This window comes from Mycobacterium sp. NGS22, from assembly GCF_059813095.1.
The window spans coordinates 1-46,108 of sequence record NZ_JCALDY010000032.1; the positions used below are offsets into that span (position 1 = coordinate 1).

The 46,108-nt window shown below is 65.5% G+C and carries 50 protein-coding genes; 26 read left to right on the top strand and 24 right to left on the bottom strand.

Features of this window, described 5'->3' with window-relative positions; translation table 11 throughout:
• The 9 genes from AC5Y47_RS22135 to AC5Y47_RS22175 all read right to left on the bottom strand — a co-directional run.
• On the bottom strand, positions 1–553 hold a 553-nt coding region (locus tag AC5Y47_RS22135), incomplete at its 3' end, for an MlaD family protein (protein ID WP_499946398.1).
• Positions 554–1,867, bottom strand: coding sequence for an MCE family protein (locus tag AC5Y47_RS22140; RefSeq protein ID WP_499946399.1), 1,314 nt, complete (start codon positions 1,865–1,867; stop codon positions 554–556).
• Positions 1,864–3,279 (bottom strand): MCE family protein, encoded by a 1,416-nt coding sequence (locus AC5Y47_RS22145; protein ID WP_499946400.1) that lies wholly within the window; start codon positions 3,277–3,279, stop codon positions 1,864–1,866. Before AC5Y47_RS22145 ends, AC5Y47_RS22140 begins: the two co-directional genes overlap by 4 nt.
• A gap of 8 nt (positions 3,280–3,287) precedes the next feature.
• Positions 3,288–4,406, bottom strand: coding sequence for an MCE family protein (locus AC5Y47_RS22150; RefSeq protein WP_499946401.1), 1,119 nt, complete (start codon positions 4,404–4,406; stop codon positions 3,288–3,290).
• Positions 4,406–5,428 carry an MCE family protein gene (locus tag AC5Y47_RS22155; protein WP_499946402.1) on the bottom strand — a complete coding sequence of 341 codons (1,023 nt, stop codon included), beginning with the start codon at positions 5,426–5,428 and terminating at the stop codon, positions 4,406–4,408. Before AC5Y47_RS22155 ends, AC5Y47_RS22150 begins: the two co-directional genes overlap by 1 nt.
• A complete protein-coding gene (locus AC5Y47_RS22160) occupies positions 5,425–6,684 on the bottom strand; it encodes an MCE family protein (protein WP_499946403.1) in 1,260 nt (419 codons plus the stop codon). The genes AC5Y47_RS22155 and AC5Y47_RS22160 overlap by 4 nt, the downstream gene beginning before the upstream one ends.
• Positions 6,685–6,706: 22 nt before the next feature.
• Positions 6,707–7,552, bottom strand: a complete 846-nt coding sequence (locus AC5Y47_RS22165) for an ABC transporter permease (RefSeq protein ID WP_499946404.1) — start codon at positions 7,550–7,552, stop codon at positions 6,707–6,709.
• A 12-nt stretch (positions 7,553–7,564) separates the two neighbouring features.
• Positions 7,565–8,374, bottom strand: a complete 810-nt coding sequence (locus tag AC5Y47_RS22170) for an MlaE family ABC transporter permease (protein ID WP_499946405.1) — start codon at positions 8,372–8,374, stop codon at positions 7,565–7,567.
• Between the two features lie 331 nt (positions 8,375–8,705).
• Complete coding sequence (locus AC5Y47_RS22175; RefSeq protein WP_499946406.1) at positions 8,706–9,911, bottom strand: CaiB/BaiF CoA transferase family protein; 1,206 nt, start codon at positions 9,909–9,911, stop codon at positions 8,706–8,708.
• 457 nt (positions 9,912–10,368) lie between these two features.
• Between AC5Y47_RS22175 and AC5Y47_RS22180 the strand changes: the two genes are divergently transcribed.
• The 6 genes from AC5Y47_RS22180 to AC5Y47_RS22205 all read left to right on the top strand — a co-directional run bounded on the left by AC5Y47_RS22180 (position 10,369) and on the right by AC5Y47_RS22205 (position 14,913).
• Positions 10,369–11,070 (top strand): SDR family NAD(P)-dependent oxidoreductase, encoded by a 702-nt coding sequence (locus AC5Y47_RS22180; RefSeq protein WP_499946407.1) that lies wholly within the window; start codon positions 10,369–10,371, stop codon positions 11,068–11,070.
• 16 nt (positions 11,071–11,086) lie between these two features.
• On the top strand, positions 11,087–11,281 hold the full coding sequence (locus AC5Y47_RS22185; RefSeq protein ID WP_499946408.1) for a ferredoxin: 195 nt from the start codon (positions 11,087–11,089) through the stop codon (positions 11,279–11,281).
• Between the two features lie 20 nt (positions 11,282–11,301).
• On the top strand, positions 11,302–12,681 hold the full coding sequence (locus tag AC5Y47_RS22190) for a cytochrome P450 (protein ID WP_499946409.1): 1,380 nt from the start codon (positions 11,302–11,304) through the stop codon (positions 12,679–12,681).
• 185 nt (positions 12,682–12,866) lie between these two features.
• The gene (locus AC5Y47_RS22195) at positions 12,867–13,265 is read left to right on the top strand and encodes a hypothetical protein (RefSeq protein ID WP_499946445.1); all 399 of its coding nucleotides are present in this window, start codon (positions 12,867–12,869) and stop codon (positions 13,263–13,265) included.
• A 143-nt stretch (positions 13,266–13,408) separates the two neighbouring features.
• On the top strand, positions 13,409–14,287 hold the full coding sequence (locus tag AC5Y47_RS22200; RefSeq protein ID WP_499946410.1) for an Rv1363c family protein: 879 nt from the start codon (positions 13,409–13,411) through the stop codon (positions 14,285–14,287).
• Positions 14,284–14,913 (top strand): hypothetical protein, encoded by a 630-nt coding sequence (locus tag AC5Y47_RS22205; RefSeq protein WP_499946411.1) that lies wholly within the window; start codon positions 14,284–14,286, stop codon positions 14,911–14,913. Before AC5Y47_RS22200 ends, AC5Y47_RS22205 begins: the two co-directional genes overlap by 4 nt.
• A gap of 85 nt (positions 14,914–14,998) precedes the next feature.
• Here AC5Y47_RS22205 and AC5Y47_RS22210 read toward each other — a convergent pair whose 3' ends face one another.
• A complete protein-coding gene (locus AC5Y47_RS22210) occupies positions 14,999–16,174 on the bottom strand; it encodes an acyl-CoA dehydrogenase family protein (protein WP_499946412.1) in 1,176 nt (391 codons plus the stop codon).
• Positions 16,158–17,168, bottom strand: a complete 1,011-nt coding sequence (locus tag AC5Y47_RS22215; RefSeq protein ID WP_499946413.1) for an acyl-CoA dehydrogenase family protein — start codon at positions 17,166–17,168, stop codon at positions 16,158–16,160. Before AC5Y47_RS22215 ends, AC5Y47_RS22210 begins: the two co-directional genes overlap by 17 nt.
• A gap of 99 nt (positions 17,169–17,267) precedes the next feature.
• Here AC5Y47_RS22215 and AC5Y47_RS22220 point away from each other — a divergent pair, with 99 nt between their 5' ends.
• Genes AC5Y47_RS22220 through AC5Y47_RS22230 form a run of 3 tightly spaced genes read left to right on the top strand, consistent with a single transcriptional unit; the run spans position 17,268 to position 19,842 of the window.
• Positions 17,268–17,762, top strand: a complete 495-nt coding sequence (locus tag AC5Y47_RS22220; protein ID WP_499946414.1) for a nuclear transport factor 2 family protein — start codon at positions 17,268–17,270, stop codon at positions 17,760–17,762.
• Positions 17,759–18,856, top strand: coding sequence for an NAD-dependent epimerase/dehydratase family protein (locus AC5Y47_RS22225; RefSeq protein ID WP_499946415.1), 1,098 nt, complete (start codon positions 17,759–17,761; stop codon positions 18,854–18,856). The genes AC5Y47_RS22220 and AC5Y47_RS22225 overlap by 4 nt, the downstream gene beginning before the upstream one ends.
• Entirely contained in the window at positions 18,853–19,842 is a 990-nt protein-coding gene (locus tag AC5Y47_RS22230; protein WP_499946416.1) for an NAD-dependent epimerase/dehydratase family protein, read from the top strand. Before AC5Y47_RS22225 ends, AC5Y47_RS22230 begins: the two co-directional genes overlap by 4 nt.
• Here AC5Y47_RS22230 and AC5Y47_RS22235 read toward each other — a convergent pair.
• From AC5Y47_RS22235 to AC5Y47_RS22245, 3 genes are read right to left on the bottom strand one after another with little or no spacing between them, the layout of a single operon-like run.
• Positions 19,836–21,104: an amidohydrolase family protein gene (locus AC5Y47_RS22235; protein ID WP_499946417.1), complete on the bottom strand. Its 1,269-nt coding sequence runs from the start codon at positions 21,102–21,104 to the stop codon at positions 19,836–19,838. The genes AC5Y47_RS22230 and AC5Y47_RS22235 overlap by 7 nt on opposite strands.
• Positions 21,105–21,121: 17 nt before the next feature.
• A complete protein-coding gene (locus AC5Y47_RS22240; RefSeq protein WP_499946446.1) occupies positions 21,122–21,733 on the bottom strand; it encodes a nitroreductase family protein in 612 nt (203 codons plus the stop codon).
• 37 nt (positions 21,734–21,770) lie between these two features.
• Positions 21,771–22,616 (bottom strand): SDR family oxidoreductase, encoded by an 846-nt coding sequence (locus tag AC5Y47_RS22245; protein ID WP_499946418.1) that lies wholly within the window; start codon positions 22,614–22,616, stop codon positions 21,771–21,773.
• 134 nt (positions 22,617–22,750) lie between these two features.
• Here AC5Y47_RS22245 and AC5Y47_RS22250 point away from each other — a divergent pair, with 134 nt between their 5' ends.
• From AC5Y47_RS22250 to AC5Y47_RS22285, 8 genes are all read left to right on the top strand, one after another.
• Complete coding sequence (locus AC5Y47_RS22250) at positions 22,751–23,887, top strand: phosphotransferase (RefSeq protein ID WP_499946419.1); 1,137 nt, start codon at positions 22,751–22,753, stop codon at positions 23,885–23,887.
• 138 nt (positions 23,888–24,025) lie between these two features.
• Positions 24,026–24,430: a DUF4189 domain-containing protein gene (locus AC5Y47_RS22255; protein WP_499946420.1), complete on the top strand. Its 405-nt coding sequence runs from the start codon at positions 24,026–24,028 to the stop codon at positions 24,428–24,430.
• A gap of 110 nt (positions 24,431–24,540) precedes the next feature.
• Complete coding sequence (locus AC5Y47_RS22260; protein ID WP_499946421.1) at positions 24,541–24,921, top strand: carboxymuconolactone decarboxylase family protein; 381 nt, start codon at positions 24,541–24,543, stop codon at positions 24,919–24,921.
• 4 nt (positions 24,922–24,925) lie between these two features.
• A complete protein-coding gene (locus AC5Y47_RS22265; RefSeq protein ID WP_499946422.1) occupies positions 24,926–25,825 on the top strand; it encodes an NAD(P)-dependent oxidoreductase in 900 nt (299 codons plus the stop codon).
• A gap of 202 nt (positions 25,826–26,027) precedes the next feature.
• Positions 26,028–27,125, top strand: coding sequence for an amidohydrolase family protein (locus AC5Y47_RS22270; RefSeq protein WP_499946423.1), 1,098 nt, complete (start codon positions 26,028–26,030; stop codon positions 27,123–27,125).
• 29 nt (positions 27,126–27,154) lie between these two features.
• Positions 27,155–28,309 carry an amidohydrolase family protein gene (locus AC5Y47_RS22275; RefSeq protein WP_499946424.1) on the top strand — a complete coding sequence of 385 codons (1,155 nt, stop codon included), beginning with the start codon at positions 27,155–27,157 and terminating at the stop codon, positions 28,307–28,309.
• A 1-nt stretch (position 28,310) separates the two neighbouring features.
• Entirely contained in the window at positions 28,311–28,721 is a 411-nt protein-coding gene (locus tag AC5Y47_RS22280; protein ID WP_499946425.1) for a Rieske (2Fe-2S) protein, read from the top strand.
• Positions 28,718–29,608 carry an alpha/beta fold hydrolase gene (locus AC5Y47_RS22285; protein ID WP_499946426.1) on the top strand — a complete coding sequence of 297 codons (891 nt, stop codon included), beginning with the start codon at positions 28,718–28,720 and terminating at the stop codon, positions 29,606–29,608. The genes AC5Y47_RS22280 and AC5Y47_RS22285 overlap by 4 nt, the downstream gene beginning before the upstream one ends.
• Positions 29,609–29,610: 2 nt before the next feature.
• Here AC5Y47_RS22285 and AC5Y47_RS22290 read toward each other — a convergent pair whose 3' ends face one another.
• Positions 29,611–30,084 carry a hypothetical protein gene (locus tag AC5Y47_RS22290; RefSeq protein WP_499946427.1) on the bottom strand — a complete coding sequence of 158 codons (474 nt, stop codon included), beginning with the start codon at positions 30,082–30,084 and terminating at the stop codon, positions 29,611–29,613.
• Positions 30,085–30,121: 37 nt separating this feature from the next.
• Between AC5Y47_RS22290 and AC5Y47_RS22295 the strand changes: the two genes are divergently transcribed.
• The 4 genes from AC5Y47_RS22295 to AC5Y47_RS22310 are packed head-to-tail and all read left to right on the top strand — an operon-like array spanning position 30,122 to position 33,419.
• The gene (locus tag AC5Y47_RS22295; protein ID WP_499946428.1) at positions 30,122–31,405 is read left to right on the top strand and encodes an NADH-ubiquinone oxidoreductase-F iron-sulfur binding region domain-containing protein; all 1,284 of its coding nucleotides are present in this window, start codon (positions 30,122–30,124) and stop codon (positions 31,403–31,405) included.
• Positions 31,406–31,408: 3 nt separating this feature from the next.
• The gene (locus tag AC5Y47_RS22300) at positions 31,409–31,705 is read left to right on the top strand and encodes a ferredoxin (protein ID WP_499946429.1); all 297 of its coding nucleotides are present in this window, start codon (positions 31,409–31,411) and stop codon (positions 31,703–31,705) included.
• On the top strand, positions 31,702–32,484 hold the full coding sequence (locus AC5Y47_RS22305) for an SDR family NAD(P)-dependent oxidoreductase (RefSeq protein WP_499946430.1): 783 nt from the start codon (positions 31,702–31,704) through the stop codon (positions 32,482–32,484). Before AC5Y47_RS22300 ends, AC5Y47_RS22305 begins: the two co-directional genes overlap by 4 nt.
• A complete protein-coding gene (locus AC5Y47_RS22310) occupies positions 32,472–33,419 on the top strand; it encodes a phosphotransferase family protein (protein ID WP_499946431.1) in 948 nt (315 codons plus the stop codon). Before AC5Y47_RS22305 ends, AC5Y47_RS22310 begins: the two co-directional genes overlap by 13 nt.
• Positions 33,420–33,469: 50 nt before the next feature.
• Here the strand turns inward: AC5Y47_RS22310 and AC5Y47_RS22315 are convergent, their stop codons facing one another.
• Together AC5Y47_RS22315 and AC5Y47_RS22320 are read right to left on the bottom strand one after the other, a co-directional pair.
• A complete protein-coding gene (locus AC5Y47_RS22315) occupies positions 33,470–34,774 on the bottom strand; it encodes an acyl-CoA dehydrogenase family protein (RefSeq protein ID WP_499946432.1) in 1,305 nt (434 codons plus the stop codon).
• A gap of 92 nt (positions 34,775–34,866) precedes the next feature.
• Positions 34,867–35,643 (bottom strand): enoyl-CoA hydratase/isomerase family protein, encoded by a 777-nt coding sequence (locus tag AC5Y47_RS22320; protein ID WP_499946433.1) that lies wholly within the window; start codon positions 35,641–35,643, stop codon positions 34,867–34,869.
• Positions 35,644–35,726: 83 nt separating this feature from the next.
• Between AC5Y47_RS22320 and AC5Y47_RS22325 the strand changes: the two genes are divergently transcribed.
• From AC5Y47_RS22325 to AC5Y47_RS22345, 5 genes are all read left to right on the top strand, one after another.
• Positions 35,727–37,382, top strand: a complete 1,656-nt coding sequence (locus AC5Y47_RS22325; protein ID WP_499946434.1) for a thiolase C-terminal domain-containing protein — start codon at positions 35,727–35,729, stop codon at positions 37,380–37,382.
• Between the two features lie 7 nt (positions 37,383–37,389).
• Positions 37,390–38,259, top strand: a complete 870-nt coding sequence (locus tag AC5Y47_RS22330; protein ID WP_499946435.1) for an alpha/beta hydrolase — start codon at positions 37,390–37,392, stop codon at positions 38,257–38,259.
• Entirely contained in the window at positions 38,259–39,074 is an 816-nt protein-coding gene (locus AC5Y47_RS22335) for an NAD(P)-dependent oxidoreductase (protein WP_499946436.1), read from the top strand. The genes AC5Y47_RS22330 and AC5Y47_RS22335 overlap by 1 nt, the downstream gene beginning before the upstream one ends.
• Positions 39,075–39,180: 106 nt before the next feature.
• A complete protein-coding gene (locus tag AC5Y47_RS22340) occupies positions 39,181–40,386 on the top strand; it encodes a cytochrome P450 (protein ID WP_499946437.1) in 1,206 nt (401 codons plus the stop codon).
• Entirely contained in the window at positions 40,383–40,574 is a 192-nt protein-coding gene (locus tag AC5Y47_RS22345) for a ferredoxin (protein ID WP_499946438.1), read from the top strand. The genes AC5Y47_RS22340 and AC5Y47_RS22345 overlap by 4 nt, the downstream gene beginning before the upstream one ends.
• Before the next feature lie 23 nt (positions 40,575–40,597).
• Here AC5Y47_RS22345 and AC5Y47_RS22350 read toward each other — a convergent pair whose 3' ends face one another.
• From AC5Y47_RS22350 to AC5Y47_RS22380, 7 genes are all read right to left on the bottom strand, one after another.
• Positions 40,598–40,891, bottom strand: coding sequence for a DUF1330 domain-containing protein (locus AC5Y47_RS22350; protein ID WP_499946439.1), 294 nt, complete (start codon positions 40,889–40,891; stop codon positions 40,598–40,600).
• 12 nt (positions 40,892–40,903) lie between these two features.
• Positions 40,904–41,092 carry a ferredoxin gene (locus AC5Y47_RS22355; protein ID WP_499946440.1) on the bottom strand — a complete coding sequence of 63 codons (189 nt, stop codon included), beginning with the start codon at positions 41,090–41,092 and terminating at the stop codon, positions 40,904–40,906.
• A complete protein-coding gene (locus AC5Y47_RS22360; protein ID WP_499946441.1) occupies positions 41,089–42,366 on the bottom strand; it encodes a cytochrome P450 in 1,278 nt (425 codons plus the stop codon). The genes AC5Y47_RS22355 and AC5Y47_RS22360 overlap by 4 nt, the downstream gene beginning before the upstream one ends.
• A gap of 108 nt (positions 42,367–42,474) precedes the next feature.
• Positions 42,475–42,981, bottom strand: coding sequence for a hypothetical protein (locus AC5Y47_RS22365; protein WP_499946442.1), 507 nt, complete (start codon positions 42,979–42,981; stop codon positions 42,475–42,477).
• Positions 42,978–43,595, bottom strand: a complete 618-nt coding sequence (locus AC5Y47_RS22370; protein ID WP_499946443.1) for a TetR/AcrR family transcriptional regulator — start codon at positions 43,593–43,595, stop codon at positions 42,978–42,980. Before AC5Y47_RS22370 ends, AC5Y47_RS22365 begins: the two co-directional genes overlap by 4 nt.
• Before the next feature lie 91 nt (positions 43,596–43,686).
• Positions 43,687–44,832, bottom strand: coding sequence for a thiolase family protein (locus AC5Y47_RS22375; protein WP_499946444.1), 1,146 nt, complete (start codon positions 44,830–44,832; stop codon positions 43,687–43,689).
• 92 nt (positions 44,833–44,924) lie between these two features.
• Positions 44,925–46,091 carry an acyl-CoA dehydrogenase family protein gene (locus AC5Y47_RS22380; RefSeq protein ID WP_499946447.1) on the bottom strand — a complete coding sequence of 389 codons (1,167 nt, stop codon included), beginning with the start codon at positions 46,089–46,091 and terminating at the stop codon, positions 44,925–44,927.
• Positions 46,092–46,108: the final 17 nt, after the last annotated feature.

The window sequence follows — 46,108 nt, forward strand, 5'->3', positions numbered from 1 at the left end:
CGGATCCATTGAAACCCCGGAAGGTCTCGTCGAGCAATTGGCCGAGTTTGGTCTTCGGGATGCTGGTGACCAGAGCATTGACCTGCTCGAGCATCGGCCCCACCGGCTGCGGAATCGTCGCGTCGCGCACGCGGATCACCGACCCGTCGTGCAGGTAGGGCGGCGAATCGGTTTTGGGTCGCAAGTCCACGTACTGTTCGCCCACCGCGGAGACACTGAGCACATGCGCGCCGCACTGGTCCGGAGGACCGGGACGCTCTGGACAAGCTGTCATGTCCGCCGGGACCTTGGGTGACGTGCCAAGCGAGAGCGTCGCTTTCGCACCGGTCGGCGTCAACTCCACCGAGGTGACCTTGCCGAGTTGGACCCCACGGTAGGTCACATTGGCGAAGCGATACAGACCGCCGGCCGCGGGCAGCTCCAGCGTCACCGTGATCCGCCCGATGCCCAGCAGCATCGGCGCCTGGATGTAGAAGAGGACCATCGCGATCACGCCAATGGTCCCGACGATGGTGAAGATCGCCAGCTGGATCCGAACGAAGCGCGTCAGCATCTATCCGCCCCCTTCTCCCGGCGCTGGACCGGGACCCGGATTGGGCACCGGTGCCGCGGACGGCGGAGGCCCGGGCAGCGGCGCCGCAGCTGGCGGAGGTCCGGGCAACTGCGCCCCACCGGGCAGTGGTCCGGGCAGCGATGGGGAATATGGCGCCGGTCCCGGCAGCGCAGGAAGCGGAAGTGCCCCCGGATCGATCCACGGCGGCCTGATCGGGTTGTGCAACGGATCCAGTGTGTAATTCAAGTAGTACGGCTCCCCGGGCGCCGGTACCAGCGGCTGGTCCACCTGTCCGAAGCGGGTCCCCAACATCAGTCCCCGCTTGAGCCGTGGAATCGTGAGATCCAACTGGACATGCAGATTGAAGTAATCGCCCCGGACTGCACGGTCGACGAAGTTCTGGGTGAACGGGAACACGAAGCCCGCTGAGATCGCCGTGCCGAGTTCCGGCCCGACGTCGGCGAGCGCACGGATGGTCGGCTCCAGGTTCTGGAGATTCTTGACCAGGTCGGCCTGGGTGTCGTTGATCAGCCGGGTGGCGGTGTTGCTGAAGACGCGAAGCTTGTCCAGCGCGGTCGTCAGGCGTGGCCGCTCCCTGATCAGCACGTCGAGCGCGGGCGGAATCTTGCGCAGCGCTTCACTGAGAACGTCGCGTTGCCCGGCGAATGTGGCAGTCATCCGGTTCAGCGCCTGGATGGAGTCCACGATGTTGTTCCGCTGTTGGTCGAGTGTTCCGACGAACGTGTCGAGGCGGGTGAGCAGATCGCGTAAGGCGCCTTGTCGCCCGGACATGGCGACCGAGAAATTGTGGATGACCTCCCCGATCTGTCCCAGCCCCCCGCCGTTGACGACGGCCCCCAGTGACGACAGCGTCTGCTCTGTCGAGGGGTAGACCGACGAGCGGGTCAACGGGATGGTGGCTCCGGGCTGCAGCCGTCCGGTCCCCGATTCGCCGAGCGGTGTATTGAGCGCCAGATGCATCGACCCCAACAGGCTGGTCTGACCGACGCTGGCTACCACATTGGCCGGGACGACGACATCGCGCTGCACTGAGATCTCGACGTCGGCATGCCAGCCTTTCACCTTCATCGCCCCGACGCTGCCGACTACGACGTCGTTGATCATCACCGGCGAATTCGACTCCATTGTCCCGACATTGGGAAGTTCGACGTGGTAGATGTTGGCCCCGGGGCCACGTCCGACCGCGCCGGGCAGCGGTAGTGAATTCAGTCCGTGGAATGCGCATCCGGTCGCCGTCAACGCAACACAGCCGCCCACGGCGAGCACCCGCCGAACGCGGACCCGGGCGATCACGGTTGCGGCCCTTCGGCAGGCAGCAGCATTCCCGACACGGCCGGCGGCGGTGCTTGCATCGGTGTCGACGGCGGGGGCGGCATCGGCATCGCCAAACCCGGTATCCGCGGCGGCGGCTCGGCCCCCGGCCCGCCTACAGGATCACCCGGCAGGCCGGTGTAGGCCGACACCGCGGGAGGGATCTCCGGTGCTGTGGGCTTCGGTCCCGCGCCGCCGGGAGCCAGCCGCGGTTCGGTGTAGAGGATCTTCGAGGGGTCCACCGACTTCTGAATGAAGATGTTGATGGGGATGGGCAAACTGTTGAAGTTGAGCAGCCGCAACCCGGGACCGAGAAACAGCGAGCACAGCTTGCCCGATTCGGTAGAGGTGACGTTCTCGATGGAGCCGATTTGTGAGCAGCCCGGAATCGGCAACGGCAGCAACAAACCCGAAAACGTGGGATTCGCGAAGTTCATGATCCCGAACCCGCCCACGATGGTTCCGGTGTCGGCGTTGTAGTCGTTGAAGAAGTTGCCCAGCGCGTTCGGCGCACCGTGCAGAATGTTCTCCAAAGCCATGTGCTGATCCACCAAGGTCTGCGTGACGTTGGCCAACCGGGCGACCTGCTCGCTGGTCTGGTTGCGGGAGCCGGCGATGAACCGCTGCACCTCGCCGACCGCCGTCGACAGGTCGGTCAGGGCCGCGTCCAGTTCGGACTTGCTGTCGTTGACGACGCTGGTCAGCGTGGCCAGGCGGTCGTTGAATCGCATGATCTGGGTGTTGCTGTCGCGCAGCGCGGTGACGAAGGTCTGCAGATTTTTGATGATGTCGACGATGTTGCCGCTGCCGTTGGCGAGTATCCGGCCCACTCCGGATAGTTGGGCCAGCGCCTGCCGCAGCTTGTCGCCGTTGCCCTCGAGTGCGTTGGCGGCGCTGTCGATGAAACGGCCCACCGAAGTGCCTGATACGCCGCTGCGGGGTCCCAGATCCGTTGCCAGCCGCATCAACTGGGTTTTGACTTCGTCCCACTCGACGGGTACCGCGGTGCGGTTGACGGGTATCACTGCGCCGTCCGGCATGACCGGACCGCTGTTCCGGTAGGCGGGGGTGAGTTGCACATACCGGGCGGCCACCAGGTTCGAGGCGACGATGACCGCTTTGGCGTCCGCCGGAACGGGTACGCCGTGGTCGATCTCGAGGGTCATCCTGGTCTGTGATCCCTGCGGATCTATGGACTTGATGGTGCCGACTTTGACACCCGACACCCGCACCTCGTCACTGGGGTAGATCGCCGTGGCGGTGACGAAATATGCCGTGATGGTCTTCGGACCGAAAAACGTGTTGCGGATGACCATGCCCGCACCGGCCACGATGAGGCCCACCAGGACGACCGCCGTGACGACGATCAGCCTCCGGCGCGGGACGCGCGACATCTTCGACATCACTGCGAGCCGCCGATCCTGCCGCCGAGGGTACAGCCTGGGCACTCCGGAATGCTGTTGTACGGCCAGGGGAACAGCGACCGCGGAACCTGCGACGGGAAGCCGGGACCGCGATTGGTGTCGAAGTTGCGGAATCCCCAGAGGTAGTCAAGGAACGGTTGGAACAGTGGTGGCTGAAGGAGGTTCGGGACGAACGCCGAGTAGGCGTACATGCTGGAAATAGCCTCACCGACGGTGATCTGGAATTTGGCGAGACCCGGGAGCGCTTTGCTGATGTTGTCGCGGTTTTTTTCCAGCATGGCGGTCACCGAATTCAGCCTCTCCAGCGTCGGTGCCAATTTGCTCTCGTTTTCGTGTACCAACGCCGTGAGCTGTTTCGCCACCGCCGACGTGTTGGCCAGCAGGTCGACGATCTCCTGTCGGCGCGCCACCAATACTTGAAGCAGATCGTCGGCATTGAGTATGAGCTTGTTGACCTGTTGGCTGCGTTCGGACAGGACCCCGGTGACGTCGCTGGCACTCTTGAACAGCTCACTGAGGTTCTTGTTGCGGCCGTTGAGGGTCCGCGATAACCGGGTGAGCGAGTCGAAGGCGGGTCCTAATTTGGGTGCAATCTGGTCGAGCGTCGCGGCCAGCGTGTCCAAAGACTGGTTCAGCGTTGCGGTACTGGTCTCGCTAGTGTTCGTGGTCAATTCGCTGACCGCTTCGGTCAACGAGTAAGGCGAGGAGGTGCGCGAAGCGGGGATGACAGCATTCGGATTCATCGTGCCGCTGCCGGCGGACTCCAACGCCAGCATCCGCGCGCCCAGCAGCGTGTCGGTGCGGATGTGCGCGGTGGTCTCCGACCCGAGCAGGATGTTGCCCTTTATCGCGAAGGTCACCAGGGCGTCGCCGTTGCGCAGCGACACATCCGACACTGTGCCGACCTTGAGCCCGGACACCGTCACAGGGTTGCCCACCCCGAGGCCGCCGGCCTCTGAGAACAACGCCTTGTAGCGGACCGCCGTCGCCCACGAGGTCAACCGGTCCGGCGACAGGCCCACGAGGATGACCAGCACGATCAGGATCGCGCCGATGAATCCGGCCTTGATGAGCTCAGCTCCGCGATACTTGAGCATCAGGGTTCCGTGCACCTTCCAGCGTCTGACCTGAAGATCGGGGAAATCACCGTCTTGCCCTGCAGATCCGTGCCACGGAGTTCCAACTGGCAGAGGTAGTACGGGATGGTGGCGCCGGCTACTCCGAGTCGGACCAGTTTGCGATAGTTCTTCGGCGCCTTGGCGATTGCGGTGTCGAGGCGGTCCTTGTCGTCGTCGAGTATCGGCGCCAGCCGACTCAACTGGTCGATCGTGCCGGACAGCGATGGTCGCGCACTGCTCAGCAGATCGGCCAAGGAGGCGGTTCCGTTGTCCAACGCGTCGATGGCGGCGCCGAGGGTCTCACGGTCATTCGACAGCCCGCTGACAAGCCGCTCCAGGCGATCGATTGCGCCGGAGAACTTGGTGCCGTCCCGGGAAATCGTGGCGACCACGGTGTTCAGGTTGTCGATCAGTTGCTGCACGGTGTCGTCGTTGTCGGCCAATGCGTTCGAGAACGATGTCGTCTTGGCGAACAGCGAGTCGAGGGTTCCGCCCTGACCCTGGAAGACCTGGAGCAACGCCGAAGTCAGCGTGTTGACGTCCTGCGCATTCAGACCCTGGATGACGGGCCTCAATCCGCCGAGCAGCAGGTCGAGGTCCAGGGCCGGCGCGGTGCGGTCGACCGGAATCTGTGCATCGGCCGCCAGACGTCTGGGCGCGCCTGGGCCGTCGATGAGCTCCAGGTAGCGATCGCCGACCAGATTGAGGTAGCGGACCGCCACCCTGGTGCCTTCGGTGAGGACGATGTCGCGGTCCGCGTCGAATTTCACCACGACTTTCTTGTCCGAGCGCAGCGAGATGTCGCTGACGGTGCCGACCCGGATCCCGGCGACCCGCACCGTCTGACCCACTTTGAGACGCGACACGTCGTTGAACACCGCCGAATAGCTGGTGGTCGAGCCGGTCTGGTACTGGCCGAAGATGAAGAACAGGAACGCGGTCAACACCGCCATCACGACCCCGAAGATCGCGAACTTGATCAATGTGGCGCGCGTTCTCATCCGGGCTGTCCGATCTGAATGGAGTTGCGCGGCGGTCCCACGATCGGCCCGTACAACAGCTGTTTGAGGAGATCGGAGTTGATCAGCAGCTGCTGGTTTCCGTACACCACCGGGTTGGCACCGATATCTGTAATCAGTTGTGGCGGTGGGCTATTGAACGGCAGCTGCGGTAGGCCCAGGCACCGCGGACCGCCGGTCGCCGCGACCTTGGGCAAGTTCACCGGGTATCGATAACGCTCGGCTCCCCAGGTGAGGCTGGCCGTGATGTTGATGCTCGGCTCCGACAACGGCGGACCGTGTGCAATCCGGATGAGTCCGCCGAGGCCGCAGGTGAGCGCCTCGTGGTACTCGTTGGTCAGATCGGTCGTCGGCACCAACAGGTGCATCACATTCGTCAGCGGCTGACGGTTCGTCGACAAGACTTCGTTGCCGATGTCGGCAAGGCCGATCGCGCTGATCAGTAATGCATCCAGGTTGTGCTGCTCCTCGACGATCGACTGACTGATCCGGTTCGTGTTGGCCACGGTTCTCACCAGCTCTGGCGCCGCATCGGCGTAGGCGTTGGACACCACCGGCAGCACCGCGAGGTCATGATTCAACGCGGGAAGGCTCGGCTCGAGCTTGGCCAGAAACGAATCCAGGTCCACCAACGATTGGCCGAGTTGTGCGCCCCGCCCACTGAATGCTTTGGCCAGCGCGCCCAGGGACTCGTTGAGCTTTGCCGGGTCGATCTGGTCCAGCACCGAAACCAGTTGCTGGAATACGGTGTTGATCTCGACCATGACGTGCTGGCCCGTCAGCCTCTGGCCGGCATGTAGCCGCTGGGCCGAAGGCTCGGCGGGTTCTATCAGTTGGACGGACTTGGCGCCGAACACCGTCGACGAGGCGATGTCGACGAGCACGTTGGCGGGAATGTATTTCAACGATGACGGGAACATCGCCAAGTGGAGCGCGGCCTTGCCGTCTGGCAGCGCCTCTATCGAGTCGACTTTGCCTACCGGTACGCCACGCAAAGTGACCCGCGCGTCCGGGTTCATCACCAGGCCGGCACGTTGCGACACCACTGTCACGGGTACCGATTCGGTGAGTCCCCCCTGGAACAGCGTTACAGCGAAGGTGATTATCCCGAGAATCAACAAGATGGTGGCAACGCCGAGTAACGGGCGGACATAGTTGCGCGGCTTCGGCCGGCCTGAACTGTGCGACCTGCCGCGCGCGCTCGGCGCGCCGCGACCCGACGGCGTCTTTGTGGTCACTCCTTCACCTCCCCACCATTCGCTATCCAGACAGATTGAAGTTGCCGTTGGAGCCGTAGACCGACAGTGAAACCAGCAGCGTCACCGATACCACGACGATCAGCGAGGTGCGGACCGCGTTGCCGGTTGCGGTACCCACACCGGATGGTCCGCCCGATGCGAAAAACCCGTAGTAGGTGTGGATCAACAGGATGGTCAGCGCCATCAGGGTGGCCTGTAAGAACGACCACAACAAGTCGTACGGGTTCAGGAAAGTGTCGAAGTAATGGCTGTACAAGCCCGCTGACTGGCCGAGCAGAAACACGGTGGTGAACTGGCTGGCGACAAATGACAGCGCCACCGCAATGGCGTACAGCGGCGTGATCGCCATCATGCCGGCCAGGATTCTGGTGCTCACCAGGTACGCGACGGGTCGGATGGCCATGGCTTCCAACGCATCGACCTCTTCGTTGATGCGCATGGCGCCCAGCTGGGCGGTCACCCCGGCGCCGAACGTTGCCGCCAGGCCGATTCCCGCGACCACCGGCGCTGCGATACGCACGTTGATGAATGCGGACAGAAAGCCGGTCAGCGCCTCGATGCCGATGTTGCCCAGCGAGCTGTACCCCTGGACGGCCAGCGTGCCACCGGTCGCCAGCGTCAGGAACCCGACGATCACGACAGTTCCGCCGATCATCGCCAGAGTTCCTGCGCCCATACTGATCTCGGCGATCAGACGGATCACTTCGCTTCGATAATGAGTGGCCGCAAAGGGAATGGCACCAAGCGCCTTGCCGTAGAACGCAGTGTGGTCGCCGAGACGCCCCATCAACGCAACCGGCTTGTCCAGTTGCTTTGACAGTCGCGGATATACGGCCCTCAGCGTCACCCTGGTGTGCCCCTACTTCCCTGACACCTTGATGCCTATGGCGGTGACGACGACGTTCACGACGAACAGGGACATGAACGCGTATACGACGGTTTCGTTGACGGCGTTGCCGACCGCCTTGGCGCCTCCGCCGCTTATCGACAACCCTCGATAACAAGCCACGGCACCCGCGATCAGGCCGAAAAGCGCTGCCTTGACGCAAGAAATGATGACTTCGGGTACCCCGGTCAACAGCGTGATGCCCGCGGCGAAAGCGCCGGGATTGACGTCTTGGACGAAGACCGAAAAGATGTAACCCCCGACGACGCCGATGATGACCACCAGACTGTTCAGCAGCAACGCGACCAGCCCTGAGGCCAGCATCCGTGGTGTCACCAACCGTTGCACCGGGTTGATGCCCAATACCTCCATCGCGTCTATTTCCTCGCGGATGGTCCGAGAACCCAGGTCCGCGCACATCGCCGTGGCGCCCGCGCCGGCAACGATCAGCACCGTGACCATCGGCCCCACTTGCGTGACGGCACCGAAAGCCGCACCGGCACCGGACAGGTCCGCGGCCCCCAATTCGCGCAACAGGATGTTCAGGATGAAGCTGACCAGGACGGTGAACGGAATAGCCACCAGCAACGTCGGAAGCAGCGATACGCGGGCCACGAACCAAGACTGTTCGATGAACTCGCGGCCCTGGAAGGGCCGACGGAACAGAAACCTGACCGCGTCGCGTGTCATCGCGAACAACGCTCCGACCGCCTGCATCGGCCCAGCCAGACTGCTGGGCAACGACACACCAGGCGACCACCGATCGGTGCCCCCACTCGCCATCGGCGTCACCCCCCGTCGGCTTCGTGAGTCCTAGACATCTCGCAACCCCTGAGCGAAATGCTTGGCGAATTGCGGTATCTCAGCTTCCAGCTGGCATTCCTACTCACGCCAGTCCTCCGTTCTGTCGCGTGAGTTGGCGCTTCCGGCCACGTTGGCCTCCCGGGCCTCAATGTCTCGGAGCGTTTGGCGATTATGACTCATATCACGCCCGGTGGGAATGGAAAACGAAGAACCGTTATTTGAGAACGTTGGTCTCGAAACCAGGTGCAAGTCAGGCAAGAAATCGGCAGAGGGACTGAGCATCTCGGGCATCACGACTTGCATCTACTTCTTAGGTAACCGCACCAGCGGTCTTGAGTTCGATGATCCGATCCCAGTCGAGTCCGAGTTCCAACAGGATCTCATCGGTCTGCTCGGCAAATCCAGGTGCCGGACCGGTCTGCGGTGCGGTGACGTCGAACTGCACCGGGTTGGCCACGAGCTCGAGTTCGCCTGCGCGCACGATGTATTCGTTCGCCCGGATCTGCGCATCTTCGGCCGCTTGCAGTGTGTCCTGCACCGGCGCCCAGGGACCCGCGAGCGTCGCGAAGCGTTCGCTCCACTCGGCAAGGGTGCGTGTTGCAATGACTTTGGTCAAGATCTCGACGGCTTCTGCTGTATTCGCAGCAATTTTTTCAGCATCAGCAAATCGCGGGTCGTCTGCCAGTTCCGGGCGGTCGATGTGCTGGCACACGTCGGCCCAGAACTTGCCGGGCTGCATCATCACCAGGGAGATGTATCGGTTGTCGGCGGTCGGATACACCCCCACCAGAGGATTGACCGGCGAGCCGTGGATGCCGGGCGGCGGCGACATCATCAGTTGCCCTAGATGTTTCGTCAACGCCACGGTGTGCCCCAGCGACCACAGCCCACTGCCCAGCAGCGATACATCGACGACGGACGGTTCGCCGGTGCGCTCGCGTTTCAGCAGTGCCGCGGCGATGCCACCGGCGAGGTTGGTGCCCGAGATGGTGTCGCCATAGGCGGGCCCGGGCGGATTGATCATGCCGTCGTAACCCATCGGGGTGATCGTCGCGGCGGTCCCGGCCCGGCACCAGAAAGCGGTCATGTCATAGCCGCCCTTGACGGCCTCCGCGCCGCGCGGGCCGAGCGCACTACCGCGGGCATAGACGATGGTCGGGTTGACCGCGCGAATGTCCTCCACGTCGATGCCGAACTTCTGCCGGTGCTCGGGCAGGAAGCTGGTCAGAAACACGTCGGAGCGGCGGGCGAGCTCATAGAGCACTTCCCTGCCTTCGGGCACCGACATATCCAGCCCGATGCTGCGCTTACCGCGATTCGCGTGCTCGATGTTGGGGTTGGGGTCGCCCTCGACCCGCAGCATTCCGGTCTGGCGCAGGCCGCGCTGCGGATCCCCGGTGATCGCGTGCTCGACTTTGACCACTTCGGCGCCCCACTCGGCGAGCACCGCGCCGGCCGATGGCACGAAGCCGTACATGGCTACTTCGAGCACCCGCATGCCTTCGAGCGGTCTCATGCCGCCGCTGCTTCCAGGGAAGGCATCGCGGGACCGAAGCCGGGGTCTGCAGCCAGAAACGCCGACCCGCCCGCAAGGAGTAGACCGCCGGTCAACCTCCCCGCCCTGGTGCCCTTCGCCGTGGACCGCGCTGACATGGTGAGCCCCTCGGGTGTCGACCTCGCCGCTTCCGACGTGGTGCCGGTCACGATAATTTCATTCTCATCCCCGGCGAATCTTACATTCGGTGGGCCAGAACTCAAGAAAGAATCGAGACGCGATTGACCTGCAGAACAGCTGAGCGGTCGCCCAAAGGTACTCTCGACACCTGTCTAGTCGCTGGTTGGCTAGGGTATTCCGATCCACTTGCAGGCGCCGTTGACCCGAGAGTACGATTCTCATAATTGCAAGGGAGATTCTTTGTGACTGAGACGGCAGCGCGCCAAGGGCTTCTGAAGTTGCTGCGCGAGGATGCCCGGTGAAGACCGCGGTGGTGACGGGCGGCGGGTCCGGTATCGGATTGGCCGTCGTCAAACGCCTGCGCGCCGACGGCCTGAACGTCGCGGCAATCGATCTCAAACCGTCCGAGGATGACTTGGGCTTTACCGCCGACGTCACCGACCGCTCGCAGGTGGACGAGGCGCTGTCGGCAATCCGCGACCGACTCGGCCCGGTGACGATCCTGGTCAACGCCGCCGGCCTGGACGGATTCAAGCGCTTTACCAATATCACCTTCGAGGATTGGCAGAAGGTGATCAACGTCAACCTCCATGGCGTGTTCCACACCATCCAGGCGGTATTGCCGGACATGGTGGAAGCCGGATGGGGACGCATCGTCAACATCTCGTCGTCGAGCACCCATTCGGGCACCCCCTATATGTCGCACTACGTGGCGGCGAAGTCCGCCGTCAACGGCCTCACCAAGTCATTGGCACTCGAGTACGGCCCGAGCGGCATCACCGTCAACGCGGTGCCACCGGGCTTCATCGACACGCCGATGCTGCGCAGCGCCGAGGCGAACGGGTTCCTGGGCGACATCGAGCAGAACATCGCCAGGACGCCAGTACGCCGGATCGGCAAGCCGGAAGACATCGCCTCGGCATGTGCCTTTCTGATCTCCGAGGAGGCCGGTTACATCACTGGCCAGATCCTGGGAGTCAACGGCGGTCGGAACACCTGAGCAAGGAGGAGAAGCGATGAAAGTTCGGGTCGATTCTGAACGCTGCCAGGGTCACACGTTGTGCTCGATGATCGCGCCGGACTCGTTTGAACTCAGCGACCTCGACGGCAGCGCGTCGGCAGTCAGCGAAGAGGTACCCGAGGATCAGCTGGACCAGGTACGAGAAGCCGCCCAGTCCTGCCCGGAGCAGGCCATCATCCTGACCGACTAAAGGCTAAGGGAGACAGCGCTTTGAGTGTGGATGACAATGTTGATGAGTTAGTTACCACCGACGGTGCCCGCAAGAAGAACCGATATCACTTCGATCGGCACTCGCCGGAATACCGGTCGCAATTCAAGTCGATCACCGAGGAAATGCACGCCAAGTGCCCCATGGCATGGACCGACACCTACGGCGGGCACTGGGTCGCCGCCGGCAGCAACGAGGTATTCGAACTCGCCCGCTGCCCGGCGGTCTCCAACGACCACGACATCCATGGCGAACGGCGTGGCTACAAGGGCATTTCTATTCCGACCGCCAGTCGCGTGAGCGCTGTCCGGGGCGGCATCCTGGAAATGGACGACCCCGAACACCGCACTTACCGGACCGTATTGAACCCATATCTGTCCCCGGCAGCGGTCAAGCGCTGGGTACCCTTCGTCGACGACGTCACCCGCGCCTGCCTGGATGAGAAGATCGAGTCCGGCCACATCGATTTCGTCGACGATCTGGCCAACATCGTGCCCGCGGTCCTTACACTGGCGATGCTGGGAATCCCGCTCGAGAAGTGGAAGATGTACAGCGAGCCGGTGCACGCCGCCGTCTACACCCCGGAGCACTCCCCCGACATCGAGCGCGTCACCGCGATGCATCGGGAGATGGGGCTCGACATGGTCAACAACATGCTCGAGATCCGCGAGAATCCGCGACCCGGCATCGTCAACGGACTGCTGCAGATGCGGATCGACGACGAGCCGGCACCGGATCTGGAGATCCTCGGCAACCTGGGCCTGGTTATCGGCGGCGGCTTCGACACCACGACGGCGTTGACCGCCCACTCGCTGGAATGGCTTTCGGAGCACCCTGACGAGCGAAAACGCCTGCACGACAACCTCGATACTCTGCTCGACCCAGCGACCGAGGAGTTCCTGCGCTTCTTCACCCCCGCCCCCGGCGACGGCCGGACATTTTCCGACGATGTCGAAGTCAACGGGCACGAGTTCAAAGAAGGCGAGCGACTGTGGATCTCGTGGGCCATGGCCAATCGCGACCCGTCGGTCTTCGCCGAACCGGACACGGTCGTACTCGACCGTAAAGGCAACCGACACTTCAGCTTCGGGATCGGGGTGCACCGCTGCGTCGGATCCAACGTGGCGCGTACCGTCTTCAAGTCGATGCTGACCGCGGTCTTACACCGGATGCCGGACTACCGCTGTGATCCCGACGGGGCGGTCCACTACGAAAGCATCGGGGTCATCCAAGGCATGCGCCACCTGCCGGCCACCTTCACCCCTGGCCGCAAGGTCGGCGCCGGCCTGGAGGAGACACTGGATAAGCTGCAACGTATTTGCGAAGAGCAGGAATTGGCCCGCCCGGTCACCGAGCGCAAAGAAGCCGCGGTCATCGTTTGAGCTGCCTCACCCTCCGACATCTCGCTGTCCACCTGGAAGCGGGTCCGTTGACGAGCGCGATTTTTCGGAGTAGGCGTGGGCAGCGTGGCCGCGCTCTATATTCAGTCCGAGCGCGTGCACTACGGATCGGAGACGCATCGGTGAAGACTTTCGCAGTAACCCACGCGCTTGCCCTGCTGATCGCCATGGCCGCAGTGACTCTTACGCCGACCGCTCACGCGGACATGCTGGTCGGCACCTACATGGCGAACACGGACCGGGATCGCGGCCACAACTGGCTTTGGGCGGTCCGGCCGTGCATCAGTCGCGCACCGGGATGCCTGACCATCGGCGGAATACCACAACCCAACGGGCAAGCGGCGTGGTACCAGGCAGATGCTCACCTGTCCAACGGCCGCTACACCATGGCGGTCGATGTGCCGGATGGTGTGCGCTGCGTGGTCCAGTTCCTTCCGTCGCATGATGTCTATTCGTGGGATGAAGCTACCTTGAGCGGTGAGCTGGTCACCACCTACGACACCGGCTGCGGGGGCAGCCCGGGGGGCACAGACACTTATCCGTTCACGCTGGTGCGATGGGGGTAGCCGCGAACGCCATACCCTGCGGGAACCGATTCCCGTGCTGAAACCGGGTAGACGCACATGCCAGCCCGATCGTCTCTCGATGGGCGCTCTTTCGACCGCGAATGTGCAGGAATGCCAATAACAGTGATACCGGAGTTCAGTCGATGCCGAAGGTGAAGCTCGGGAAGCTCGAGGGTGAAGCGAAGCCACCCCCGGAAGATTCGGCCACATCGAAGGCCGATGCGATGGCGTTGCTCGAGGAAGCCGAGGCAGAGGCCGCCGAAGCCGAAGCGTTAGCCGCCGCCGCTCGTGCGCGTGCCCGCGCCGCCCGGCTACGGCGCGAAATGCTGGCGAGCGACGAGACCGCCGAAGCCGAAACCACCCAAGCCGAGGCCGGCACCGCCGAAGCCGAGGTCGAGACTACCGACGCCGAGTTGGAAGCCGAGGCCACCGAAGCCGACCGGGACGCGAAAGATGGAGAAGAGTCCGGTCCGGAGGGCGACGAGGCGCTCGAAGCTGCGGAGCCGGTATCGCGGCGGGCTCGGCTGGCACGCCGGTTGCCTTCGCTGTCAACGGTTTTCAGAGTAATCGCGATCATCCTCAGCTGCGCATTCGTCGGCGTCAGCGGTTGCATCCTTTGGTACGAACATGACGCCGCCACGCGACAGCAGCGGGCAGCGAACTTCGTCGCCGGAGCGAAGCAGGGCGTCGTCAACATGACCTCCTTGGACTTCAATCACGCCAAGGAAGACGTCCAGCGGTTGCTCGACAGCTCCACCGGCGAGTTCAAAGACGACTTTCAGCAGCGTGCAAAGGATTTCGTGTCGGTGGTCGAGCAGTCCAAAGTGGTCACCCAGGGCACCATAAACGCAACGGCCGTCGAATCCATGGAAGAGCATTCGGCATCGGTATTGGTCGCGGCGACATCGCGAATCACCAACGCCGCGGGCGCCAAGGACGAACCACGCGTGTGGCGGCTCCGGGTGACCGTGACCGAAGAAGGCGGACAGTTCAAAATGTCGAAGTTGGAGTTCGTCGCGTGACCAGTGAAGACCGCGAAAGTCGTCTGACCCCCGAAAGCACCGACACCGCAGAGGTTGTCGACGGCGATGCGGAGGCAACCGAAGATGAGGTCGCCGACAAATCAAAAAAGCGCGAACAACGTGACCGGGCGCCGAGGCTGCGCAAGGTCAACGTCGTCACCGTGGCCCTGGTTTTGCTTCTGCTGACATCCGCCGGCGTGGCGACATGGTTGTATTTCGCGCGCTATCAGCCGAACCGACAGACCGACCGTAGCGTCGCCCAGACCGTCGTGACCGCGGCATCAGAGGGAACAGTTGCGCTGCTCTCCTACTCACCCGAGTCGCTGGACAAAGACTTTGCCAATGCCAAGTTGCACCTCTCCGGGGATTTCCTGTCTTACTACAACCAATTCACCGAGCAGATCGTGGCTCCGGCGGCGAAAGAAAAGTCGCTGAAAACTACCGCCCACGTGGTCCGGGCCGCCGTGTCGGAGTTGCACCCGGATTCAGCGGTGGTGCTGGTGTACGTCGACCAGAGCACCACGAGCAAGGACAGGCCCGATCCTTTGATGACGGCCAGCAGCGTGTTGGTGAGCTTGATCCGGGTCAATGGCAGCTGGCTGATCACCAAGTTCGACCCGGTCTAGCCTCGCGATCACCCGCGAGCAGACGCAAAAGCCCCCATTTCGTGCCGAAATGAGGGGCTTTTGCGTCTGCTCGCGGGAGGTGCCCCTAACCCCTTGGGAGGCCGAGTACCCGCTGGGCGATGATGTTGCGCTGAATCTCCGAGGTGCCCCCGGCGATGGTGCCGGAGAAGCTGCGCGCGTAGCGCTCGAACCAACTCGCGAAATAGTGGTCGAGGTTCATCGGCGCGTACGGCCCGGTCAACCCAGGATGAACGAGCCCGTCGCCGCCCGCGGCCGCCAACGCATACTCGGAGATCCGCAATTCGGCTTCGGAGCCAAGGAGTTTCAGCACCGAGATCGCCGACGTGTCGTCCTCACCGCGCGACGCGCGGGCCAGCGCGACCGAGCCCAGCAGACGCAGCGCCTGCTTGTCCATGATCGTGGACGCGTACTGGTCGCGGTCCAGTGCCGACGTGGGCCGGAAGTCGGTGAGCATGTTGTCCATCCGGTCGGCGAAACCCAGCCACATCATCGTGCGTTCGTGCCCGAGCGAACCGTTGGCCACCCGCCAGCCCTGGTTGAGTTCGCCGACCAGATTTTCCGCGGGCACTTTGACGTCAGTGAAGAACACCTCGTTGAAGTCCAGGTCGTCGGCGGCGCAGACCGACGGGAAAGGCCGGCACACCACGCCCTCGGTGTCGGTGGGGATCACCAATGCGCTGATGCCCTTGTGTTTTGGTGCGTCGGGGTCGGTGCGGACGAACGCCAGCAGGACGTCGGCGTCGTGCGCACCGGACGTCCACACCTTTTGCCCGTTGACCACGAAGTGGTCACCGTCGAGCACCGCCCGGGTACGCAGCGATGCCAGGTCCGAGCCCGCGCTCGGCTCGCTCATGCCCAGTGACGCGGTGATCTCCGCGCGCAGGATCGGCACCGCCCAACGCTGCTTCTGCTCGTCGTTGCCGAACGAAATCAGCGATGCCGCAACGATATTCACGCCCTGGGGGTTCAGGCTGTGGTAGATGCGGCGCCGGCACAGCTCCTCGAGGTACACGTACTGCTGCAGCACGCTCGCATTGCGTCCACCGAACTCCGGGGGTTGGGTGGGCAGCAGCCAACCGTTGTCGAACAGCAGGCGTTGCCACCGCCGCGCCCATTCCGGCATGTGTGACACCGAGCGTGGCCGCTCCACGGTTTCGCTTGCGTCCGGCAGGTTTTCGTCCAGGAACGCCGAGAACTCCGCGCGGAACTGCTCGACGTCGGAATCAAAAGTCAGCTGCACGGTACTCCTCGGCGATCTGGGCTCGATGCTCCGCCGCGCCACCGAGCATCAGTTCTCCCGCCTTGGCCCGCTTGAGCGCGAACTGCACGTCGTTCTCCCAGGTGAATCCCATGGCGCCGTGCAGCTGCAAGCCGTGCCGGAACACCAGCGACTGGCACTCACCGGCCGACGCCTTGGCCATCGCTGCGGCCAACCGCCGCCGCGGGTCGTCGGCGGAGATGGTCAGTGCGGCGAAGTAGGACAGCGCTCGGGCCCGCTGCACCGCGACGTGCATGTCGGCCGCCTTGTGCTGCACGGCCTGGAACGAGCCGATGGGAACTCCGAACTGATGGCGGCTGCGGACATGCTCGAGCACCATGTCCAGGATGCGTTGGCAGGCACCGACCATCGTGATGGCCATTCCGGTCAGCGCGACGTGACGCGCGCGCTCGGCGTCGACGGCCAGACGGTCGCTGTCGGGGACCCGGACCTGGTGGAAGGACAGGTCCGCCACATGCAGGACGGGATCGAAGACCGACTCGCGCCGCGCAGTGAGTTGAGCGGCATCGGTCAGGAAGACTCCGGCCTCGGTCACCACCGCCACCCGCTCCACCCGGTCGCCGTCCAGCACGTGCCGGGCGGTGCCGTCCAGCACCCAGCCCTCGGCATCGCGGCGCGCCGAAACCCCGCTGTACACCGCCGTTCCGGACTGATTCGGGTCGAAGCGGTCCCCCGCCAGCGGCGCGAACTGACTCATGGTCGCCAGGAACGGGGTCGGGTCGGTGGCGTGGCCGAGCTCTTCGACCACGATGGCCAGCTCGACGGCGCTGTCCTGCTCGTTCAGCTCGGTCCAGCCGAGCTCCCGGTACAGCTTCCACAAGGGTCCCCAGATGGGCTCGGTGTCGGCATCCTCTTCCGCCACGCTGCGCACCAGCGACGGCGGACATTGCTTGGTGACGACATCGCGCACCGTGTCCTGCCACAGCCGCTGATCAGCATCGAACTCCAAGAGCATCGCGGGGCGCCTCCCGTCCGGATTGTCTCGCGAGAATAACATTCTCTTTGAGGGAAGTAGTAATCTCAAAACCGGTTACGACTTACGCGAGGGGGCCAGATGCTGGACACCGCCGCCGTGCTGGTGCAGATCGAGGCGATAAAGCAGCTCAAAGCCCGCTACTGCCGCTATCTGGACACCAAACGCTGGGACGATTGGCGGCGGCTCTTCACCGACGACTTCGTCAGCGATACCTCGCCCTCGGGCGGAAAGCTGATTACCGGAGCCGACGAGTTCGTGTCCTACGTCCGCGGCATGTTGGGCGACAACCCCACCGTGCACCAGGTGCACGCACCGGAAATCGAGCTGACGACCGCGACGTCCGCGACCGGGATCTGGGCGTTGCAGGACGTGGTCCGGCTGCGTCCGGGCATCAACCTCGAGGGCTACGGGCACTATCACGAAACCTACGAGAAGACCGACGCCGGATGGCTGATCAAGACCTCGACGCTGACCCGGTTGCGTGAGGACGTGTTCAATCCATTGTTCTCCGTGCGCATTTCACCGCGGCTGCGCGACGCCGGAGCCGCACTGGCCCGGAGGTTCGAGAAATGAGCGAAACAGTCGTCGTCACCGGCGCTTTCGGGCAGGTCGGCAGGAGAACCTGCGAGATCCTGCTGCGCCGCGGCCGGACGGTGATCGCGATGGATCTGCCCGGCGACAACTCGACCGCCACCGCCGCCGCACTCACCGAAGCCGGACATCCGGGCACGCTGATCACCGAACACACCGATCTCACCGATGCCGCCGCCGTCGCCGCGGTAGTCGGCCGCCACCAGCCCGACGCGATCGTGCACCTCGCGGCTCTGGTCGCACCGCCCTCGTACCGCAACCCCGGACTGGCCCGCAAGATCAACGTCGGCGGCACCCGCAACCTGGTGACCGCCGCGCAGGCACTGAACGAGCCGTCGCTGTTCGTATTCGCTTCCAGCGCAGCGGTTTACGGCTCCCGCAACCCGCACCGGCATCCCGAACGGATCACCGCCGAGACCCCGATCAATCCGATCGACCAGTACGGCGAGGACAAAGTCCTGGCCGAGCAGGTCATCACCGAAAGCTCGCTGCCGCACGCGATCTTGCGCTTGGCCGCGATCGTCTCACCCGATGGCGCCGCCAGCTTCGATGGCGACTACCTGGTGCTGGTGCGCTCCACACCCGTCGACAACCGGATGCATGCGACCGACGCCCGAGACGTCGCGCTGGCCTTCGCCAACGCGGTCGACCGTCGCGCCGCGGTCGACGGCAAGGTGCTGATTATCGCCGGTGACGAAACCTGTGTCCTCACGATGAGCCAGATGCAGGACGACATGATGGCCGCCGTCGGCCTCGGCCGGCTGGGCCCGTCGATCGGTCTCCCCGGCAATCCGGACGACGACCGCGGCTGGGGTTTCACCGGCTGGTTCGACACCACCGAATCCCAAGCGCTGCTCGAGTTTCAGGAACACGACTGGTCCGACACCGTCGCCTATGTCGCCGAGTCGATGGGTCGTCGCCGCTTGCTGCTCAAGGCGCTGGGGCCGGTAATCCGGGTGGGATTGCGCGGGTACTTCAAGCTGCTCGACAGGAGGGAACGCCGCGGACCCTACGCCGACCCGTGGCAGATGATCGCCGCCAAGTACGGCCAAGGCGCGCTGGCTAATCCGTCATGAAACCGAAGAAACTGGTCATCGGAGCCAGTGGCTTTCTGGGCTCGCACGTCACCCGCCAACTCGTCGAAGCCGGCGAAGACGTGCGGGTCATGTTGCGGAAGACCAGTTCCACCAAAGGCATCGACGATCTGACCGTAGAGCGTTGCTACGGCGATGTTTTCGACGATGAGGCACTGCAGGCGGCCATGGAAGGATGCGACGTCGTCTATTACTGCGTCGTCGACGCGCGCATGTGGCTGCGCGACCCCGCGCCGTTGTTCCGCACCAACGTCGAGGGCCTGCGGCACGTGCTGGACGCGGCGTTGGCCGCGAATCTGCGCAAATTCGTATTCACCAGCAGTACCGGAACATTGGCGATCAACGACCACCGCGTGGTCACCGAAGCCGATCCGCACAACTGGAGCGACGGGGGCGCCTACATCGAATCCCGGGTGGCCGCAGAGAACCTGGTCCTTGGATACGCCCGCGAACGCGGTCTGCCGGCCGTCGCCATGTGCATCTCGACCACCTACGGACCGCGCGACCACGCGCCGACACCGCACGGCGGAGCCATCGCCCGGGTGGCCGCCGGCAAGTTGCCGTTCTACATGGGCTTCTCGCTGGAGGTGGTCGGTATCGAAGATGCCGCGCGGGCAATGCTTCTCGCGGCCGACAAGGGCCGAAATGGGGAGCGTTACATCATCTCCGACCGGTATATCAGCACCAAGGAATTGCACGCGATCGCGGCCCGTGCCGTCGGCCGGCGTCCACCGCGCATCCCGGTTCCGATGCCGGTGCTGCGTGTCATGTCACGCATCAACGACGTCGCCGCCCGGTTGGTGGACCGCGACCTCCCGTTCGCCTACGTCGGAACCCGCATGGCGGAGCTGATGTCCCCGCTCGACCACAGCAAGGCCGAGCGCGAATTGGGTTGGCAGCCTGAGCCGGTCGAGGACTCGATCGTCAAGGCCGCGCAGTTCTTCGCGGCGCAATCAGCGCGTCACTGAAGGGCAGACTGCGCCAGCTTCTCCTCGTAGCGTCGCGCCCACTCGGCCCGGGGCCGGATCGACACGTCGACGTCGGCGGCACCGGCCCGCAGCGCACCCACCGTCGACTCGGCTTTGGGCTTGCGGGCGAACGGATCCCAGCCGAAGAAGCGGCAGGAGTTCTGCCAGGTGATCTTGTCGATGTCGACGTCGTCGGCACCGACGCCGTCGAGTTCGGCCAGGACCTGCTCCGGGGCGTCGGGCCAGAAGCAGTCCGAGTGCGGATAGTCGCACTCCCAGGCGATGATGTCGATGCCGATCTCGTGGCGCAACTTCAACGACGTCTTGTCGGTGACATAGCAGGCCAATGAGTGCTCGCGGAACACGTCGCTGGGCAGCTTGTCGCCGAAGTCGCGACGCAGCCACTTCTGGTTGGTGTAGTGCCGATCGCTGCGGTCCAGATAGAAAGGGATCCAACCGATTCCGCCTTCGGAGAAGGCGAACTTCAGGTCGGGATAGTTGCGCATCGCCGGTCCCCACAGCAGATCCTGGGCACACATCGCCGAGATCTGGGTGGCCAGGATGATCAGGTTGTCGATGGGGGCATTGGGCGCCATGCTGATCGCTCCGAAGCCGGTGCCGATATGCAGGCACATCACCACGTTCTGTTCCGACAGCGTCCGGAAAACGGGGGCCCAGTACTCCTCGTCGTGGTAGCTCGGCAGACCTTCCAGGTGCGGCAGTTCCGGCATCGTGACCGCGCGACAACCCTTGGCGGCCACCCGGCGGATCTCCGCGCACATTGCGTCGACGTTCCAGGTCGGCAGGATGGCGATGGGGATGAAGCGGTCCGGATAGGAACCGGCCCATTCGTCGATGTGCCAGTCGTTGTACGCCGACACCATCACCAACGTGGCTTCCTCGCGGTGCATGTTGAGATGGCGTGCGGAGAACCCGGTGAACGTCGGAAAGCACATCGACGCAAGGATTCCGTTGCGGTTCATGTCGCGGACCCGCTCGTGCACGTCGTACACGCCGGGGCGCATCTCGGCGAAACCCGCCGGGTCGCGGCCCCACTCCTCGGCGGGCCAGGACACCACGGCGTTCAGTCCGCTGACGCCCTGCGGCCTGCCCTGGTACATCCATTGATCGACGCCCTTGTCATCGGTCACCACGATCGGCGCCTCGGGCTTGTACTTGGCCGGCACGTGGCGCAGGAACATGTCGGGGGGTTCGACGACGTGGTCGTCGATGCTCACCAGAATCATGTCGTCGACATGCATGCGGAACTCTCCTCTATTCAGCCCAGTAATTGATCGGCCGGACCGTCCCAGTGGTCCAGATCGACGGCCTCGGCGAGCGGGCGGCGCCGCACCGGCCCGTGTTTGCCTGCCGGCCAACCGATTACGACGTGCCCGGCCAGCATCCAGTTGTCAGGTACGCCCACCGCGTCGCGCAGCAGTTGCTCCCCGCCGTAAGACGCCCAACTGGTCATGCAGGCGCCCAGACCCTGGGCGCGGGCGGCCAGCAGGAAGTTCTGCATGGCCGGGAAGATCGAACCGCCGAGCAGCAGCTCCGACGCCGTCGGGTAGTGGATCTGCGCGAACAGCACGGACGTGAATTCGCCTGCCCGGTCGTGCAATTCGTAGGTCGCGCGGTTGGTGCGGGCCCGGCGGCTGTGATCGTCGGGATCCGGCCGGCTCATGCCGTAGACGGGCTCGATCACCTGCAGCGCCTGTGCCGCCGCCTTGGCCACCACGGCGCGCTGTTCGGGTGAACGCAACACGACAAACCGCCACCCCTGCGCGTTGGCACCCGATGGCGCCCACCTGGCCGCGTCGAGACACCGGGTCAGCGTGGCGTCGTCGACGGGTTCGTCGGTGAAACGCCGGATGGTGCGAGCGGTCGACATCACCTCCCAGATGTCATCGCTTGACTGGGTCACTGCGTCACGGCTTCCTCGGGTCCAGGAACAGATCCAGGATCGGGTCGGTTCCACCGCCGTACCGGCTCAGGTCGGACTTGCCCGCTTGGCGCAATACGTCGGCATCGATCAGGCACTCGCCAGTGCTGGACCGGGCGGGCCGGGTCACGATCTCGACCGCCGCATCCGCCATGATCGCCGGGTCGCGCGATCTGGCGAGTTCCGTCTCGGCCGTCGGGGAATTGGCGACGGCGGCGGTGGCGATGTAGGTCTCGGGCCACAGGCAATTGAAAGCTATTCCGGCGTCGGCATATTCGGCTGCCCAGCCCAGCGACAACAGGGACATGCCGTATTTGGACAGGGTGTAGGAGGGATGCGCCCCGAGCCAGTGCGGGCTCAGGTTCAGCGGCGGCGCGATCGTCAGGACATGCGGATTCTGTGATCGTCGCAGGTGCGGGAGGCTGGCTTTGGTCAGCAAGAAGGTGCCGCGGATGTTGATGTCCTGCATCAGGTCGAACTTCTTGGCCGACAGCGATTCGGTGCCTTCGGTGGCGATGGCGCTGGCGTTGTTGACGCAGATGTCGATGCCGCCGAACTCCCCGACCGCGTTGTCGACGGCGCGCTGGACATCCTCTTCGTTGCGGACGTCCCCCACCACCGCGAGCGCCCGGCCGCCGGCTTCCTCTATCTCGCGCGCCGCGGTGTATACGGTGCCCGGCAGTTTGGGATGCGGTTCGGCGGTCTTGGCGAGCAGCGCCACGTTGGCCCCGAGCCGGCCGAGCCCGAGGCCGATGGCCAGTCCGATGCCACGGCTTGCACCCGAAATGATCGCCGTGTGACCGGTCAGCGGCCCGCTGGATTCGCCGCTCATTGCTTCCGCCCCTCCTTGGCACGTGCCTCAGTTGTGTCCCACGAGTCGGACCAGGTCGCTACAGCGTGACAGTTTAGGGAAAATCTGTAAAGTCAGGGTCCGGCCACCCGAACCTGAGCCAAGAACGGACAGCTATGAAAAACCCGCTACGGCAAGCACTCTCCGCCGCCGGGTTGGCCGTGCACCTGGGTCGCGGCGTCGGCCGCGTCGCTACGGACGCCCTGGTCGGTCGTCGCGCCGGACTGCCGCGCGACGTCGATCAGCTCGAACCTGCTGTCCTCTCCGACGTGATGGGTGCCCATGTCGACACGGTCACCGTCCTGGGCAACCACGCGGGGACGTCGTCGCGGGCGCGGCTGGCGCTGACCGGTGACGGGGTACCGGAGTCGGTGTTCGTGAAGCTGACCGCGCAAACTGTCGCCACCCGATTGATGGGTGAACTGGGCCGACTCGGCCACACCGAGGTGCGTTTCTACAGTCAACTCGCCCCGCAGCTCACCGGAGTCCCGAGCGCATACGGGACCGCCTTCGACCGGTGGACCGGCCGTTATCTGCTGGTCCTGGAGGACCTGCCCGCCGACGAGTGCGAGTTTCCTGACACCCTGCATCCGCTGTCGGTCGACCAGGCCGGGCTGATCGTCGAACTGCTGGCCAAGCTGCATGCGACGTTCTGGGGGCGGCTACCCGGCAACGGTCGCGGACCGTTGGGCTGGCTGTACACACCCTCTGGCGACGTCACGTCCCTGCTGACCGGCTCGCTGATGAGCACCTCGATCAAGCGGCTCACCGAACGCACCGACATTGCCGTGGAGAACGGACGTTTCATCGCCGAGAACTACCCTGCCGTCGCCGCGATCCTCGACAGGCCGCCACACACCGTCATGCACGGCGACGCACACCCGGGCAATGTGTACTTCCGCGACGGGAAAGCCGGGCTGCTCGACTGGCAGGCGGTGCGCCGGGGCCACCCGTCGCGCGAACTCGCTTACACGCTGGTGACCAGCCTGACGCCGCAGGACCGCATCGCCGCCCAGCGCGACCTGCTCGATGACTACCGGCGTGCACTGGCCGCAGCCGGCGGACCCGATATCGACCGCGACGACCTGTGGCAGCGTTTCCGCCAGGGTGCGCTGTACGCCTACGTGGCCGCGCTGATCACCGCCGGGATGGGCGGGATGCAGGTCGAGGACATCGCACTGGAGGGCCTGCGGCGCAGCGTGGCCGCACTGGACGACCTCGAAACCGTTGCACTGCTCAAAGTTTCGCTGTAAGCGGCGACCGTCCGCTGCCACGTTGACGCTCGAATCCCGTCGAAACCAGCGCCGGGTCCGGTTATGATAGACACCACTTGTTTCGCGCAGGTAAACATGTGCTCACACGGCCCGTCATCGCAGGAGAAGGAGTAACAAATGACGGCTCGGCAACGGGGTCGCGTCGCTCTGGTACTCGCAAGCCTGATAGCGGCCGGAGCGCTCGCCGTCACGCTCATTCATCCCGCCCGCGCCCACGCCCCCCAGCAACTGCCGAACAATCTGCCGCCGCATGTCACCCACTACGGCGCCATCGCCTACTCCCCGGACGGTGCCTCCGGCAAAGCACGACGTCATCTCAGCAAGTTGGGCGCGGAGCAGGCGGCGCTGGAACGCTGCGGCTCCGCCGCGTGCACGGTGGTGAGCACCTTCACCCGGTGCGGCGCCGTTGCCCATGACGGGACGATCTATCACGGCGGGATCGGTCTGACGCGCCAAGCCGCCGAGCACCATGCCATCAGTAGCCTCGGCCGCGGATGGCCGGTCGACTGGGCATGCAACTGACCGCGTCCGCCCGGCGCCGCTGAATTCCGCTTTCCGACAAGCGGATCGGGCACCCGCCACGCCGGCCCTACACTCCTGACTGTCCGCACTAGTCGCAAAGGAGTCCGGCATTGGACAGCGAGACATACCAGCGGGGACGGCAGATCCGCTCGGAAGTCCTGGGGAAGGCCTATGTCGACAAGGCACTGGCCGAAGCAGACGACTTCACCGGGCCGCTGCAGGATCTCGTCACCGAATACTGCTGGGGCGCGGTGTGGGGACGCGAGGGACTGAGCCGCAAGACCCGCAGCATGCTGAACCTGGCCATGACCTCGGTGCTGAACCGGCCGCACGAGCTGCGCACCCACATCAGGGCCGCCTTGACCAACGGAGTCACGCGCGAGGAGATCCGCGAGATCTTCCTGCAGGTCGCCATCTACGCCGGAGTTCCGGCGGCGGTCGACAGCTTCCGCGCTGCCGGGGAGATCTTCGACGAGCTCGGCGAGAGCTGACACCGTGGACATCGGCTTTATCGGGTTGGGCCAGATGGGATTTCCGATGGCGCGTCGGCTCGCCGAAGCGGGTCACCAGATCGTCGCCTTCGACACCAGCGCCATCGCTCTCGAGCGGGTCGCGGCCCTCGGCGCCCAGACGGCCTCCTGCGCGCGGGACGTCGCCGACAGAGCGGAGACTGTGCTGGCCAGTCTGCCGACGCCGGCCGCGTCGCTCGCCGTGGCCACCGGCCCGGCCGGGGTCATCGAGGGCTCGCGAGTCAGACACTATGTCGACCTGTCCACCACCGGCAGCCACACCGCGCTGCGGATCCACGAGCTTCTTGCCCGTCGCGACATCGTCGTCATCGACAGCCCGGTCAGCGGTGGCGTCGGCGGCGCCGAGCGCGGAACGCTGGCGCTGATGGTGTCGGGCCCACGGGAAGCCTTCGACGCCGTCGCCGGCGTGCTCGAGACGCTTGGCCGTCCCTTCTACATCGGCGCCAAACCCGGCGCCGGGCAAACCATGAAGCTGGCGAACAACATCCTCGCGGCCAATGTGCTGGTCGCCACGGCAGAAGTGGTGGTGATGGGGGTCAAGGCGGGCCTGGACCCGGCCGTGATGATCGAGGTGCTCAACGCCGGTTCGGGCGGCACCAGCGCCAGCCGGGACAAGTTCCCCCGGGCGATCCTGCCGCGCACCTTCGATTACGGGTTCGCCACCGGCCTGATGGTCAAAGACGTCCGGCTCTACCTGGAGGAAGCACGCGCGCTGGGGGTGCCGACCGACCTGGCCGACGCCGTCGGACAGCTGTGGGAGGCCGCCGCCCGCCACCAGGGATTCGACTCCGACTTCACCGCGGTCATCAAGCCGTTCGAACAGGCGGCAGGCGTCACCGTCGAGGCGGCGGAGCCCCCGCAATAAGTTACATCCGACGCCGAGAATGTTATTATCCTTTGAGAAGAACTACACTTGCAGGCGAGCCATAAAATGTGCTGCTACCTGGACAGATGAGTAACCGAAACGCTTACCGGGAATCCGTTGAGGGATGGCGAGGCAGAATGTTAGGTTATCTATCATATGACCTGGCCGAGCCTGGTCCCGCCGGTGCCGGAGGGTGGCAATCGTGATCGAAGATGCTGACGGAGTCCGCACGCCGGTCATCGACGCCAGCGTGCACATCTTCTTTCCGTCCAACAAAGACCTGCGCAGCTTCCTGCGCGAGCCGTTCAAGAGCCGTGGTTTCCCCGACTACGAAAACGACTGGTACGGCGCGCCGGGCGGCGAGTACGCGCCCAACACCAAAGGGCCGGAACGGGGCCGCAGCTATCCGGGTTCGGATCCCGAATTCGTTGCCCACGAACTGTTTTCCAAGCGCGGGGTGGATGTGGCGATCCTGCACCCGATGGGTCGCGGGATCATGCCGGACCGGCATCTGGGCAGCGCGCTGCACGCGGCGCACAACGAGATGATGGTGTCGCGCTGGCTGGAGCACGACGAGTTCGGCGAACGTTTTCGGGGCACCATCCGGGTCAATCCCGACGACGTCGCCGGCGCGCTGCGCGAGATCGGGAAGTACCGGGACCACCCGCGGGTGGTTCAGCTCGGTCTTCCGCTGCAGTCCCGCGAGGTCTACGGGAAGCCGCAGTTCTGGCCGTTGTTCGAAGCTGCCGTCGACGCCGGCCTGCCGATCGCGGTGCACATCGAGTCCGGCTCGGGCATCGGCTTCGCCCCGACGCCGTCCGGCAATACCCGCACCTACGAGCAATACGTCAGCTTCATGGCGCTGAACTACCTCTATCACCTGATGAACATGATCGCCGAGGGCGTGTTCGAACGCTTCCCCGGCCTGAAATTCGTCTGGGCCGACGGCGCCGCCGACTTCGTGACGCCGTTCATGTGGCGGATGGACACGTTCGGCCGGCCGCACCTGGAACAGACGCCCTGGGCCCCGCGGATACCGAGTGACTACCTGCCCGGCCACGTCTATTTCGTGCAGGGTGCGCTGGACGGACCCGGCGACGTCGAGTTCGCCGGCGAATGGTTCGGCTTCACCGGCAAGGACGACATGGTGATGTTCGGCTCCAGCTATCCGCACTGGCAGTGCGGTGACATCCGCAAGCTGCCCAAGGCGCTTTCGGACGAACAGCGCGAGAAGGTGTGTTGGCGCAACGCGGCGCAGCTCTACGGCATAGACATCCCCGCCGGGGTGGGCGCACAGTAGAAAAGACGGGCCAGACCGAGGAGATTGAGATGACCGTGACGTCTTCCACGCATTCGCAGGAGCGGGTTCCGCCCGCCGAGCGCATAGCCGTCCGCTGCGTCGACTCCGATGTCCACCCGGCGCCCAAGCGCGGCGAACTCCTCCCCTACATCCCGGAACCGTGGCGCAGCAAGTACTTTCTGACCCGCACCGTCGGTGAGCAGATCTACTACGACGCTCCGGATTACGCGCACAGCTATGCGATGCGGGTGGACTCGTTCCCGCCCAACGGCGAGTTCCCCTGCAGCGACCCGGACCTCGCTTTCCGCCAGCTGATCATGGAGGCCGGCTCGGACATCGCGATCCTGGAACCGGCGGCGTATCCGGCCCGCATTCACGAGGCGCAGCACGCCATGTCGGTCGCGTTGAACGACTGGCAGGCCAATCACTGGCTGGACAGCCACAACAACTGGCACCAGCGCTGGCGCGGGTCGATCTGCGCCGCGATTGAGGACCCGGAAGCAGCGGTGCGCGAGATCGAACGCTGGGTGGGGCACCCGTACATGGCGCAGATCCTGATCAAGGCCGAGCCGCGGCCGTCCTGGGGTCACCCCAAATACGACCCGATCTGGGCGGCCGCCACCAAGCACGACATCACGGTGAGCTGTCACCTGTCCCGCAGCCACTACGAGGAGCTACCGACACCCCCGGTAGGTTTCCCCAGCTACAACCACGACTTCATGGTCACCTACTCGTTGTTGGCCGCCAACCAGGTGATGAGCCTGATCTTCGACGGCGTGTTCGACCGGTTCCCGACCCTGCGGATCGTCTTCGTCGAGCACGCGTTCACCTGGATCCTGCCGCTGATGTGGCGGATGGACGCCATCTACGAGGCACGCAAGTCGTGGGTCGATATCAAGCGCAAACCGTCCGAATACGTCAAGGACCACATCAAATTCACCACCCAGCCGCTGGATTACCCCGAAGACAAGACCGAGCTGACCCGTGCGCTGGAGTGGATGGAGTGCGAGAAGATCCTGCTGTTCTCCTCGGACTACCCGCACTGGACGTTCGACGACCCGCGCTGGCTGGTCAAGCACCTGCCCAAAGCGGCCCGCGACGCGGTGATGTACAAGAACGGCATCGCGACATACCACCTCCCCGAGACCGTGCCGGTGCTCGAGGGACAGGTTCGGGTGCTCTGAGTTGACAGCTGAAGACAACGGGGCGGTGCGAAGCCCCCAGCCCCGCCTCGCCCAGGGCCGCGAGCATGTGGTGGCGACCGTCGACGAAATCCCGCCCGGCACACACAAACTCGTGCCGATCGGACGTCACGGCGTCGGCGTCTACAACGTCAACGGCACTTTCTACGCGATCGCGAATTACTGTCCCCATCAAGGCGGCCCACTGTGCTCGGGGCGGGCCCGCGGTCGCACCGTGGTCGACGAGTCGGCTCCCGGCGACGCCGTGATGGTGCGCGATCTGGAGTTCATCTACTGCCCCTGGCACCAGTGGGGTTTCGAGCTGGCGACGGGTACCACCGCGGTCAAGCCGGAGTGGAGCATCCGCACCTATCCGGTCCGCGTGATCGGCAATGACGTGTTGGTGATGGCGTGACGGCGCAGGAGAATCGGGTGTCCACGGTCGAGGTCAACGGCGGCAACGTAGTCTACGAAATCCTCGGCGACTCAGGCGATCTCATCGTAATGACGCCGGGCGGCCGATTCAGCAAGGACGTGCCGGGACTGCGCCCGTTGGCCGAGGCGCTGGTTGCCGGAGGGTACCGCGCGCTGCTGTGGGACCGTCCCAATTGCGGCGCCTCCGACGTGCAGTTCTACGGGCAGAGCGAGTCGCACATGCGCGCCGAGACGCTGCACGGTCTGCTGCAGGCGCTGGGCGTCGAAAGGTGCATTCTGGCGGGAGGCTCTGGCGGAGCACGAGATTCGATGCTCACCACCATGCTCTACCCCGACCTGGTCAAGAAGCTGGTGGTGTGGAACATCGTCGGCGGCGTCTACGGCACCTTCGTGCTGGGTTCCTACTACGTGGTTCCCAGCATCCTCGCGGTCCGCGGCACCGGCATGGACGGCGTGACGAAAGTGGCCGAGTGGCGTGAGCGGATCGAGGAGAACCCGGCCAACAAACAGCGGTTCCTCGACTTCGACAACGCCGAGTTCCTCAAGGTGATGATGCGCTGGCTCAACGCGTTCGTGTCCAAGCCGGGACAGACCATCCCGGGCGTCGAAGACGAGATGTTCGACCGCATCAAGGTTCCCACGCTGATCATCCGCGGCGGCGAGAACGACCTCGACCACCCGAAGCGCACGTCGCTGGAAGTCAGCTGTTTGATCAAGGGATCCACGCTGATCGACCCGCCGTGGCCCGAGGACGCCTGGGAACGGGCATCGGAAGATCGCGCGGCCGGCCGGGTCACGCACTTCAACATGTTCGACACCTGGGTGCTGGCCGCGCCGCCGATCCTCGAATTCCTGGGCAGCACATGAGGTCAGCGGGTGCGGATGTGGACCTCACAGTTCAGCGATGCCTCGAGTGCGGTGTGGATGCGGCTCTCGGGAATCCGGTCGAGGTCTTCTTCGCGCAACGTGACGTAGACGATGTCGTAGCCGTCCCCGCCGGGCTCGCGCACGACTTCGCCGCGCAGGCCGAACCCGGACAACACGCCGTGGGCGTCGTCGTCGGTACCACGACTGACGAAGGTGACCACGCCGGCCGCCGGATTGGTATCGAAAGCTTTGCGGCACAAGTCGATTGCCAGATTCATAGTGGCATCGACGTCCTCGCCGGCAATCAGCATCTCGACCTCACGCCGGGCCGGTGGTCTGCCGGGCAGATCGATTTCCACCACGTCGGCACCGCGCTGACGGGTCAGATCGAGGAGCGTTGCCATGCCCTCAGCTAGCTGCGACGGTGTCAGGACACCGGTCGGGTCGACGTTGACGCGCACCACCGCAGTCCGCATGCGGGCAAGCCTAACCGCAACCAAGACGGGTTAGCCGATGCAGACCAAGTCCACCGTCGTGACCGCAACCTGGCCCGGTTGCCCGCCGCGGCTGCTGACCACAGAGTCCGCGGTCGAGGACCTGACGGCATATCGCGAACGCGGCGGCTACCAGCCACTCGTCGACGTCGAGCAGTTGCTGGCCGAAGTCGAGAGCAGCGGACTGCGGGGCCGCGGCGGCGCGGGTTTCCCACTCGCGGTCAAGTTGCACACGGTGCGCACCAACGGCCGCATCAGCGGAGGCGCGGTCGTGATCGCCAATGGTGAAGAGGGAGAACCGGCTTCGGTCAAGGACCGGTGGCTGCTTCGCCACCGGCCGCACCTGGTTCTGGACGGTCTGCGGTTGGCCGCGGCGGTCGTGGCCGCCGAACGCGCCTACGTCTACGTGTCGGACCCGGAGTCGGCACGCAGCGTCGAAACCGCCATCAGCGAACTCGACTCGGCCACGTTGAGCATCGAGGTGCGCTCGGTGCAGCCCGGCTACGTCGCCGGCGAGGAGACCGCCGCGGTCAATGCGATCAACGGCGGCCCTACCAAGCCCACGGACAAGCCGCCCCGGCCGTTCGAAGTCGGCGTCGGCGGCCGACCCACCCTGGTGAGCAATGTCGAGACACTGGCCAATCTGGTTTACCTGCAGGCCCACGGTGCGGCGGAGTTCCGTTCCCAGGGCACGGCCCAGTCACCCGGCACGTTCCTGGCGACCGTCACCGGAGCCGGCCGTCCGGCCGTGCTCTACGAACTGCCCCACGGTCTCCCGTTCGCCGATCTCCTTGCGTTCCACGGCGTTTCACCCGACGAGCTACGCGGTGTCCTGATGGGCGGTTACTTTGCCGGGCTGCTCAATCGCCGCGTACTGCAGACCACGCTGGACCACGAGGCGATCAGAGAGCTCAACAGCGGATTGGGCAGTGGCGCAATCTCGCTCATCGTCGGCGAGTGCCCGGTCGCGGTCGCCGCCGCGGTGCTGGCGTACTTCGACCGGGAGAACGCCGGCCAGTGCGGTTCCTGCTTCAACGGCACCGCGGCGATGGCGGCCGCCGCCGGTGCGCTGCGCGACGGGGTGGCGACGGCCGAGGACGTGGACCGGTTGCGTCGCTGGTCGGTGGTGTTACGCGGGCGCGGCGCTTGCGGGACCCTGGATGCCGCCTGCAACGCCGCGGCATCCCTGCTCGAGGAGTTCCCCGACGAAGTGGCCCGCCACCTCGAGGGCGCCTGCCCGGACTGCCGGGACGACGCTTATCGGCCCGAACGTCCGTACCTGGCAATGGAAACGGATGGTTGAGTTATGAAGATCCGTCTGGACCGCACCATCTGCGACGGCTTCGGATTGTGCGCCAAGCACGCCCCTGACTACTTTTCGCTCGACGACTGGGGATATGCGTGCCTGGTGGGCGACGGCGACGTACCGCAGCAGGATCGCGACGCGGTGCTGCGGGCGCTGCTGGACTGCCCGGTGCACGCCATCACCGAGGTCGGCGAGCCCCGGCCGAGCACCCCACGCCCGGAGTTGCATGACGAGGACGATCCCGCCTCGCGCGTCAAAACCGAAGCCAACGAAGCCGAGTGGGGATTCATCCGTTGAACAGGTGCGCCGGACTGACTGCCTTGGTGACCGGCAGCAGCCGGGGCCTGGGCAAGGCGATCGCGGCGCGGCTGGCGGCCGAGGGCGCCACCGTGGCCATCACCGCACGGACCTACGAGCCGGATCCGAAATATCAAGGGTCGCTGCGAGAGACGCTCGCCGAGATCACCGCCGAGGGCGGCTCGGCGATCGCGATCCAGGCGGACCTGTCCAAAACCGAGGAACGCGAGCGGCTGTTCGCCGAAGTCGTCGACCGCATCGGCGCGCCCGACATCCTGGTCAACAACGCGGCGGTGACGTTCCTGCGGCCGCTGGACACGTTCCCGGAGAAGCGGGTGCGCCTGATGATGGAGATGCACGTCCTCGCGCCGTTGCACCTCACCCAGCTGGCCATCCCGGCGATGCGGGAGCGCCGCCGCGGCTGGGTGCTCAACGTGACCTCGGTCGGTGGCGACCTGCCGTCGGGTCCGCCCTTCGACGAATTCGACCGCGGCGCCGGATTCGGGATCTACGGCACGGTCAAGGCCGCGCTGAACAGGCTCACCAAAAGCCTTGCCGCAGAACTGTATGACGACGGCATAGCGGTCAACGCGGCCGCGCCGTCCAAACCGGTCGCGACGCCGGGTGCCGGCACCCTGGATCTGGCCAAGACCGACACCGAAGACATCGCCCTGATCACCCAGACCGCGCTCGAGTTGGTCACGTGCGACCCCGCGTCGACGACCGGACGAATCGCTCACACCCAGACCTTCCTGCGCGAAATCGGATGGCTGGACTGACTCTCGATGCGCTGCGCGGGCGGCTGCCCGACGTCGAGGATCTGGGCCCGCTGACCGGCGGGGCCTCCAGCCTGACGTACGCCGGAAGCCGGGCCGGCCGTCGCGTGGTGATCAAGGTGGCTCCGACCGGCATGGCACCCGTCGGGCATCGCGATGTGCTCCGCCAATGCCGCATCATCAGGGCGCTGGAGTCGACTCCGGTACCCGTCCCCGAGGTGCTGTGGGAGGACCCCGGCGAGCCCCCGCTGTTCGTCATGTCGTGGGCGGAGGGCAGTTCACTGGAGCCCCTCTACGATCTCGGCGACGCCCCCGAGAACGAAACCGTCGTGGCCGCGCGGTACCGAGACGCGGCGGCAACCATGGCCGCGTTGCACCGGATCCAACCGGCGACCATCGGCTTGCAAGACGAACCGATCGTGGGGATTGAGGCCGAAATCGCGCGCTGGTGCGCGGCATTGGAGACGGTGGATCCCGCGTTGGCACCCGGATGGCGGGACGTGGTTGCCGCAGTGCGGGATTCGGCGCCCTCGCCGATACCTCCCGCCGTGGTGCACGGTGATTTCCGGCTCGGCAACCTGCTGGCCGTCGAAGGCCGCGTCACGGCAGTGATCGACTGGGAGATCTGGTCGGTGGGCGACCCGCGCATCGACGCCGGATGGTTCCTGATCAACAGCGACCCGGCGACGTACCGGCGCACCACGCCGTACGTAGGCCGCACCCCGCCGGTTACCGAATTGGCCGCGATCTACCAAGCCGAGCTGGGATATCCGGTACCCGACCTGGACTGGTTCCAGGCGCTGGCCTGTTTCAAGTCCGTGGCCACCTGGTCGTTGATCGTCAAACACAACCGGCGGCGGGAGCGACCGGATGCCGGCCTGGAAGCAATGTCAGACGCGTTGCCGCACTTGCTGTCCCGCGTCCTGGCCCACCTATGACGCCGAGTGGGAATCTCACGACGCGACGCGCCGACGGACTGTCGTGAAAGTCACGCTCGGGTGGGTCGGATACCTGCCAGTTGCGAGCCGAACTTGCGCTCGGCGGCCTCGCGCAGCCGCAGGAGATGTTCGGAGGGAAACAGGTCCGGTGCCGGCTGGTAGTCCTTGAGCAGCTGTCGCGCCAGCACGGTCTTGTGCACTTCGGTTGGCCCGTCGGCCAATCCGAGCACGAACGACTCCACCAGATGCTGCACGAACGGCATCTCGTGCGTGGTGCCCAGCGAACCGTGCACCTGCAGCGCCCGGGCCGACACGTCGTGCAGGACCTTCTGCATCATCGCCTTGACGGCCGAGATGTCGGCACGCACCGCCTTGTAGTCGTTGTGCTGGTCGATCTTCCACGCGGTCTGCAATGTCAACAGCCGGAACGCCTCGATCTCCATCCACGAGTCCGCGATCATCTCCTGCACCAGCTGCTTGTTGCCCAGCATGTCCCCCTGGGTGTACCGGGAAACCGCCCGCTCGCAGAGCATGTCGAAGATGCGGCGGACCAGGCCGACGGTGCGCATGGCGTGGTGGATACGCCCGCCGCCCAGCCGGGTCTGCGCCACCACGAACGCTCCGCCGCGCGGACCGAGCATGTGATCGGTGGGCACCCGCACGTTCTCGTAGCGCACATAGCCTTCACGGCCCCCGCCGCCGAGAGGCTGATAACCCAGTCCCACGTCGCGCAGGACGTTGATACCCGGCGTCTCGCCCGGTACCACGAACATCGAATGCCGTTGGTAGGGCGGCGCTTCGGGGTCCGTCACCGCCATGACGATCAGGAAGGACGCCATCGACGCGAAGGAGGAGAACCACTTCTCGCCGTTGATGATCCAGTGGTCACCGTCCTGCACCGCCGACGTGGTGAACACCTTCGGGTCGGCGCCGCCCTGCGGCTCGGTCATCGAGAAGCACGACACGATCCGGTTGTCCAGCAACGGCTCCAGATAACGCTGCTTGAGCTCCGGGGTGCCGTAGTGGGCCAGGATCTCACTGTTGCCGGAATCGGGTGCCTGAGAACCGAATACGATCGGCGCGCATTCGGAGCGACCGAGAATCTCGTTGAGCAGAGCCAATTTCAACTGACCGTACCCGGGCCCACCGAGATGCGGACCCAGATGGGTCGCCCACAGGCCGCGCTCCTTGACGATGTTCTGCAGCGGCGGGATCAGGGCCTGGCGAACCGGGTCGTTCAGGTCGTGAGATTCCTTGACCAGCAGGTCCACCGGCTCGCACTCGGAACGCACGAAGTCCTCCACCCAGGCCAGCTGGGCCGCCCATTGCGGGTCAGTCGAAAAGTCCCACGCCATGGGCTGATTCCTTTCTATCGACGTTGAGTCTGCGCCTAGGGCGCGATATCAGCCAAAATCGCGCCCTGAGCGCAGAATCAATGCGGGCTTTATCATCGCGACCACTTCTGGCGCAGCGCGGCCGCCTCGCTGGTGGCGTGCGTCATCACCTGGTTGCGATTCTCCAGCTCGATCGCCGAGGCGAGTCCCGGCGCGTCCGCATTCACGTGCAGTGTGCGCTTGGTCAGCTGCGTGGCCAGAGCCGGGAGTTCGGCGATGTCACCCGCCAACTCCACCGCGTGGTCGAACAGCCGCTCGGGTTCGACCATTTGGCTCACCAGACCCCGTCGATCCGCCTCCTGCGCGGAGACCGTGCGCCCGGTCAACATCCAGTCCGCGGCGACACTGGAACCGACGATGCGCGGCAGGTGGTAGCTCATGCCCATCTCGGCTCCCGACAGCCCCAGCAGAATCGCCGCGTTGCCGAATGTCGCTGCCGTCGAACAGATCCGGATGTCGGCGGCCAGGCTGATGGCCAGCCCCGCACCCACACACGGACCGTTGACCGCCGCGATCACCGGCTGCGGGAGGTCGCGGATCGCCTGCGGTATCGCGGCCATCGACTCCTGGAATCGGAGCCGGTCGATGGCCGGATCGTCGGCTTCGGGGATCCCCGCTCCGAAGCCGCGCACGTCGATGCCCGAGCAGAAGCCGCGGCCGGCGCCGGTGATGACGACGGAGCGCACGGCACCCTCGGCAGCCAGCCGACCCAATGCCGCGGTGAACTCCGCCAACATCTCGGAGTTGATCGCGTTCAACCGGGACGGGCGGTTCAGTCGGAGTACCACCACACCGGAGCGCGGCGTCTCCCGAACCAGCGTCTCCGTCACACCCGGAGATGATAACGTAATTCTCCGATTCGCATAACGCGCCTACCGTAGTGTGCGTTGGCAATTCGAATTGCGGAGGTGACGTGTCAACAGCCCCGGGACGCCCGCTCCCCCAACTCACCGACCAGAACGAATTCTTCTGGACTGCCGGTGCCGACGGAACGTTGCGGATCCAGGAGTGCCGGGCCTGCGCGGCGCTGATCCATCCGCCCGCACCGGTTTGCCGTTACTGTCGCTCCCGCGACATGGGCGTGCGTGACGTTTCGGGTCGGGCGACACTGGCCGGCTTCACCGTCAACCACCGCTTCAGCCTGCCCGGTATGCCGGCGCCGTACGTCGTCGCGGAGGTGGCGATCGCCGAGGATCCGCGGGTCCGCCTCACCACCAACATCGTCGACGCAGATCCCGGGCAGCTCGAGCTCGGACAACCGGTGGAAGTCGTGTTCGAGCAGATCGACGACGTGTGGCTGCCACTGTTCCGTCCGGTCGCCGAAGCCGAACCCGGCGCGCTGCCGGAGGACGAGATCGCACCGGAACGCTTCGGCGAATATGTCCGGCCGATGCTGAGCGCCGAGAAGTTCGAGGACAAGGTCGCGCTCACCGGAATCGGCATGTCGCCGATCGGGCGCCGGCTGATGGTGCCGGCGCTGTCGCTCACGGTGCAGGCGTGTGAAGCCGCCGTCGCCGACGCCGGACTGACTTTCGACGACATCGACGGGCTCTCGACCTATCCCGGCGGCGGCAACGTGGGCGGCTTCGGCGAGGGCGGGGTGACGGCGCTGGAAGCGGCCCTGGGCATCCGGCCGACCTGGCACAACGGCGGCATCGAGACGTTCGGCCCGGGCGGGTCGGTGATCGCGGCCATGCTCGCGGTCGCCGGCGGACTGGCCCGGCACGTGCTGTGTTTCCGGACCCTGTGGGAAGCCACCTTCAACGAGCACATGAAGCAGGGCAAGATCGTCCCCTCCGGCGGCCGCACCGCAAGCTGGCAGTGGCCGTTCGGCGCCACCTCCGCCGCGCACACCCTGGCGATGACCGCCCAGCGGCACTTCCACCGGTACGGCACCACCAAGGAGACGCTGGGCTGGATCGCGCTGAACCAGCGCGCCAACGCCGAACTCAACCCGACCGCCGTCTACCGCTCCCCGATGACCATGGACGACTACCTGGACGCCCGGCCCATCACTACCCCGTTCGGTCTGTACGACTGCGACGTGCCGTGCGATGGCGCCGTCGCGGTCATCGTCTCCGCCGTCGACGCCGCCCGGAACCTGGCCAAGCCGCCCGTACTGGTGGAGGCGGTCGGGACGCAGATCGTCGAGCGCATCGACTGGGACCAGAGCACCCTGACCCATGAACCGCAGGTGCTCGGTCAAGCCGCGCACATGTGGACCCGGACGTCGCTGAAGCCCTCCGACGTCGACGTCGCCGAACTCTACGACGGCTTCACCATGAACTGCCTGTCGTGGATCGAGGCGCTCGGCTTCTGCGGTATCGGCGAGGCGCGCGAATTCCTGGACGGCGGCAAGAACATCGCCCGCGACGGCCTGATCCCGCTCAACACCCACGGCGGGCAACTCTCACACGGCCGCACCCACGGCATGGGCCTGCTGCACGAGGCCGTCACCCAGTTGCGCGGCGAGGCCGGGGCGCGCCAGGTCGCCGGCGCCCGGGTCGGTGTGGTCAGCAGCGGCGGGCTGACGCCCAGCGGCGCGATCCTGCTGCGGGCCGGCGAATGAGCAGCGCATGACTCCCCGCCCGCGGGTGGTCATCGTCGACGGCGTACCCATGTCCGGGGTCATCGCCGAGGCGGACAATCCCCAGGCGGTGATCCTGGCCATCCACGGCGGCGGCACCACCGCGGTCTACTTCGACTGCCCCGGGCATCCCGAGTTGTCACTGCTGCGACTGGGTCCGACGCTGGGGTTCACCGTGATCGCGCTGGACAGGCCCGGCCACGGCAGTTCGGCGGCCTACCCCGAGGCGGTGCAGACTCCGCAGCAGCGCGTCGACCTCGCCTACGGCGCGGTGGAACGCATCCTGGGAGAGCGCCCGCGTGGTGCGGGCCTGTTCGTGCTGGGCCATTCGGGGGGCTGCGAACTCGCCACGCGGATGGCCGCCGACGGGCGCGGCGCCGCACTGCTGGGACTCGAACTCGGCGGCACCGGCAGGCGCTATCACGACGCGGCCAAGCAGATCATGAAGGCCGCCGAGGTCAAGGAACGTCCGCCCGGCACCCGCGAATTGCTATGGGAGCCGACGCGGCTGTATCCCGAGGACATCCTGCGCGGCGTCACGAACTCGTCGACATCGCCGGCCTACGAGCGGGATGTGGCGCTGAACTGGCCGCACCGCTACTTCCCGGAACTGGCGCCCTCGGTGCGGGTGCCGGTGCGCTTCACCCTCGGCGAGCATGACCGGGTGTACCGGGGTGACGACAGCAGCCTTGCCGAGATCCGCGAGATGTTCACGCGAGCACCACTTTTCGTCAGCAACACGCAAGGCGATGCCGGGCACAACCTCAGCCTGGGGCACAACGCCGCCGACTACCACCGCAAGGTGTTCGCGTTCGTCGACGACTGCGTAGCCGCGCGCTCGGGCTCGGAGACCGGTTGATGCGCGTCGGGTTCATCGGGTTGGGCAACCAGGGTGCGCCCATGGCACGCCGCATCGTCGACGGCGGCTTCCCGACGACATTGTGGGCGCGCCGGGCGGCCAGCCTGGAACCGTTCGCGGACACCCCGGCGAAGGTGGCCGGGTCGCCGGCCGAGCTCGCCGCCGGAAGCGATCTGGTCTGCCTGTGCGTGGTCGGGGACGCCGACGTCGAGGAACTCACCTCGGGGGACGACGGGATACTGACCGGGCTGGCGCCCGGCGGCGTGATCGTCGTGCACAGCACCGTGCACCCGCAGACCTGCCGGGCGCTGGCGGAAAGAGCTGAGCTGCAGGGCATTTCGGTTGTCGATGCCCCCGTCAGCGGCGGCGAACCCGCCGCGGCCAGCGGGCGGCTGCTGGTCATGGTCGGGGGTGATGCCGACGTGGTCGAGCGCTGCCGTCCGGTCTTCGAAACCTACTCCGACGCCATCGTGCATCTGGGCGACTTGGGATCGGGTCAGACCACCAAACTGCTCAACAACCTGCTCTACACCGCCAACCTGGGCACGGCGGCCGCCGCCCTCGCGCTGGCCCAGGATCTGGGGGTCGCGCCCGCCCGCCTGTCCGAGGTTGTCTCCCGCAGCAGCGGGAACAGCTTCGCGCTCAATTCCATTGGCAGCGTCGGAAGCTTGGACCGCCTGTCCGGTCTGGCCGGCGCCCTGTTGCAGAAGGACGTACGACTGCTGGTGGACCTCGCCGAGCGGGCGTCGGCTTCTACCGGCGCGGTGCTCGACGCCGCCGACGCCGCGCTGGCCTTGATGGGCCACTCCCGATGAGCGTCAAGTCCTTTTCGCCACGCGGGCAAACCGCTACCGTTGACGTTACAGTCGAGCTTTCAGCTGTAATGATGCCAGTCCCCTGCTCAGCATCGAGGAGCGTTCTATGACCACTTCGAAGGTCGTCTTCGATCCGTTCTCGGAAGACTTCTTCAACGGCGCCTGGGACACCTACCGACGAATGCAGGAAGAGGCGCCCGTCTATTACAGCGAGGAGTACGACTTCTACGCGCTGACCCGCCACGAGGACGTGGCCGCCGGTTTGAAGAATTTCGAGACGTACTCCTCGGCGTTCGGCATCGACCTGTCGATGGTGCGCACCGGCAAGCCACCGGCGCAGAAGTCGATCATCTTCATGGACCCGCCCGACCACCGGCACATGCGCAGCCTGCTCAACAAGGTTTTCACGCCACGGGCCATCCAGGCCCAGCAGCCGATGGTCCGCGAGAAGATCGACAAGTATCTGAGCAGGGTTGATCCCGAACACTTCGATGTGGTCCAAGACTTCTCCGGGCCGTTCCCGGTCGAGGTGATCACCACCATGCTCGGGGTGCCCGAAGAACACGCCCAGCGGATCCGCCATCTGATCGACGAGGGGTTGCACCGCGAACCGGGACAGGTTGAGGTCGGTGAGCGCGGCATGCAGGCCAACATCGAAACCGGAATGCTGTACTACGAGATCTTGCAGCAACGTCGCATCGAGCCGCAGGAGGACCTGTTCACGAAGCTGATCAACGCCGAGATCACGCGTGAAGACGGTCAGACCACCAGTCTGGATGACATCGAAATAGCCGGATTCGCAACGCTATTGGGTGGTGCGGGGGCTGAGACGGTGACCAAGCTGATCGGCAACGCGCCGGTGGTCTTCGCCCGGTTCCCCGGCGAGTGGCAGAAGTTGCTCGACGACCGCAGCAAGATCCCCGCCGCGGTGGAGGAGCTGTTGCGCTACGAGGCGCCGTCGCAGTACCAGGTGCGTTGCTCGACGAAAGACGTTGAGCTGCACGGCGTCACGATCCCGGCCATGAAACCGGTGTTCCTGATCAACGGTGCCGCCAACCGCGATCCCGACGCGTGGACCGATCCCGACACTTTCAACATCGACCGCGATCGGCACGAGGCACTGAACCTGAGTTTCGGCTACGGGATCCACAGCTGTTTGGGTGCGGCGCTGGCCCGGATGGAGAGCGTGATCGCACTGGAGAAGTTGCTCGACTTCATGCCCCGCTACGAGGTGGATTGGCAGAACTGCAACCGCGTACACATGCAGAATGTCGCGGGCTGGAAGAACGTACCCGTGAAAGTCGTGTCATGAGAATCGAAGTCGACTGGGATCTGTGCGAGAGCAACGGCGTGTGCATGGGCATCATCCCCGAGGTGTTCGAACTCGGGGACGACGACATGCTCACGGTGCACCGGACGGAGGTCACCCCGGACATCGAGGAGCAGGTGCGCGAAGCCGTGCGGCAGTGCCCTCGGCAGGCGATCTCCCTCGAGGAGTAGCGGGCTCGGCTTCCCGCTGAAACCTACAAACCGGCGAGGATGACGGCGTTGCAGTCGGCCGCCGCCTGGCGCAGCTTCGCGGCGTTCTGATAAGCCTCGGAGTCGTACCAGGCGCGGGCGGCGTCCACCGATTCGAACTCCAGCACCACGGTCTGGTGCCCGTGCCAGTCCCCTTCGAGGACCGTGGGTGCGGTGTCCACGGCGAGGACTTTGACGCCACCCATCGCCGCGCCCGCGGCCTTGCCGTAGGCCTTCATGCCTTCCGGGTCTTTGATGGCCTCGGTGAGGATCACATACCCTTTGGGTCCGTTGGACATTGGTGAATCTCCTCAGCGCTCTTTGATCGCCTGCTCGGGACAACATTCGATGGCCTCGCGGGTCGCCGCCTCGAATTCCGCTGGTACGTCGGAGGTTATCGCTTCGGCGTACCCGTCGTCGGTCAAGGTGAAGACCTCCGGGCACAGGGTCAGACACATGCCGTGCCCGCGGCAGGACCCGTCGTCGACCCAGACCTTCATGCCGGCGTGAACTCCAGGTGCAGCTCGGTCAGACCGCGCAGGATATAGGTCGGCACGTACTGATAGCGACGGTCGCCGGCCGGGCCGTGCACCCGCTCGTCGATCCTGATGTCCGACGTGCGGTCCAGCAACCGTTCGATGGCCACCCGGGTCTCGGCGCGCGCCAGCGGAGCGCCGGGGCAGCTGTGGATCCCGCGGCCGAACGAGATGTGCTGGCGGGCGTTCTTGCGGGCCGGATCGAACGTCGCCGGTTCGTCGAAGCGACGCGGGTCGCGGTTGGCGGCGGCCTGCACCACCATGACCGTGGTGCCGGCCGGCAGGTCGACGCCACCGACGTTGACCGGCACCCGGTTCATCCGGAAGTCACCCTTGACCGGGCTCTCGTGCCGCAGCGACTCCTCGATGAAATTGGGGATCAGGCTGCGGTCCTTGCGCAGTTGCGCCTGGATGTCGGGACGCTCGGCCAACGTCTGCAACGACGCGCCCAGCAGCCGCACGGTGGTCTCCTGGCCCGCCGAGAACACGTTGCTGGCGACGCGGGCCACGTCTTCGACGTCGGGAGTCGAGCCGTCGGGGTAGGTGGCGGTGGCCAGGCCGGTCAACACGTCGTCGCGGGGCTCGCGGCGGCGGTCGCGTACATAGTCGGAGAACAGGCCGTAGAGGAATTCCAGCGGACTGTGCGCCAGCGCTTCCTTGCCGGTGCCGCCGATGCCGCCGCCCGAATGCTGACGGATGCCCTTGATGAACTTGTCGCGGTCCTCCATGGGCACGCCCAGCAGGTCGGCGATGACCAGCAAGGTGAACGGCCCGGCGAAACCCTTGATCCACTCCCCTTCGCCGGGGGCCAGGAAGTCGTCGAGCACCTGGTCGGCGAGTAACCACATCGCGTCCTCGTTCTCCTTGAGGCGCTTGGGCGTGATCAGCCGCATCAGCAACGAGCGGTGGTTGGTGTGCGTGGGCGGGTCCAGGGTCGGCAGCTGGTCACTGAACGGCAGCTTGTCGCGGTGCTGTTCGATCAGCTCGGTGATGTCGTCGGAGCCTTCGACGGGCACCGGGAAGCCGGGGAACGGTCCGGTCACCGAGATGCAGGACGACCACGTCCCGGCGTCGTTCAACACCGCGCAGGCTTCCTCCCATCCGGTCACCATGGTGACGCCGTGATGCTTTTCCCGGGTGACGGGACACTGCTCGCGCAAGGCCTCGTAATACGGGTAGGGATCCTCGACGAGCTGCTTATCGCGGAAGAAATCCAATTCGGTGAAGTCGTTCACCATCTCCATATCCCATCTCAATCTCGGCAAGCGAGAACGTGCCTCTCACACTTGAGCATTACATTTCCATAGGGGTACGACGGCCGTCAACGTGGACGACGGCGGGTCGAATCAGCTCGCGGGAACCAGGTCGGCCGCGACCGACGGAACGGACATCACGCCACTGCGGAACCGCTCGGCCGCAACGGATGCGGTCTCGATGACTCCGGCCGCCGCCAGCGCGCGCGCCTTGAAGATCTGCGCCGCCATGCTCAGCCGGTGCTCGACTACGCCGACACTGTCGTCCAACTCGGCCGGCCAGGTCTTGCCCCACAGGGTGACCTCGGTGACGCCGTGGTCGAGGGCTTGCAGCACCCCGGACCGCACCCGCGGATCGGAGCCGAGCAGATCGGCCGCGGCCGCCAGCGCTTGCGGGCGGGGACGGGTAGCCACCGCCGCCAGCGCGGATTCCAGGTCGAGGGTCTTGGCGCCCAGGATGTGCAGCGGCCGATCGTCGGGGTGGTCGGTGAGCAGCACGGTGACGTCCCAGCCCGCCATCGACCGGTCGAAGAGCCAGCCGCCGGCGAACGTCACCACGTCGGCGACGCTGGAGGCGACGACGTCCAGGCGGTATCTCATGTCGGGTTCTCCGTCGTCCTGGACGGGGCGAAGTCGCGCGCCAGTGTCTCCGCGTACTCCTTGAACACTTCGGTCAGCGGTATCGAAGGATCGAGCAACCATGTCATTTCCATTCCGTGGATGAACGCCAGAATTTCTACTGCCTTGACGGCGGGGTCTATGTCGGCGCGGAATCGGCCGGCGGCCTGACCTCGGCGGATGCCGGCGGCGACGATCTCGGTCGCGTCCCGCTGCCGGGCGACCAGACGGTCGTGCAGGGGGGCGTCGGGGTCGATGTTCTCGCCCAGCAAGACCGTGAACGTGCCGACCAGGTCGGGCGCCCGGTTGAAGCGGTCGGCGACCTGTGCGATCTCGCCGAGGAGATCTCCGAAGCGGTCGGAATGCATGTCGTCGTCCAGGTCCCGGGCGTCGAGCACGGCGTGCAGGAGTTGTTCCTTGGACTCGAAGTGGTGCAGCAGTCCCGCCGGGGTCACCCCGGCTTCCCGGGCGATCTGGGCCAGCGTGGTGTTGCGCCACCCGTTGCGCGAGACCAGTCGCTGCGCCACGGCGAGGATCCGTTGTTTACGGTCCTCCCCCTTGGCCAGCAGGGAGTCGTATGGGCGTGCGTCGGACACCGCGCTCCTACAGATGGGCTGTCTGCAAAACCTACTGAACACACAGTAGGTTGGTTTGCCGACGCTGGCAAGGGCTCTTTTTCCGCTGGATTCAGCCGACCAGTTCGACGATCGTCGCGTTGGCCGTACCGCCGCCTTCACACATGGTCTGCAGGCCGAAGCGAATCCCGTTGTCGCGCATGTGATGCACCATGCGCGTCATCAACACCGCACCGGACGCGCCCAGTGGGTGTCCCAGCGCGATCGCGCCGCCCAGCGGATTCAGCCGGTCGGGATCCGCGCCGGTTTCGGCGAGCCAGGCCAGCGGCACCGGTGCGAAGGCCTCGTTTACCTCGAAGACCCCGATGTCGCCGATCCGGACGCCCGACTTGGCCAGCACCTTCTCGGTAGCAGGAATCGGGCCGGTCAGCATCAGCACCGGGTCGGCTCCGGTGACCGCGCCGGCGCGGTACCGCACGATCGGGGTGAGCCCCAGCTCCAGGGCCAGGTCGGAGGTGGTGATCAACAGCGCGGCCGCACCGTCGGAAATCTGCGAGGAGTTGCCCGCGTGGATGACCCCGTCCTCGGCGAACGCGGGTTTGAGGGCCGCCAGTTTCTCCACGGTGGTCCGCCGCCGGATCCCCTCGTCCTGATGCACCACGGAGTCATCGGTGAACACCGGCACGATCTGTTCGGTGAACGCGTTGCCGTCCTGCGCCGCCGCGGCGCGTTCGTGGGACAGTGCCGAATACTCGTCGAGCCGGGTTCGCGAGAAGCCCCATTTTTCGGCGATCATCTCCGCCGACAGTCCCTGGTTGAACGAGAAATCGTCATAACGTTCAAGCACTTTCGGTCCGTACGGCATGCCCGTGGCCCTGGCCGAACCGAGCGGCACGCGACTCATTACCTCCACACCACCGGCGACCACCACGTCCTGCTGACCCGACATCACCGCCTGCACCGCGAAGTCCAGCGCCTGCTGGCTCGATCCGCAGGCCCGGTTGACCGTGGTGCCGGGGATGGTTTCCGGCCAGCCCGCGGCCAGCACGGCGTAGCGGCCGATGTTGCTGGACTGGTCGCCGACCTGGGACACACAGCCCCAGATGACGTCGTCGATCAGCTCCGGGCTGATACCGGCGCGCTCCAGCAGCTCGGTCAGCACGACGGCGGACAGGTCGGCGGCGTGCATGCCGGACAAGCCGCCGTTGCGCTTTCCGACCGCGGTGCGCACCGCTTCGACGATGACCGTTTCACGCATGTTCCGCTCCCCTCGCCCGACAGCTCGCCGAGCGTGTACTGACTGCGAAAAAAGTGCGCAGAATTCGCAGTGGCTACACGTTCGACGCGAGCCTAGTAGCTGCGCGGCAGCTTCAGGACATGAGAACCCAGGAAGTTCAGGATCATCTCCTGGCTGACCGGCGCGATCTTCATCAGCCGCGCCTCGCGGAAGTACCGGGTGACGTGATACTCCTCCGCGTAACCCATCCCGCCGTGGGTTTGCAGCGCCCGGTCCGCGGCGGTGAAGCCGGCGTCCGCACACAGATATTTGGCCGTATTGGCTTCTCGCCCACAGGGTTTGCCGTTGTCGTAGAGCCAGGTGGCCTTGCGCAGCATCAGTTCGGCGGCGTCGAGGCGGGCCAGCGAATCGGCGAGCGGGAACTGCAGACCCTGGTTCATCCCGATCGGCCGGCCGAAGACCTCGCGCTCGTTGCCGTACTTGACCGCCTTGTCCAGCGCGACCCGACCGATGCCGAGCGCCTCGGCCGCGATCAGCATCCGCTCCGGGTTCAGGCCGTCCAGGATGTACTGAAAACCCTTGCCCTCCTCGCCGATTCGGTCTTCGACGGGGATCTCCAGGTTGTCGATGAACAATTCGTTGGAGCTGACGGCGTTGCGGCCCATCTTCTTGATCGGGCGGACGTCGACGCGGCTGCGGTCCAGGTCGGTGAGGAACAGCGTCATGCCGTCGGTCTTCTTGGTGACCTCGTCATAGCTCTGGGTGCGGGTCAGCAGCAGGATCTTGTCGGATTCCATCGCTTTGGAGATCCAGACCTTGCGGCCGTTGACCACGTACTTGTCACCGTCGCGCTTGGCGAAGGTGGTGATGCGCGAGGTGTCCAGGCCGGCACCGGGTTCGGTGACGCCGAAACAGACGTGCACCTCGCCGGTGGCGACCGCCGGCAACATGCGCTGCTTCTGCTCCTCGGAACCGTGCACGACGACGGGCTGCATGCCGAAGATCGACAGGTGGATGGAGCTGGCGGCGTTCATCGCGCCGCCGGATTTGGCGACCTCCTCGAGCAGGATGGTCGCTTCGGTGATGCCCAGACCGTGCCCGCCGTACTCGGTGGGGATGGTCATCCCGAGCCAGCCGCCGTCGGCTATGGCGCGGTAGAACTCCGTCGGGAATTCATGCGCCTGGTCCTTCTCCATCCAGTAGTGGTCGTCGAACTTCGACGCCAGCTCGGCGACCGATCGCCGGATCAGTTCCTGGTCCTCGGTCAGCTCGAAATTCATCCCCGCCACGGGCACCT

Excerpts from the sequence above, each read along its gene's own strand:
- AC5Y47_RS22355 (WP_499946440.1), bottom strand. The coding sequence starts at position 41,092 with ATGAAGGTCTGGGTCGACGACGGGTCCTGCCGCGGGCACGGCATGTGT.
- AC5Y47_RS22215 (WP_499946413.1), bottom strand. The coding sequence starts at position 17,168 with ATGCTCTTGGAGTTCGATGCTGATCAGCGGCTGTGGCAGGACACGGTG.
- AC5Y47_RS22240 (WP_499946446.1), bottom strand. The coding sequence starts at position 21,733 with ATGTCGACCGCTCGCACCATCCGGCGTTTCACCGACGAACCCGTCGAC.
- AC5Y47_RS22365 (WP_499946442.1), bottom strand. The coding sequence starts at position 42,981 with ATGAGATACCGCCTGGACGTCGTCGCCTCCAGCGTCGCCGACGTGGTG.
- AC5Y47_RS22290 (WP_499946427.1), bottom strand. The coding sequence starts at position 30,084 with ATGCGGACTGCGGTGGTGCGCGTCAACGTCGACCCGACCGGTGTCCTG.
- AC5Y47_RS22150 (WP_499946401.1), bottom strand. The coding sequence starts at position 4,406 with ATGCTCAAGTATCGCGGAGCTGAGCTCATCAAGGCCGGATTCATCGGC.
- AC5Y47_RS22255 (WP_499946420.1), top strand. The coding sequence starts at position 24,026 with ATGACGGCTCGGCAACGGGGTCGCGTCGCTCTGGTACTCGCAAGCCTG.
- AC5Y47_RS22250 (WP_499946419.1), top strand. The coding sequence starts at position 22,751 with ATGAAAAACCCGCTACGGCAAGCACTCTCCGCCGCCGGGTTGGCCGTG.
- AC5Y47_RS22155 (WP_499946402.1), bottom strand. The coding sequence starts at position 5,428 with ATGAGAACGCGCGCCACATTGATCAAGTTCGCGATCTTCGGGGTCGTG.
- AC5Y47_RS22375 (WP_499946444.1), bottom strand. The coding sequence starts at position 44,832 with ATGCGTGAAACGGTCATCGTCGAAGCGGTGCGCACCGCGGTCGGAAAG.
- AC5Y47_RS22235 (WP_499946417.1), bottom strand. The coding sequence starts at position 21,104 with ATGCATGTCGACGACATGATTCTGGTGAGCATCGACGACCACGTCGTC.
- AC5Y47_RS22220 (WP_499946414.1), top strand. The coding sequence starts at position 17,268 with ATGCTGGACACCGCCGCCGTGCTGGTGCAGATCGAGGCGATAAAGCAG.
- AC5Y47_RS22230 (WP_499946416.1), top strand. The coding sequence starts at position 18,853 with ATGAAACCGAAGAAACTGGTCATCGGAGCCAGTGGCTTTCTGGGCTCG.
- AC5Y47_RS22350 (WP_499946439.1), bottom strand. The coding sequence starts at position 40,891 with ATGTCCAACGGACCCAAAGGGTATGTGATCCTCACCGAGGCCATCAAA.
- AC5Y47_RS22360 (WP_499946441.1), bottom strand. The coding sequence starts at position 42,366 with ATGGTGAACGACTTCACCGAATTGGATTTCTTCCGCGATAAGCAGCTC.
- AC5Y47_RS22345 (WP_499946438.1), top strand. The coding sequence starts at position 40,383 with ATGAGAATCGAAGTCGACTGGGATCTGTGCGAGAGCAACGGCGTGTGC.
- AC5Y47_RS22200 (WP_499946410.1), top strand. The coding sequence starts at position 13,409 with ATGCCGAAGGTGAAGCTCGGGAAGCTCGAGGGTGAAGCGAAGCCACCC.
- AC5Y47_RS22170 (WP_499946405.1), bottom strand. The coding sequence starts at position 8,374 with ATGGCGAGTGGGGGCACCGATCGGTGGTCGCCTGGTGTGTCGTTGCCC.
- AC5Y47_RS22330 (WP_499946435.1), top strand. The coding sequence starts at position 37,390 with ATGACTCCCCGCCCGCGGGTGGTCATCGTCGACGGCGTACCCATGTCC.
- AC5Y47_RS22195 (WP_499946445.1), top strand. The coding sequence starts at position 12,867 with ATGGCCGCAGTGACTCTTACGCCGACCGCTCACGCGGACATGCTGGTC.
- AC5Y47_RS22175 (WP_499946406.1), bottom strand. The coding sequence starts at position 9,911 with ATGAGACCGCTCGAAGGCATGCGGGTGCTCGAAGTAGCCATGTACGGC.
- AC5Y47_RS22145 (WP_499946400.1), bottom strand. The coding sequence starts at position 3,279 with ATGTCGCGCGTCCCGCGCCGGAGGCTGATCGTCGTCACGGCGGTCGTC.
- AC5Y47_RS22340 (WP_499946437.1), top strand. The coding sequence starts at position 39,181 with ATGACCACTTCGAAGGTCGTCTTCGATCCGTTCTCGGAAGACTTCTTC.
- AC5Y47_RS22275 (WP_499946424.1), top strand. The coding sequence starts at position 27,155 with ATGACCGTGACGTCTTCCACGCATTCGCAGGAGCGGGTTCCGCCCGCC.
- AC5Y47_RS22295 (WP_499946428.1), top strand. The coding sequence starts at position 30,122 with ATGCAGACCAAGTCCACCGTCGTGACCGCAACCTGGCCCGGTTGCCCG.
- AC5Y47_RS22225 (WP_499946415.1), top strand. The coding sequence starts at position 17,759 with ATGAGCGAAACAGTCGTCGTCACCGGCGCTTTCGGGCAGGTCGGCAGG.
- AC5Y47_RS22245 (WP_499946418.1), bottom strand. The coding sequence starts at position 22,616 with ATGAGCGGCGAATCCAGCGGGCCGCTGACCGGTCACACGGCGATCATT.
- AC5Y47_RS22300 (WP_499946429.1), top strand. The coding sequence starts at position 31,409 with ATGAAGATCCGTCTGGACCGCACCATCTGCGACGGCTTCGGATTGTGC.
- AC5Y47_RS22315 (WP_499946432.1), bottom strand. The coding sequence starts at position 34,774 with ATGGCGTGGGACTTTTCGACTGACCCGCAATGGGCGGCCCAGCTGGCC.
- AC5Y47_RS22380 (WP_499946447.1), bottom strand. The coding sequence starts at position 46,091 with ATGAATTTCGAGCTGACCGAGGACCAGGAACTGATCCGGCGATCGGTC.
- AC5Y47_RS22335 (WP_499946436.1), top strand. The coding sequence starts at position 38,259 with ATGCGCGTCGGGTTCATCGGGTTGGGCAACCAGGGTGCGCCCATGGCA.
- AC5Y47_RS22310 (WP_499946431.1), top strand. The coding sequence starts at position 32,472 with ATGGCTGGACTGACTCTCGATGCGCTGCGCGGGCGGCTGCCCGACGTC.
- AC5Y47_RS22185 (WP_499946408.1), top strand. The coding sequence starts at position 11,087 with ATGAAAGTTCGGGTCGATTCTGAACGCTGCCAGGGTCACACGTTGTGC.